Here is a 57,671-nt window from a genome sequence, read left to right on the forward strand (position 1 = left end):
ATCCGGATCATCACCAGATGGCTTGGCGCCAGCTTCGGGGCGCCAGGACCACGCGTCTTCACGTCCGCCAGCCTGCCGTTCGTCCGCGGGCATCACGCCCGCTGCAGCCTGCTCGCGGCCACCGCATCTCCGGCCCCACGTCTCGTGACGATCGCGAAGCGCCCCATCTCGCGGGCCGGGATGGCCAGGAGATAAGCAGGATTTCCGAAAAATGGAAAGAGATTTACTTTTCAGAGAAGGGCGGGGCGTCCGCGCGGACGGTCGCAAAGACGAGAACGAGGTGGCCGGTGAGGTGCAAGGTCTCTCGCCGCGTCGTTGCGAGCGCAGCGAGGCTATCCAGGGTGGTGCGCTCGATCCTGGACTGCTTCCGCCTTCGCCCCAATGGTTTCGGCGGACACGTCGCTGTGCTCGCAACGCGACCAGGTCGGTCGCGACGCCTCGTCACATTCCGCCGTCGTGCCGGCGTTCGTCGGCGCGCTCGTCTCCGCGTCGGCGAGACGGCGCCGGAGGCCTCTCCCCCGCTACGCCGCCTTGCGCAGGCCGGCGAGGAAGGTGTCGACGCTCTTGAAAAGCTCGCTGGCGCGCTGGCCGAGGTCGCGCGTCGCCACCATCACGTGATCGGCGAGCTGACGCGACTGTTCGGCGGCGTCGCTGGCGCCGACCACGTTCTTCGACACCTCGGTGGTGCCGGAGGCCGCCTGCTGGACGCTGCGCGCGATCTCGCGGGTCGCCGAGCCCTGCTGCTCGACGGCGGCGGCGATCGTCGCGGCGATGCCGCTGATCTCCTGGATCGTGGTGCTGATGCCGCCGATCGCGGTGACGCAGTCCGAGGTCGCGGCCTGGATCGAGGTGACCTGTCCCGCGATCTCCTCGGTCGCCTTCGCGGTCTGGCCGGCGAGCTCCTTGACCTCGGCGGCGACCACCGCGAAGCCGCGGCCGGCCTCGCCGGCGCGCGCCGCCTCGATCGTCGCGTTCAACGCCAGCAGGTTGGTCTGGCTGGCGATCGCGTCGATCAGGCGCAGCACGTCGCCGATCCTTTCGGCGGCGGCGGCGAGGCTGCTGACCATCTCGGTGGTCTGCCGCGCCTTGATGACGGCGCCATCGGCGACCTTGCTGGAATGCGCGACCTGCCGGCCGATCTCGGTGACCGACGAGGCCAGCTCCTCGGAGGCCGCCGCCACCGTGGAGACGCCGCTCGACGCTTCCTCCGACGCGGCCGCCGCCGCAGCGGTGCGCTGCGAGGTGCCGTTGACGCTGACCGTGATCTCCTGGACGACGCGCTCCATGTCCGCGGTCGCCTTGGCCACCGCCGACACCACGCCCTTGACGTCGGCCTCGAAGCGGTCGGCCATCTGCCGTTGCAGCGCCTGCTTGTCGCGCTCGGCCTGCTGCTGGCTGGCTTCCTGCGCCTCGCGCAGGCTGCTCGTCTCGATCATGTTGCGGCGGAACACGTCCACGGCCTGCGCCATGGTGCCGAGCTCGTCCTTGCGCTGGCCGCCGGGGATCGCAACCTCGGTGTCGCCGCTCGACAGCCGGTGCATCACCGCGGTGATCGCGGCCAGCGGACGCGAAATGCCGCGGGCGACGAACAGCGCGACGATGACGGCGAGCAGCAGGATCACCAGGGTGCCGACGATCAGCTGTTGCTGTGCGCTGGCGGCGGCGGCCTGATAGGCGGTGGTGTCCTTGATCAGCTCGAGCACGGCCACGGGATCGCCGGCGTAGTTGCGGATCTGGCCGACATAGACGGCGGCCGGCCGGCCGGCCAGCGTCGCGTCACGCTGCAGCGGCACGCCCTTGAACACCGCGAGCACCTCCTCGGGGGTGGCGACGACATCGTCGCCGAACGTCGAGGACAGCCGCTTCGGCTGACCGTCGTTGATCCAGTACACCGCGAGGTCGATGCCGAAGCGCTGCTTGGCGCGGTCGACGAACTCCTTGCCGAAGGCGGCGCCGACGTCGACGGTCGCGATCACCTTGCCGTCGCGCACGATCGGCGTCATGCCGAAGATGCCGAGCGACAGCCGGCTCTGCTCGACGCCGGCGATCTGCTTGCCGGTCTGGTTCGCCTGCACCACGGTGATCCGGCGCTTGGAGGTGTCGTCGCCGAACACCTTCGGCTCGTGCACGCGGTAGAAGTTGGTGGCCGGCGGCGCCCACACATTCACCAGCGGAATGCCCTGCGCCTTCAAGAGCGGCATGGCGCCGCCGAGCAGCGCGCCGAGCGCATCGCGGTCACCCTTGAGATAGGCGTCGGCGATCGGCGGCAGCGCCGCAAGCGTCGAGCTCACCGCCAGCGCTGCGCGGCCCTCATAGTCGATGCCGGCCGACACGCTGTCGAACTGCAGCTTGAGCTGCTGCTCCAGGGCCAGTCGCGTCAGCGCGCGCTGCTGGATGACCGAGAAGGTGCCGAGCACGGCGCAGGCGATCGCGACGGTGAGGGAGAGCGCGATGATGAGGCGGGCGGAGATCGACCGGAGACGGGACATTCGGGGCATTCCTTGCTTTGCAGCAAGGGTCCCAGAATACCGTTAAGGAACAGATACCGTAAATCTACGGGAGACAAGATTGCCGCTCCAGCCGATCGCGGCCGAACGCCCACGGCTGCCGCCAACGCAAGATCCGCAACGCATTCACCGCATCCGCGACCGATCCTCGTGAATGGTCGCAACTCGTCGCTTTCAGGTGGAGAACATCGGCCTGTAGCCGGCAACCAGCTTCACGAGCTCCGCCTGGCGGGTCGTGCTGGTCTTCGCGAACAGGCGGCTGACATGCGTCTTGACCGTGGACTTGGAGATTCCGAGGAAGGCCGAGACTTCCGAAATGCTTCCGACGTCGAACAGGGCGATCAGGACGCGCAGCTCGGCGGGCGTCAGTCGATAGGCCCGGCGGATGACGGCTTCGTCGATGAGGCCCTCCAGCCTGGCGTCGCAGACGATGACGGCGGCTGCGACCACTCCGGGCGTGCCGATTCGGATATCCCCGCCCGGGCCTTGCGGCAGCACGTGGAGCACATGGCGCTCGAGATTCTCGGTCGTCAGAGGAAGAACGATACCCTCCTTGTCGAAGTCGAGGCTGCCGCGGCGCGCAATGGCCTCGTTGATGGCCCGGTTGACACCGGCATCGCACGCGACGAGCCGGCCGTTGATGATCTGCAGGAGCTCGTCCGCATTGAGAATTCTGCGTCCGATCGCATTGGTGTGAAGGATACGTCCGTCGCGATCGATGAGGAACAAGCCTGCCCGCAGCTTCTCGAGAATGGAGGAGAACGTTGCCGCTTCGCTCAGCTTCCGGCCGAACACCTTGCCGATCAGAATAGCCCGCCGGATATGCGGGGCGACGAGCGCCATGCGATGCATCATCTCGCCATCGATCACGCTCTTGGAGGCGCTCGTGCCGAGCTGCCGGGACTCGGCGACTGGCGTGTCCACGCCCCCGCCGGCTGCCGCGCCGCGGCCTGATCGCTTTCGCTCCTGATAGTTGCGCTGCGCGCTCTGATCGCGATGCGGCGTGAGCTCGAGCAGACTCAGCACCTCGTCAACATCAAGGGAGGACACGTCCGTGAAGGGATCGAAGTCGCCATAGAGCTCCGAATGCATCAGCATGTACTGGAGTTGCGAGCCAAGATCGTGACCGGCAAGAAGAAACTTCTGAGCAAGGTCGTCGAACTGCAGCTCATCGTCCCGGCCGCCGACGAATTGCGCGACCCTCTGCAAAGCAAAGCCCCAAAGCCCCGGATTCAGGACGGCGTCGTAAAGCTCGCCTAGGACGGCGCTCAACTTTTCGTCTTCACTCATATTTGGAGTTGGCCTGTTCGATCAGATTTTTAGCGAATCCGAACGTTCGTTCGGTGACGCGGTCGTTCATTCGGACGACGCGACCAGAGGGCGCTTCCGGGTATGACCACAATCTCTGTACGAGCAACAACTTGAAACCTTCGCGGGGAGAAGGCAAATTTGTTGTTTCAATCTTCTTGATAAGGAGAACTTTGATTGCGCGGTCTCAACCTCGACCAGCTAAGGGCGCTCCTCGAGGTGGTCGAGCAGGGCAGCTTCTCTGCTGCGGCCCGCCGCCTCAACCTGACCCAGCCGGCCGTGAGCTTGCAGATTCGCGAACTGGAGCGACGCTTCGGTCTGCGCTTGATCGAACGTCTGGGCAAGCAGGCGCACGCGACTGCGCCGGGCTCCGAGCTCGTCGAGGCCACCAAACGCATCTTCCAGGAATGCGAGCGCGCGGACGCGGCGATGCAGCGCTTCCGCAACGGCTGGGCCGGACGTGTGCAGGTCGCCACGACGCTCACGGCGATGATCTACCGCCTGCCGCCGATCCTTCGCAGGGTCCGTCTCGAGCATCCGAGCCTCGATCTCATCGTCACCAACATGCCCTCGGAAAAGGGTGTGCAGGACGTGATCGAAAATCGCGTCGATCTGGCGCTGGTGCATCTGCCGGTCAGCAAACGGCAACTCGAGGTCACGCCGCTGTTCTCGGAGATGATGGTCGCAATCTTTCCGGCTGACATGCGCGACGTTCCTGACGAGATCTCGCCGTCTGACGTCGCGGAGCACAATCTGCTCGTGGAGCAGACGACCAGCGCGGGCTATTCGCTTGTCGTCGGCTGGCTCTCCGAACGCGAGTCGGGCCGGGAGCCGACGCCGCTTGGCACGGTCGAGGCATTGAAGAGTGCGGTCAATGCCAATCTGGGCGTGGCCATCGTCCCGGACATCGCGGTCGCCATGCATCAGTCCGACTTCATCATCCGGCCGCTGAATCCGCCATTGTCCCGCACCTTGGCGTTGGTCGAGCACCGCAACAAGCCGAACGAGCCCGGGCTCGAGATCGTACGCAACGCGCTGCTCGCTCTGCGCGGCCCTTTGGCACCCACCAAAGCAACCAGGCAGTCCCGGTCGGGGGGACGGCTCTGAGATACGGCCGGCCCCGCCTTCGCGAGGCTCGCTGCCGAGCGCCTGACGATCAGAGCCGCGGTGGCGGCCGCCTCAGCTGTCCACCTTGAGCGCGGCGATGAAGGCTTCCTGCGGGATGTCGACCTTGCCGAACTGCCGCATCTTCTTCTTGCCTTCCTTCTGCTTCTCCAGAAGTTTTCTTTTACGCGTGATGTCGCCGCCGTAGCACTTGGCGGTGACGTCCTTGCGCAGCGCGCGCACGGTCTCGCGCGCGATCACCTTGCCGCCGATCGCCGCCTGGATCGGGATCTGGAACATGTGCGGCGGGATCAGGTCCTTCATCTTCTCGACCATGGCGCGGCCGCGGCCTTCGGCGCGGGTCCGGTGCACCAGCATCGACAGCGCATCGACCGGCTCGTTGTTGACCAGGATCTGCATCTTCACGAGGTCGGCAGGCTTGTAGTCGGTCAGATGATAGTCGAACGAGGCGTAGCCCTTGGAGACCGACTTCAGCCGGTCGTAGAAGTCGAACACCACCTCGTTGAGCGGCAGGTCGTATTTGACCATCGCGCGGGTGCCCACATAGGTGAGCTCCTTCTGATTGCCGCGGCGGTCCTGGCAGAGCTTGAGCACGCTGCCGAGATATTCGTCCGGCGTCAGGATCGTGGCCTCGATCCACGGCTCCTGGATCTCGGCGATCTTGACGACGTCGGGCATGTCGACGGGATTGTGGATCTCGATCTCCTCGCCGTCGGTCAGCTTCATCTTGTAGATGACGCTCGGCGCCGTCGCGATCAGGTTGAGATCGAACTCGCGCGACAGCCGCTCCTGGATGATCTCCAGATGCAGCAGGCCGAGGAAGCCGCAGCGGAAGCCGAAGCCGAGCGCGGCGGAGGTCTCCATCTCGAACGAGAAGCTGGCGTCGTTCAGCCGGAGCTTGCCCATTGCGGCGCGCAATGTTTCGAAATCGTCGGCGTCGACCGGGAACAGGCCGCAGAACACGACCGGAATCGCCGGCTTGAAGCCGGGCAGCATCTCCGACACTGGCTTGCGGTCGTCGGTGATGGTGTCGCCGACGCGGGTGTCGGCGACTTCCTTGATCGCGGCGGTGATGAAGCCGACCTCGCCGGGGCCGAGCTCGTCGACCTGCTGCATCTTCGGGGTGAAGAAGCCGACCCGCTCGACGTCATAGGCCGCGCCGGTGCCCATCATGCGGATGCGCTGGCCCTTCTTCATGACACCATCGACGATGCGCACCAGCACGACGACGCCGAGATAGACGTCGTACCAGCTGTCGACCAGCAGCGCCTTCAGGGTCGCGTCGCGGTCGCCCTTCGGCGGCGGCAGCCGGGTGACGATCGCCTCGAGCACGTCGGGGATCCCGAGGCCGGTCTTGGCCGAGATCATGACAGCGTCCGACGCATCGATGCCGATGACGTCCTCGATCTGCTGCTTGATCTTCTCCGGCTCGGCGGCCGGCAGGTCGATCTTGTTGAGGACCGGGACGATCTCGTGGTTGTTGTCGAGCGCCTGGTAGACATTGGCGAGCGTCTGCGCCTCGACGCCCTGGCTGGCGTCGACCACCAGCAGCGAGCCCTCGCAGGCCGCCAGCGATCGCGACACCTCGTAGGCGAAGTCGACGTGGCCGGGCGTGTCCATCAGGTTGAAGATGTAATCCTTGCCGTCCTTGGCGCGGTATTGCAGGCGCACGGTCTGCGCCTTGATGGTGATGCCGCGCTCGCGCTCGATGTCCATCGAATCGAGCACCTGCTCCTTGCCCGCCATCTCGCGGTCCGACAGGCCGCCGGTCATCTGGATCAGGCGGTCGGCGAGCGTGGACTTTCCATGGTCGATATGGGCGACGATGGAGAAGTTGCGGATGTTGGGAATGGGGACGGTCGTCATGGGTCGCGCAGATAGCATCACAGGCCCCTGACCAGCAACCATATTGCTGAATTTCCAGGGCCTTTCTTCACGCCAAGCTGATTCCCCGCGTCGCCAAAACAGGCTACCGAGGGCGCATGTCGAGTACCTCCCTGCCGCATCAGGCGGCCCGCCCGCGCAATCGCCTCGGACCGCAGCGTCTGGCCGCATGGCTGGCCGCGCGCGCCACCGCGCCTGCGACCTCGCTCTGGGCCGTGATCGCCTTCGCGCTCGCCCACGCCGTGCTGTGGACGGTGATCCTGACCAATCTGAAGGCCGCCCAGGACATCCACATGGATGTCGCCGAGGCCTATGCCTGGGGCAGCCGCTTTTTGCTCGGCTACGGCAAGCATCCGCCGCTGTCCGGCTGGCTCGCCGGGCTGTGGTTCTCGGTGTTTCCGGTCCGGGATTGGGCGACCTATGCGCTGGCGATGGCGGTCAACGCCAGCGGCCTGGTCGTGATCTGGCTCGCGAGTCTGAAGGTGGTCGATCGCCGCCGGGCGTTCTTCGTCGTGGTGATGGTGGCGCTGTACCCGATCTTCAATTTCAAGGGCTTCAAGTACAACCCCGACCTGCTGCAGCTCCTGACCTTGCCGCTGCTGATGCTGGCGTATCTCAACGGCTTCGAGAAGCGCAGCGTGATGTCCGGCATCTGGCTCGGCCTCGCCGGCGCCGCGGCGCTGATGACCAAATATTGGGTGCTGACCATGATCGGCGCCATCGGTCTGGCGGCGCTGCTGCACCCGGAGCGGCTGCGCTTCCTGGCCTCGCCGGCGCCCTGGGTCGCGATCGTCACGATGCTGGTCGCGATGATCCCGCATCTGGTCTGGCTGTGGCGGGCGGATTTCGTCGCCATCACCTATGCCGGCGACGTCTATACGCTGTCGGATCGCGGCCGCGCCGCGGAGCTGGTGGTCGGCTATGTCGGCCACAATCTGGCGCTGCTCGCGCTGCCGGTGGCGCTGGCCGCGCTGGTCATGGCGTGGCCGCCGCGCTTTGCGTTCCATCATTGGCGGCGCGGATCGAATCGCGGCGTCAATGTGGGGCAGGCCCTCAACGTCTGGCTTGTGCAGGCGATCGTCGCCGTCGGGCCGCCGCTCGGCGGCCTCGCCTTCACGATCTACATGAAAACCGATTGGGGCATCTCGCTGTTCTTCCTGGTGCCGCTGGCGCTGGTGGCGATCCCGGCGCTGCGGCTGCGCCTGACCATGCTGCCGCGGCTCGCCGCCGTCTGGCTGGTGCTGTCGCTGCTCACGCTTGCAGCCTCACCCTGGATCGCCCAGCGCGAGATGGCCATCGATCCGAACGGCGTCACCGGCTATGGCGCCCGGTCGCAGCTGGCGCAGCAGCTCACGCAGGCCTGGCACACCCGGTTCGGCTCGGCCTGGCCGCATGTCGCCGGCTATTCCGAGATGAACACGCCGATGACCTTCTACAGCCCGGACCATCCGCGGCCGTTCACGGTGCCCTATTCCGCGGAGGAGACCTGGGGCTCGGGCCTGAGCACGCTGGAGGACCTCAAGCGCGACGGCTTCATCGGCGTCTGCGACACCACCGACAACCGGATCGCCTCCTGCGAGGCCTGGATGGCCAAGGAGGCGCCCCGCGCCGAGCCGCTGGTGATGACCACCCAGCGCTTCTTCCACGGCCTGGCAGGCCCTGCAATCGTTTGGAAGGTGTATATCCAGGGGCCGGGCAGGTAGGAGACGCTCACCCGGCCATCAGCCGCTTGAAAGCTGGGCCCGGATCATCGATCTCGACCAGCCGTTTCCCCTGGATCACCCAGGTCCGGGTCGCGACGGACTGCACGAAGGCCCGGTCATGGCTGACCAGGAGGCAGGCCGCCCCCTGTTGAACCAGCTCACCTGCCAACATGTCCTGACCCTCGATGTCGAGGTGGTTGGTCGGCTCGTCGAGAAGATAGAAATTCGGCTCGGACAGCCGCAGCAGCAGCATGGCAAGCCGGGCCCGCTGCCCTCCGGACAGACAGGCCAGAGGGGCTGACTGGGCGATGATGCCGATCCCCGCTCCGGCGAGCTGGGCCCTGGCGTGCTGGTCGGTCAGATTGCTCGACCGCTTGATCGCGTCCATCGGGGTTGCAAACGCATCGAGGCGGGACAGCGCCTGGTCGCAATGACCGAGCTTGAGGCTTGCTGCGCCTTTGATGTCCGCCGTCGGCACCGCAAGCGCCTGCCGCAGTGTCTCGACCAGCCGCGTCTTGCCGCTGCCATTGGCCCCGAGCAGGGCGACACGATCTCCCTTCTCGATCCACAGCCGGCCGGTCCGAAACAACAGCCGTCCGTCGGGCGTGGCGATCGCGGCGTCGTCGATCGTCACCAGCGCCTTGGCGTGGGTTCCACTGTTGGTGAGACGGATCAGCCCCGCCGAGCGGTCCTGGCGTCCTGGACGGGCCCGCTCCTCGAGCCGGTCGGCGCGCTCGCAGAGTTGCCGGGTCTTGGTCACCAGCAGGTCCGAGCCGGAATTGACGCCGATGTTCTTTAGCTTCGCCGCCTGCTGCCTCAACCCGCGGACCCTGCGCATGTCGTTGTCGAACCGTCGGTCGCAGGCCGCGTCCCGCTCCTGCAAGGCACGTACGGCACCAGAATGGGACAGCGCGAAATCGATGCTGCCTTCCGGGCGCAGGAACAGCGTGCGGCTGGTGACGTCATCGAGAAACGCCCGGTCATGACTGGCGGCGACAATGGCGCAGTCCCGCGGCAGCGCCGTCAGAAATCTCTGGAGAATCCCGATCCGGCCGATGTCGAGGTGGTTGGTCGGCTCGTCCAGCAGCAGCAGATCCGGCTCCGCAATGGCGGCTCTGGCGAGCAGCACGACGCGCTGCCAACCGCCGGAGAGGCTGCCCATGCTCCGGGTGCGCAGGGCTTCATCCATCGCAAGGCTGTCGAGCATGACATCGACCCGCCAAGCGTCGACTTCCGCAGTCTCGGCAGGCAGAGCGTCACGGACGGCCTCTCGCGAGGTCAGGGGAAGCAGGCGCTCCGGCGGATCCTGCGGGGCGAAGCCGATGACCAGTCCTCGCGCGCGGGTGATCGTGCCACTTGTTGCTTCATCGTCGCCCGCCATGATGCGCAGAAGCGATGACTTGCCTCGGCCATTGGCGGCCACGAGTCCCAGGCGGTCACCGCGGGCGATGGAGAAATTGAGATCGGCGAAGATCCGCTCCGCCCGCGTTAAACAGAGGTCTTTGGTGGCGATCAGCGACATTGCAGTCTCATCAGGTCCGGAAAGCGCAAAATGCGCCGGAAAGGCTGACGACGAGACCGCGATGCGTCCTCTGGTCAGCCCCGCGAGATCAGGCGCGGGGCTGAGACAGGTCCGCGGGTTTGATGTTGGAAGGCGCGGTGCAGCACCGGCTTCCCCTTCGCTGACAAGATGAGATGAATGACGCTATCAACCCGATCGGGCGCAGGCAAGGTCGGGGCTCCAACCATCGCCTCACGGATAGACCCGTCCGGCCAAACCGGCGAGCCCCGGACCGCTAAACGCCTTCTTCGTGGAACTTGTCGTTCACGAGATCGGTGATCGCCTGCAGCGCGGCTTCGGCTTCGGTGCCCTTCGCGGACACCAGAATCTTCGTTCCCGGCGCCGCCGCCAGCATCATCAGGCCCATGATCGAGCGGCCGCCGACGGTCTCGCCACCGCGGGTGACCCAGACCTCGGCCTGGAACTTTTCGACCATCTGGACGAACTTGGCGGAGGCCCGCGCATGCAGGCCGCGCTTGTTGGTGATCAGGAGCTCCCGCGAAATCGCGTCGGCGGGCACGGCCGGCCCGGCGATGTTGTCCTGCGGCGCGTCCTCGTCGCTCATTTGCCGGCGAGCACCCGGCTGGCGATGGTGACGTACTTCCGGCCCGCCTCCTGCGCCATCGCGATGGCGTCGGGGAGCGAGCGCTCCTCGCGCACCTTGGCGAGCTTGACCAGCATGGGCAGGTTGATGCCCGCGAGCACCTCGACCTTCGGCCGGCTCATGCAGGAGATGGCGAGATTCGACGGCGTGCCGCCGAACATGTCGGTGAGGATGGCGACGCCGTCGCCGGTGTCCACGCGGTTCACGGCTTCGATGATGTCGCTGCGACAGAGATCGGAATCATCGTCGGCGCCAATCGTGACCGCTTCGATTTGTTTTTGAGGACCCATGACGTGTTCGAGCGCCGCTCTGAACTCGTCGGCGAGGCGCCCATGGGTCACCAGTACCAGGCCAATCATCGGATACTCCTCGCGGGCGCCTTGGGTGCACCGCACGAACGCGCCACTTTGACCATCCGGAGCCCCCGCGCAAGAGGGCACATTCGTGATTCTCCCGGATTCAGGCGGAGGAGCGGGGGAGCTGGCGACGGTCGATCGGGCGCCGATAGTGGGGGTGATATGGTTACCAATTCGCTTCACACAATTGGCCGAAAGATTACCGGGTCATGAACTCTCGGTCGTGGTTAGCGCGGCCACAACCAGTGGCAGGGGTTCATACCCCGTGCCGACCGGGATTCGCGGCAACTCAATACCGTTTTCGCGCCAGCGCAGCGCATGACGGGTCGGCAGACGCTCGGCATCCTCCGCCATCAAATCGACAATGAGACCGATCGGCGCCTCGGACACGTGGTCGCAGGCGCGGATGCCGAGCCCGCGAATCTCGATCAGGCCGGCGAGCCGCGCGGCCGGGCTGACCCACATTTCTCCGCCGCGTGTGGCGAGATGAACACGGTCGTCGCCGACCAGAATGGCCTTGGGGATCTGTCCGGCGCGGCCGGCGAGAATCAGATCGAAGGCCAGGCGCGACTTGCCGGAACCGGAAGGGCCGCGGATCAGCACCGCGCGCTCCCCGACCTTGACGGCGGAGGCATGCACGGTCGGGGCGGACGTGGTCACGACGCCGGGAGCCGGACGATGAAGCGCGCGCCGGCCGCGGTCGGATTGCCCTCGGCATCGACCGGTCCGGGCCGGTTCTCGGCCCAGATCCGCCCGCCATGGGCATCGATGATCTGCTTGGAGATCGACAGGCCCAGGCCGGAGTTCTGGCCAAAGCCCTGGTGCGGCCGGTCGGTGTAAAAGCGCTCGAAGATGCGCTGCAGGGCGTCCTCGCGGATGCCGGGGCCGTCATCGTCGACCATGATCTCGATTTCGGAGCGCACCCGCCGGCAGGTGATGCGCACCTTACCGCCGGCCGCCGAGAACGACTGCGCATTCGACAGCAGGTTGGAGATCACCTGGCCGAGCCGCGAATCATGTCCCGGCACCGAGAAGGTGTCGTTGACCCCACGGCCTTCGAACCGGACCTCGACGGCGACGTCGGTGCCGTTTTTCTTGGTCTCGTTGGCGACCGAGGTCAGCGTGTTCAGGAGCCGGCGCAGGTCGACCAGCGTCATGTCCTGGCGCTGCAGCTCGGCGTCGAGCCGGCTGGCGTCGGAGATGTCGGAGATCAGCCGGTCGAGCCGCTTCACGTCGTGCTCGATGACCGCGAGCAGGCGGGCGCGGCTGTTGTCGTTGCGCGCCAGCGGCAGCGTCTCGACCGCGGAGCGCAGCGAGGTCAACGGGTTCTTGAGCTCGTGGGCGACGTCGGCGGCGAACATCTCGATCGCCTCGATGCGGTTGTAGAGCGCGTCCGTCATGTCGCGCAGCGCGCCGGAAAGGTGGCCGATCTCGTCGCGGCGGCGGGTGAAATCGGGAATCTCGACGCGGGTCTTGATGCGGCGGCGGACGCGCTCGGCGCTGTCCGCCAGCCGTCGCACGGGGCCTGCGATTGTGCTGGCGAGCAGGAGCGACAGCACGATCATGACCGCGGAGGCGACGCCGCCGACCTTCAGGATGGCGAGGCGCTCGGCGGTCACCATCTGGTCGATGTCGTCGCCCTGCGTCGACAGCATCAGGGCGCCATGGATGGTGCGCGAGCGCTGCACCGACACCGCGACCGAGACGATGACCTCGCCGCGAGAGTTGACCCGCACCATGCTGCGCTTCTGGCCCTTCAGCGCGTCGGAGACTTCCTCATAGCCGTTGCCGTTCTCCGGGCCGTATTCGCGGTACAGCGGCAGGTCGCCGCGATTGAGCCAGGTGCGCACCGAGATCAGCGCGCGCTCGACGAAGCCGGGCTTCTCGCTCGAGGGCGGCGGCAGGTCGAAGCGCAGCACGTTCTCGAGATTGCGGCTGTCGAGCAGCAGCCCGCCATTGGGATCGTAGATGCGGGCGCGCGTCTTGGTCGGCGAGATCAGCGTGCGCAGCACCGGCGCGACGCGCTCGGGATTGATCGGAAAGTCGAGCGGCGAATATTCGTCCGGCGCGCCGTAGCTCTCGCCCGGCTTGAGATCGAGCAGGCGCTCGGGATCGATGGTGATGGTGTTGGTCTGCACCGTCGCGGAGGCCGCGATGGCGCCGGCGATGATCTCCGCCTGAACGAGCAGGCTCTGCGCACGCGCATCGATCAGGCCGGCGCGGAACTGCGAGAGATAGAGAACGCTCGCAACCAAAGCGAGCAGGCCGGCAATGTTCAGCGAGACGATGCGGCGGGTGAGGCTCGAGAACGACAGCGCGAACAGGAACTGCCCGGCGCGGCGCAGCCAGCCGACCGGACGCTGCCAGCCGGAGACCTGCGGCGTCTCGTCCGCCACCTCCGAGGTGACGGATGCGTCGGCGTTGAGGGGATCAGGATGCGTGCGATCGAGCAATGGGAGTGCTCCGATTCCGAATGTCGCAAGTGTCGTGCGGCGGGTTCCGGTGAGAACCGATCTGCCGCACTCGAATTCGCCGCAACAATCGCCCAGTCCCGGCATCGGCGCTCGAACAAGCGCACAGAACGCGGAGTCTATCCAATTCAGGCCGCGACGTCAGCGCGCAATTTCGCATGACGCCGCCCGCGACGATGCGTCAGGTTTCCTTGAAACGATAGCCGACGCCGTAGAGAGTCTCGATCATCTCGAACTCCTCGTCGACCATCTTGAACTTCTTGCGCAGCCGCTTGATGTGGCTGTCGATGGTGCGGTCGTCGACATAGACCTGGTCGTCATAGGCCGCGTCCATCAGCGCGTTGCGGCTCTTGACCACGCCCGGACGCTGCGCCAGCGCCTGCAGGATCAGGAACTCGGTGACGGTGAGCGTGACCGGCTCGTTCTTCCAGGTGCAGGTGTGCCGCTCGGGATCCATGCGCAGCAGGCCGCGGTCCAGCGCCTTGGCGTCGTTCTCCTTCGGCAGCGCCGTCGGATCCTTCGGCTGCGAGCGGCGCAGCACGGCCTTGACGCGCTCGACCAGCAGGCGCTGCGAGAACGGTTTGCGGATGAAGTCGTCCGCGCCCATCTTCAGGCCGAACAGCTCGTCGATCTCCTCGTCCTTGGAGGTGAGGAAGATCACCGGCAGGTCGGACTTCTGACGCAGCCGCCGCAACGTCTCCATGCCGTCCATGCGCGGCATCTTGATGTCGAGGATGGCCAGATCAGGCTGGCTGGTCCGGAAACCGTCAAGGGCCGACGCACCATCGGTGTAGGTCATGATGCGATAACCTTCAGCCTCGAGCGCGATCGAGACGGATGTCAGAATGTTACGGTCGTCATCGACCAAGGCGATTGTGGGCATGAGCCTGCTTTCAGAGTCTGGTTACGCCGAGACTTCGAGAATCAAGATAAGGGCCGCGTATTTGGGCTTCGAACATGGTCAACGAGCAATGCAAGCTGGGCTGAAGTGTGACCGAGTTCCACAAATACCATGGCAAAGTCTTGTGCCGTGCCCAGGTTTGTGGCCCGTTTAGCCGAAAAAAGGCCTTCATTGCAACTGGATGGACGAGGGAAAGACGATGTCCGAGAGCTTTAACCCTAACCGCGTCACGCGTTCCCTGCTGCGTCGGAGCCGGCAGGGCGCATTGGCGACCTTGATGGTCGGCTCGGGCGATCCGTACTGCTCTCTCGTCAACGTCGCCACGGCGCCCGATGGTGCTCCGATCATCTTGATCTCGCGACTCGCCGTTCACACCAAGAATGTCCTTGCCGATTCGCGCGTCTCATTGATGCTCGATGAACGCGCGCCCGGCGATCCGCTCGAAGGGGCGCGGATCATGTTGTCGGGGCGGGCTGAGCAGGCAACTGATGAGAACAAGGACAGCTTGCGTCGCAGGTATCTCAATGCGCATCCGTCCGCGGCCGACTACGCCGATTTCGCCGACTTCTCGTTCTTCGTCATCCGGCCCGCAGCCACGCATCTCGTCGCCGGCTTCGGCCGCATCGTCGATCTCAAGCCCGAGCAGTTTCTGACTGATCTTTCCGATGCAGCCGAGCTGCTGGCGGCGGAGCAGGGCGCCGTCGATCACATGAACGAGGATCACCGCGATGCGCTCGGCCTCTACGCGACGAAGCTGCTCGGCGCCGACGCCGCCGAATGGCGCTGCAGCGGCTGCGATCCCGACGGGCTCGACCTGATGGCGGATGGCAGAACACTGCGGCTGGACTTTCCCGAGCGCATTACCACGCCGGGTGGCTTGCGCAAGATGCTGGTGCGGCTGGCGGATGAGGCGAGAGCGAGGAGCGAGTAGCCGAGCTAATTGCCAGTCAGTCGAGCGAAGACCTCTGCAAACGAGCAGCCCCCGCCGCGGCGACGGTGCGCTCCCTCTCCCCGTTCTTCACGGGGAGAGGGTTGGGGTGAGGGGCAGCCGCACGGGCGGTGCAGCTTCCGTGCTACGAACTGAATAGGCTCCGTCAGATCCGAGTGCCGACGCATTCGATATCGTCCATCGACGTGCAGCCGTGTGCTCGTCCGATGGATCGGGAGCTGAGCTTCGTACGTGCCATGCCCCGGATTGCTTCGCAATCCGACCTCTCCCCGCAAAGAGCGGGGAGAGGTTGTAAGCGCCCGCGCTGACAGAGATTGCCTGACAATCAGGGAAGGCCGTGAACGCCCCCGCGCGCCGCTGCGACCTATCTCCGTTCATGGCGGAGAGAGCATCATGTCGTTCTGCAAGCGCGTGGCAATCGCGGCTGGAGCCATCCTGATTGCGAGCGGCCTTGCCCAGCCGAGCCTCGCCCAGAAGGCCGATCTCGCCGCCGAGAGCGCGCGGATCATCGCGCTCAGCCGTGCCGGTCAGTATCGCGAGGCGCTGCCGCTGGCCCAGGCGATGGTGGCGCGGCTCGAGGCCACCGCCAACAAGCGCGATCTCGCGGCAGCGCTGACCAATCTCGGCCAGGTCCTCGCCTCGCTCGGCCGCGATGCCGAGGCCGAGCTGATCTACAAACGCGCGATCTCGCTGTATGAGGCTGCCCTCGGACTCGACAGCGTCGAGATTGCGCCGGCGCTGAACAACCTCGCAGCGCTGTATCAGCGCCAGCAGCGCTACGCCGAGGCCGAGCCGCTGTTCGTCCGGGCGCTGGCGATCCGCGAGAAGGCGCTCGGCAGCTCGCATCCCGACGTCGGCCAGGCGCTCAACAATCTGGCGACGCTCTACGAGCGCCAGGACCGCCACCGCGATGCGGAGCCGCTGTTCAAGCGCGCGCTGGTGATCTACCGCAAGGCTGCCGGCAACGACAGTGCGCCGGTCGCCACCCTGCTCAACAATCTCGGCCAGCTCACCAAGAGCGACGGCCGCTTCGACGAGGCGGAGCCGCTGATCCGGCAATCCCTGGCGATCCGCGAGAAGCTGCTCGGCGCCGACCATCCCGACGTCGCCCGCTCGCTGAACAATCTCGCCGACCTGAAGCAGCGTCAGCAGCGCTATGACGACGCCGAGCCGTTGTTTGTCCGCGCGCTGGCCATTCGCGAGCGTGCGTTGGGCCCGGATCATCCGGACGCGGTGACGGCCCTGAACAACCTTGCCGGACTCTACCTTGCTGCCGGACGTAACACCGACGCGCTGCGGCTGATCGATCGTGCCGTTGCGCGCGGCCAGGCGCAGTCGAAGGTGGCGCTGCCGGTGCTGTTTGCAGCGGGGCGCGACGGCGGCATGCCGGCGGGGCAGGCGTTCGACGCCGCCATCGATGTGGTTCAGCGCAGCGCGCAGTCGCAGGCCGCGGCGGCCGTCGACAAGCTGGCGGTCCGGCTCGCCGCCGGCAACGACCGCCTGGCCGAGCTGGTGCGCAAGGACCAGGACCTCGCCGCAGCGAATGACGCGCTCGACAAGAGCCTGATCGCCGCCGTCTCCCGTCCGGCCGGCCAGCGCGATCTCGCCGCCGAGGCGCGCGACAAGGCGCGGCTCGCAGCCATCATCGCGGAGCGTGCCGGCTTGCGCGCGACATTGGCGCGCGAGTTTCCCGACTATGCGGCGCTGTCGAACCCGCTGCCGCTGAAGCTTGCCGAGATCCAGCCTTTGCTCGCCGGGGACGAGGCGCTGGTGGCATTTGCGGCGGTCGACGACCGGTCGTTCGTGCTGGCGATCACGCGCGACCGGTTCGACTGGCGGCAGGTCCCCGTTGGTACCGACGGGCTCGCGCGCGATGTCATGCGCTTCCGCCGCGGCCTGGCTCCGGGCGCTCTGCAGGACGGCGGTGATCCTTCGGCCCTGTTCGATCTCGCCGTCGCCCACGCGCTGTACAGGACGCTGCTGCAGCCGGTCGACGCGTTGATCAAGGACAAGCGGAGCCTGCTGATCGTGCCGTCGGGCCCGCTGACCGCGCTGCCGTTTCATCTGCTGGTGACCGAGCCGCCGGCGGCACCGGTGCCCGGCAACGTGGCCGGCTACCGCGATGCCGCCTGGCTGCTACGCCGGCATGCGGTCGCTGTACTGCCCTCGCTCGGCAGCCTCAAGGCGCTGCGCGGCGGGCCGGGCGGCGACCGCGGCGGCAGGCCGATGATCGGCTTCGGAGATCCTGTCTTTGATCCTGCGCTCGCAGCCGGTCCCAGGCGCAGCGCCACCAAACAGGCCGCGCGCAGCATCGCGACCCTGGCCTACACCGAGTTCTGGCGCGGCGCCGGCGTCGACCGCAGCCAACTTGCGCGCGCGCTCGCTCAGCTGCCCGATACCGCCGACGAGCTGAACGCCGTCGCCAGCGATCTCGGCGCTCCCGCGTCGGACCTGCATCTCGGCACCGATGCCAGCGAGAGCACGGTCAAGCACACGCCGCTGGCGGACTACCGGATCGTCTACTTCGCGACCCACGGTCTGGTCGCCGGTGACGTCAAGGGCCTCGCCGAGCCGTCGCTGGCGCTCAGCATTCCCGCTTCGCCGTCGGCGCTCGACGATGGCCTGCTCACGGCCAGCGAGGTCGCGCAGCTGAAGCTCAACGCCGATTTCGTCGTGCTGTCGGCCTGCAACACCATCGCCGGCGACAAGCCCGGCGCCGAGGCGCTGTCGGGCCTGGCGCGCGCGTTCGTCTACGCCGGTGCGCGGGCCCTGCTGGTGACGCATTGGGCGGTGGACTCGGCGGCGGCAACGCGGCTCATGACCGATACGTTCCATCGCCTGAAGGAGCATCCGACGATCGGTCGCAGCGAAGCCCTGCGGCAGGCCATGCTGGCGCTGCTCGACGACCGATCTTCGCCTGCGAATGCGTATCCTTCGGTTTGGGCGCCATTCGTGCTGCTCGGCGAAACCGAAATGCGCTGATATATCTGTTGCGCTGCAGCATGCTTCCGTCCGGCATAAAATCTGCTCCGCGGATGAGCATCGGCGCGCGGAAAATGAGCTACGTGCATCAAGCTGTTGGCACTAACCAATTCGATCGGATCGTCTTGGCAAGACCAGCGTTGATCAGTATTAGGTCGGCGACCGCGCTTTGGTAAGGCGATGTAAACGGTAACGGTCACCGCGCGCTGCGCCACGAATTTCGCGCAACTGATGCGGGCTCTCAGGAGGGATCTTCGTGCAAGAGACGGGTATTCGCAACGGTGCCTTCGGTGCCGACAAGTTCGGCTTAAAGAACCTCAAGCAGGTGCATTGGAATCTCGGCGCGCCCCAGCTCTATCAGTATTCGCTGGCGGCCGGCGAGGCCACGCTGTCTGCCGACGGAGCGCTGTGCGCGGATACGGGCGAGTTCACCGGCCGCAGCCCGAAGGACAAGTTCACCGTGCGCGACGCCTCCACCGAGAAGATGTGGTGGGCGGGCAATCAGTCGATCACGGCGGAGCAGTTCGAGGCGCTTTATCAGGACTTCCTCAAGCACGCCGAAGGCAAGACGCTGTTCGCGCAGGACCTGTATGGCGGCGCTGATCCGGCGTTCCGCATCAAGACGCGCGTGTTCACCGAGCTGGCCTGGCACTCGCTGTTCATCCGCACGCTTCTCATCCGCCCCGAGAAGATCGAGCTCGACACCTTCGTGCCGGAGCTCACGATCATCGACATGCCGAGCTTCCGCGCCGATCCGATGCGGCACGGCGTGCGCTCGCAGAACGTGGTCGCGATCGATTTCTCGCGCAAGATCGTCCTGATCGGCGGGTCCTATTATGCCGGCGAGATGAAGAAGAGCGTGTTCACGACGCTCAACTACTACCTGCCCGCGCGCGGCGTGATGCCGATGCACTGCTCGGCCAATGTCGGCCCGAACGGCGACACCGCGATCTTCTTCGGCCTGTCCGGCACCGGCAAGACAACGCTGTCGGCCGATCCGAACCGCACGCTGATCGGCGACGACGAGCACGGCTGGGGCCCGTCCGGCGTGTTCAACTTCGAGGGCGGCTGCTACGCCAAGTGCATCAAGCTCTCGCAGGAGGCCGAGCCGCAGATCTTCGCCGCGTCCAACCGCTTCGGCGCCGTGCTCGAGAACGTCGTGCTCGACGAGGATAGCCACGTTCCGGATTTCGACGACGGCTCGAAGACCGAGAACACCCGCTCCGCCTATCCGCTCGACTACATCCCGAACGCCTCGCGCACCGGCCGCGCGCCGCATCCCAAGAACGTCGTGATGCTCGCCGCCGACGCCTTCGGCGTGCTGCCGCCGATCGCAAAGCTGTCGCCGGCGCAGGCGATGTATCACTTCCTGTCCGGCTACACCGCCAAGGTCGCCGGCACCGAGCGCGGCCTCGGCAACGAGCCGCAGCCGGAGTTCTCGACCTGCTTCGGCTCGCCGTTCCTGCCGCTCGATCCGTCCGTGTACGGCAACATGCTGCGGCAGCTGATCGCCGACCACAATGTCGACTGCTGGCTGGTCAACACCGGCTGGACTGGTGGCAAGTACGGCACCGGCTCGCGCATGCCGATCAAGGTGACCCGTGCGCTGCTGACGGCCGCGCTCGACGGTAGCTTGCGCAACGTCGAGTTCCGCACCGACAAGTATTTCGGCTTCGCGGTCCCGACCGCGCTGCCGGGCGTGCCGAGCGAGATCCTCGATCCGGTCAACACCTGGAAGGACAAGGCCGAGTTCGACAAGACCGCCCGCGCGCTGGTCGGCATGTTCCAGAAGAACTTCGCCAAGTTCGAAGCCCAGGTCGACGCCGACGTCCGCGCCGCCGCGCCCGACGTGAAGCTGGCGGCGGAGTAATCCGCAAGTGATACCCGGGCCAGCCGCATTGCGGCTGGCCCTCTATTTTTGTTGCGCATTGATCGTGTATGAGAGCGGCGAGCTCAAGCCCCACCCATCGCCGTCGTCCCGGCGAACGCCGGGACCCATAACCACAGGACGGAGTGGTTGAGGCGGGCAGGTAGCTCCAGCCTTCGCCAAACTTGGGACGGTGGCTATGGGTCCCGGCTCAAGGCCGGGACGACACCGTATGCTGAGCGCCGTCTAGGTATCACGCCTTGAAATACGCGATCTGCGTCGTCGTCGCGAGCAGCCGCCCTGACGGCGACCACAGTTCGCCGTGCTGGTCCTGATAGCTGCGGTTGAACACCTTCGCATCGGCCGTGGCCAACACATGCGTGATGTCCTCGGCCGCGAGCTCCTCGCGGCTGACATGGAAGTAGGTCGTCAGCGACACCGTGCCGAACGGGATCAGCTCGCCGCGGACATGGAAGGCGCGGCCGAAGAAGGCATCCGACATCGACAGCAGCGACAGACAGTCGAGCTTGCGCGGCTTGCGATCGGAGATCCACAGCCGTGAATAGGCGCTGCGCGGCTCGTCCGAGCGGCTGCCGAAGTCCGGACGCCCTTCCACGAAGCGAAAATCGTACTGTTTGGTCCAGGACATTCCCGCATCGGGATAGCGCTTGACCTGATCGAACGGCGGCGCATCGGGCTTGGCGGCCGGCTGGTGCGACCAGGATGGCCGGCGCTCGGCGAAGACAGCGGTCGCCAAGGTCGCGGCATCGGCATCGCCCTGGCTCAGCTCGACGCACCAATGCTGCGACGAGCGGTTGGCCCTCACCAGCCGCACGTCGAGATCGAACGGCCCCTCCGCAATCGGCGCGCAGTAGTTCACGGTGACCGCTAGCGGATCCCCTGCGATCTGCGGATGCCCGATCAGCGCGCGCAACACGGTGGCCGCCGTGACCCCGCCGAACGGCCCGACGAAGGCCCAGTAGTCCGGGCTGGTCCTGCCCTGCCAGCGGCTGTCGCCGGCGGTGACGCGGGTGGCCTCGTCGAACAGATGCGTGGTCGGCGTGTCGGTCATGCGTTGCTCCTGACAATGATCGTATGATAACCGTCAGGTGAAAGGCAATCGCAGGCGCCGGCAACGACGTCACGCATTAGCCCAAAGAGCTCTCGCGACGAGCAACTGTTCGAGTTCGTTACTCCGTCATGCCCGGGCTCGTCCCGGGCATCCACGCGGTTCCCAGGATGCCGAGCGACGTGGATGGCCGGGACAAGCCCGGCCATGACGACGCAACTACGTTATCCGCGCCTCACGCCCGCTGCGCATGCGGCAGCACCGCCACCGGGCCGACCGGCACGTTCCAGATGTCGTCGGCATATTCGCGGATGGTGCGGTCGGACGAGAACCACGCCATGCGCGCGACGTTGAGGATCGAGGCGCGGGTCCAGGCCGGCGTCGTCTGCCAGCGCGCGTCGACGCCGCGCTGGGCCTCGTAGTACGAATCGAAATCGGCCGACACCATGTAGTGATCGAGATGGCGCAGCGCATGCGCGATCGGCTCGAACCGGCCGGGTTCGCCGGGCGAGAACAGGCCGGACGCGATCGCGTCGATGGCGCGGGCCAGCCGCGGCGAACGGCGGATCACGTCGGTCGCGTCCAGGCCCTGCTGGCGGCGCAGCATGACGTCGCCGGCTTCCATGCCGAAGATCGCGATGTTGTCGGCGCCGACATTGTCGCGGATCTCGATATTGGCGCCATCCAGCGTGCCGATGGTGATCGCGCCGTTCAGCGCCAGCTTCATGTTGCCGGTGCCGGACGCCTCCATGCCGGCGGTCGAGATCTGCTCGGAGAGATCTGCGGCGGGAATGATCGTCTCGGCCAGGCTCACATTGTAGTCGGCCATGAACACGACCTTGAGCTTGCCGCCGATCGCCTGATCGTTGTTGACGACCTCTGCGACGTCGTTGATCAGCTTGATGATCAGCTTGGCGTAGCGATAGCTCGCCGCCGCCTTGCCGGCGAAGATCTTCACCCGCGGCACCCAGTTGCCTTGCGGGTCGTCCTTGATGTCCAGATACAGCGCCACCGCCTCGAGGATGTTGAGCAGCTGCCGCTTGTATTCGTGGATACGCTTGATCTGCACGTCGAACAGCGCGCTGGGATCGAGCCGCACGTTCATGCGCTCGCCGATCAGCCGCGCCAGCTGCACCTTGTTGTGGTGCTTCACGGCGCGGAACTTCTGGTGGAAGCCCGAATCCGCGACGTAGCTCTCCAGGCTGGTCAACAGCGTGGGATCGTCGACGATGGCGTCGCCGCAGGCCTCGCGGAGCAGATTCGTCAGCTTCGGATTGGCCAGCGTCAGCCAGCGCCGGAAGGTGATGCCGTTGGTCTTGTTGGTGATGCGGCCGGGATAGAGATGGTTGAGATCGTGGAACACGGTCTCCTTCATCAGGTCCGAATGCATCGCCGAGACACCGTTGATGCGGTGCGAGCCGACGAAGGCGAGCTGGCCCATGCGGACGCGGCGGCCGCTCTTCTCGTCGATCAGGGACACCGAGGCGCGGTAGTCGATATCACCCGGCGCGCGCTGCTCGGCGAGCGCGAGATGCTGCGCGTTGATGCGGTAGATGATCTCGAGATGCCGCGGCAACAGCCGCTCGAACAATTCGACCGGCCAGGTCTCCAGCGCCTCCGGCAGCAGCGTGTGGTTGGTGTAGGACAAGGTCGCGACGGTGATCTTCCAGGCCTCGTCCCAGCGGAAATTGTGCAGGTCGACGAGGATGCGCATCAGCTCGGCCACCGCGAGCGAGGGATGCGTGTCGTTGAGCTGCACCGCGGCCTTCTGCGCAAGACTGCGCAATTGTCCGTCGGAGCCGAGATGCCGCTTGACGAGATCCTGCAGCGACGCCGAGACGAAGAAATATTCCTGCCGCAGCCGCAATTCGCGGCCGGCCGGGCTCTCGTCGTTCGGGTAGAGGAACTTGCAGATCGCCTCCGCGCGCGCTTCTTCCGCCGAGGCGCCGAGATAGTCGCCGGAGTTGAACACGTCGAGCTTGAGCGGATCGGGCGAGCGCGCCGACCACAGCCGCAGCGCATTCACGTGCTGGCCGCGCCAGCCGACGATCGGCGTGTCATAGGCCACCGCCTGCACGGTTTCGCCGGGATGCCAAATGGCGCGGTCGCGGCCCTTGTCGTCGACATGCTCGACGCCGCCGCCGAAATGGACGTGATAGACCACCTCGGGGCGCTGGAATTCCCAGGGGTTGCCGAACGACAGCCAGACGTCGGGATATTCGTGCTGCCAGCCGTCGACGATGACCTGGCGGAACAGGCCGAAATCATAGCGGATGCCGTAGCCGATCGCCGGGATCTGCAACGTCGACATGCTCTCCATGAAGCACGCCGCCAGCCGCCCCAGGCCGCCATTGCCGAGCGCGGCGTCCGGCTCGCATTTGCGCAGATCCATCAGGCCGACGCCGAGATCGCCGAGCGCGGTCTCGAACACCTTCATCAGGCCCATGTTGTTGAGCGCGTCGGTGAACAGACGGCCGATCAGGAATTCGAGGCTGAGATAATAGACGCGCTTGCGGCCGGCGTCGTAGCTCTCCTTGTCCGCCGTCAGCCAGCGATGCACGATGCGGTCGCGCAGGGTCAGGGCTGCTGCGTGATACCAGTCCTGCTGCGTCGCCTGGCTCGCCTCCTTGCCGATGGTGAGGCGGAGCTTGGCCAGGATGTCGCTCTTGATCTCGGCGACGGCCAATTCGTCGACGGGCTGGCCGGTGCTTACGAAGCTGCGCTGGGACGGCTGATCTGTCACCTTGAAACCTGTGATGCTACGAGGAACCGGTAAAAGCATACGATGGTTGCGCGCGGTCCGAAACCCGGGGAAAGGCTGGTCCGCACAGCAAGGTGAGGGAAAAAGATGCAAAAACGGGGCCGGAGTTCCGCAGTGGGAACGCGGCTGGCCGATACATCGGTGCGTGAGAGGACCGAAGAACTCTCCTCCTCGTCATCCCGGCGAAAGCCGGGATCCAGACTCACCGGCCAAAGATGAGGCCCGACAGGTCACTCCAATCGGGGATTATCCTTCTCGATCAGCTCGACCTTCCAATCGCGATGCCAATTCTTGAGCTGCTTCTCGCGGGCGATCGCCTCCAGCGGCTTGCAAAGCGCTCAACATGAACGAGCCGAAAAACCTTGTACCTGCTGACGAACTTGGAGCCCCGCCCGGCCCGGTGGTCTTCGAGGCGCTTTCTGACGTCGTTGGTCACGCCGATGTACAGCGTACCGTAGTGGCCGCTGGCGAGGATGTAGACCGTCCATGCAGCCTCGACGCTCATCGGTCCGTGCCAACCAATTGACTTCGGTGGGTATGGGTCCCGGCTCGGGGGCCGGGACGACGACAATTGACTTCCTTTTTCAATCAGAACAAATTAAGAACAATTTAGCAAGCGATCGTTTATCCTCGTTGCGATTCGATCCGCTCACACCCGGCATCAGTGCATCACGTGAGGACTCCATGTCCAACACCGCCTTCGATCCCCTGGCCCTGACCCGCATTGCCGATTTTGCGCGCACCTTGACGCGGCTGCACAAGACGGCCCGCCGCCGCGCCGTGGACGACGACCAGATCGACCGCGCGTTCAACGCCGTCTGCATGTCGGTCTGGGGCTACACCACCGATGACATCTCCGACGAGCTGTTCTCGGCCACCGACCACACCTTCCTGGACGGCCTGGATGAGGCGCGGGCGCGCATTTTCGCCGCCGAGCAGGGCTACGATCTGGTCGACGACGAAGGCATGCTGACCGACTGGTGGGGCTTCTGCTGGATGATCCTGGCCGAGAAGCGCGGCCTGCTGACGCCGGACAACCGCGCCGCCGCGCGCGCGGCCATCGAGGAAAAATATCTCGAAGCGCCGAACGTCATCGGCGTCATCGTGGGCCGCTAACGCCGTCCTCCGTCATTGCGAGCGAAGAAGCAATCCAGGGCGACACAAGGACTCAGGATTTACTTCCGCATTCGCACTTCGCGTTTCGGCGGATAAATCGCTGCTCGCAGTGACGAGTCCGGGCTCAATCCACATCCGCGCGCTTGGCGCGGCCCGTGCCCGGCTTCGGCGCAATCGTCATCGGCGGCGCGACGCTGACATTGCCGGCATTGGTCTCCGGCGGCATCGCGGCGAGCGCGTCGGCGGCCAGCATTTCGGCGCGCACCGGCGCGACCTTCATCTCGCTCAGCTTGGCCTTCATGTCCGAGTTCATCCCGGGGTAGGAGGCGATCGGCTTGAAATCGGCCGGCTGGCCGCCGCTGCCGCGCGTCCCCGAATAGGCGACGAGGCCGTCGCTGGTGGCGACCACGTCGCCGGGCCGCAGCGAGGTGTCGAGCGACAGGTCGACCGGCGCCAGCCCGGCGGGATCACGGCCGTTGCAGGTGCAGTCGGCGCGCAGCGCCTGGCGATAGGCGAACGCGGTTTCGCTGTCGGCATAGCGCTCGCCATTGGCTGAGGTCGCGTAGTCGATGTTGGAGCCGAAATACACCTTGGTCGGGCTCGCCGGGCAGAACGCCTGGCACATCTGCACCGGCGAGGCGAGGCCGCGCGTCAGCGGGAAATAGCGCCCATCGCAGGTGCGCACGCAGAACGCAGCGCCCGATCCGCTCGACGCGGCCCGCGGCTGCGGCGGGCCTTGCGGAGTGGTGCCGAACGGATCGGCGAAGAAGCCGCCCTGCGCCGGCCGCTGGGCTTGCGGCTTGTTGAAGCCGCCGAACAGGAAATCGAACAGGCCCTGGGCCGATGCCATCTGCGGCGCCAGCGCGCCGGCGGCGACGAGGCCGACGGCGCCAGCGACAGCGACGCGGCGGAAGATCAGCCGAAACGACAACACGCTACGCAACGCCCGCTCCCACGCACCAAGGATCACCGCAAGCCCGCTCCGGACGCTGGAGGTCCGGATCGCGTCGATCATGTACGACCGAATGGGCCATGCCCCCAGGGCATGGCGCCGTCAGCTTTGCAGTAACCTTAACGAGCGTTGGTAAATGAGCCGTGTGCGCCGGCGCAGAAAGGCGGCCCTGACGTTAGAGGAATTCGCGCGCCTTGTAGAGGGCGCGGAACGGCAGGCCGGCGGCCGCGAAGGCTTCGGCGGCGCCTTCCTCGCGGTCGACCATGGTGAACACCAGCGACACCTCGGCGCCGGCCTCGCGCAACGTCTCGACCGCCTTCATCGCGGAGCCGCCCGTCGTGGTGACGTCCTCGACCACGACAATGCGTTTTCCGGCCAGGGTCTCGTCCCGCGTCAGGCCCTCGATGGCGAGCCTGGCGCCATGCTCCTTCGGCTTCTTGCGCACGAAGAACGCCGCGATCGGGTGGCCCTTGATCCACGAGATCTGCGCGATCGCGCCGGCCAGCGGCACCGCGCCCATCTCCAGCCCGCCGATATAGTCGTAGCCGTCGTCCTTCAGCGCCTCATAGGTGAGCTCGGCGAGCAGAGTGGCGCCCTCCGGGTCCATCATGGTCGGCTTGAGGTTGAAATAGAAATCGCTCTTGCGGCCCGAGGCCAGCGTGACCTCGCCACGGCCGAACGAGCGCCTGCGGATGATCTCGAGGAGGCGGGCGCGGGAGGCGGATTTGGACACGGCGTTTTCCCTTAAGGGGTCGGTTCTTGAAAGGGTGGCTTCTCGGGAGGCGCAATCTATCGGGCCCGGACGCCGGAGACCAGCGGCCACGACGTCCCATCAACAACGGTACGTTTGGAGCGATGCGCAGTTTCGAGCTAATGAAGCCTGTGCCCGGCAACGACGATCGGGCAAACCATCGGAAGGACGCCCATGACGATCGAGCTGCACACCTGGAACACCCCCAACGGCCGCAAGATCTCGGTGGCGCTGGAGGAGATGGGGCTGCCCTATCGCGTCATTCCGGTCGACATCACCAAGGGCGCCCAGATGGCCCCGGAGTTCCTGGCGATCAGCCCGAACAACAAGATCCCGGCGATCGTCGATCCCGAGGGCCCCGAGGGCAAGCCGGTCAGCGTGTTCGAATCGGGCGCCATCCTGCTCTATCTCGGCGAGAAGACCGGCCAGTTCCTGCCGAAATCGCTGGCGGAGCGCATTCCGGTCTATGAATGGCTGATGTGGCAGATGGGCGGCTTCGGCCCGATGCCCGGCCAGGTGCATCATTTCATCGCGCTGACCAACGAGCAGGACCGCGCCTACGGCCTGAAGCGCTACATGGCCGAGACGGTCCGGCTCTATGGCGTGCTCGACCGCCGCCTGGCGCAGCACGACTTCGTCGCCGGCGATCTCTCGATCGCCGACTTCGCCATCCTCGGCTGGGCCTGGCGCCACCCCCGCCACAAGGTCGATCTCGCCGACTTCCCCCACGTCAAGCGCTGGTACGACGCGCTGATGGCCCGTCCCGCGGTGAAGCGCGGCATGGAGGCGAAGCTGGACTGAGGGCGGGGCGTCCGGCCGGTCTCGAGCCCAACCCTCATGGTGGCGCGCAGCGCCGTCTCGAACCATGAGGCCCCCAATCCGACTCCCGGTGCCAGTGCGGGCCTCCCCCTTCGAGACGCCCGCCTGCGGCGGGCCCCTCTGGGCGAGGGTTGAGAGGCGTGCATGAGCTGATGACACAGATCCGGAGTGGCTAGCCCCGCCGCGCCTCCAGCGCCATGCGCACCGCGAGGCCGGCGAGCACCGTGCCCATCAGATAGCGCTGCACCAAGGTCCAGGTCGGCCGCGCTGCGAGGAACAGCGCGATCGATCCCGCGGCCATCGCAATGACGGCGTTGATGCTGACGCTGATCACGATCTGGATCGCGCCGAGCACCACCGACTGCGTCAACACGCTGCCGACGGCGGGATCGATGAACTGCGGCAGCAGCGCGAGATACAGCATCGCGATCTTCGGGTTCAAAAGGTTGGTGACGAGCCCCATCAGGAACAGCCTGCGCGGACTGTCGATGGCGAGCTTCCGCACCTGGAAGGGCGAGCGTCCGCCGGGCTTCATCGCTTGCCACGCCAGATACAGCAGGTAGGTCGCGCCAGCGAGGCGCAGCGCGTCGTAGGCGAACGGCACGGCGAACAGCAGCGCGGTGATGCCGAACGCCGCCGCAAGCATGTAGACGACGAAGCCCAAGGCGACGCCGCCGAGCGAGACCAGGCCCGCGGCGTGGCCCTGCGTGATCGAGCGCGAGATCAGATAGATCATGTTCGGCCCGGGCGTGAGCACCATGCCGAGCGAGACGAGGGCGAAAGCGAGCAGGGATGAAGTGGCGGGCATGACCGGCGCGATGATGGTGATCTCCTCCGCCTGCTTAGCGCAGCCGATCGCCGATCGTCATCCGGTCAATTGCACCGAGAGCAATCAACCCGCGGCGGGCGGCGCCACGTTCAATGCGGGCGCGCTCCGGCTTGAGCGGTCGAACACGCCGGCGATGCTCAGCACCAGCAGCACCAGCAGGAACGCTGCGGCCAATGGCAGGGAGTGCGCGATCATGGCGAGCAGGCAAGCCCCCAGCGTGATCACGAGGCCGATCTCCAACACCGCGATCGGCGCGCCGGCCTCGAGCCGTGCCTTCCAATGGATCGCGATCCCGGCCGCCACCATCGGCATGTCGTAGATCATTGCATAGGGCGTGACGACGATGCTGCCGACCGCGACCAAGGCGATCGCCCGGTCGGTCATGCCGCGCCGCCAAGATTCCCAGACCATCACGATGACCGAGCAAGACAATATCAGCTGGATCACGGAGCCGACCGGCGGCGGCGCGCCGAGCGCGTGCAGGCCCGCGATGACCGTCGGCATCATGTGATCGAGGCTCGTCTGGTTGGCCTGCAGCTGCGCCTGATACTCCGGAAATCTCACGATCCATTGCAGCCAGATCCATGGATCGAGCGCAGCGCTCGTGACGATCACGACGATCATCGTCGTGGCGATCGCGGACAGGATGGCGCGCCAGTTGCGCGAGGCCAGCAGCACGACCGGCATCAGCAGCACGAATTGCGGCTTGTAGGCGAGCAGGCCGAGCAGGACGCCGGCGATGACGGGATGGTTCGCGAGCAGCCGCAGTCCACCGATCAGCAGCGCCGCAGACAGAAAGCCGTTCTGGCCGGTGATCGCGTTGATCAGCGTCGTCGGCGCCGCGAGCAGCGCGAGACCGGTCAGTGAGCGCCAGTCGCGACCGAGCGCCGCGACGCCATAGAGCACGAAGCTAACGGAGATCCAGCAGACATAGGCCACCGGCAGCGCCAGCATGCCCAGAGGAATCAGCACCAGCAGGAAGGTCGGCGGATAGGGATAGGGAAAGCCGCCGCCGTCCAGTGCCGGATCCAGCGTCTGCTGGTAGCGCGCGAGCGCAACGGGATCATAGATGCCGGCGCCGGACAGCGCGGCATATTTGCCGAACGACCACAGCCCGAAGAAGTCGCCGAATGCCGGCTGCGGCGAGGACAGCGCCCAGCCGATGAGATAGGCGCCGTTGTAGAGCGCCAGCGAGATCAGCATGATCAGGATCGCGCGTCGCTCGCGGGTCTGGGAGGCAACTGCGGGTGAGATCGCGGTCATTGGACTCTTCGGAGCCAGGGTGGTCGGCGCCATCTGCGCAATGCTGGCATGAGGATGATCGGTGCCGTCACGTGATCGCTCGCCTGCGGAATTCCCGCGGATCATGGCCTGGGCCGGCTGCACGTCGTGTTACCGGGCGCCGGTCCGATCACACGCGATCTCATCGTGCCTAACGAAGGGTGAAGTCGCCTCGGCCCGGGTCCGGGTGTCGTGTTTGGACCGTGAGTGCGTCATCTCGCTCCACTGTCGTCCCGGACCAGCCGTGGCGCGCGCCAGCGCGACGCGGCGCCGATCCGGGACCCATACGCCGCAGCGGTCGTGTCGGGCGAAAGGCCAATGGCCAGCGCGCCTCAAACTGCTCCCTGGGGGTATGGGCCCGGCATGCGCCGGGACGACGGAAGTGGTTGGCGATGCGGCCGGGCGTCCACCAACAGTCAATAACGCAGGAAGGACCGTGTCATCAGCTCAATGCGCCTCGTCCCAATTGTCGGCGGCGCGGGCGTCGACGTGCAGCGGGACCGACAGCAGCACGGCCGGGAAGGGGGCGTCCTGCATCACATGCTGCACGACAGGCAGGGTTGCGGCGACCTCGTCCTCCGGAACCTCGAAGATCAGCTCGTCATGCACCTGCAGCAGCATCTGAGCCGAGAGCTTCTTCGCAGCCAGCGCCTCCTCCACGCGCGTCATCGCGCGGCGGATGATGTCGGCGGCCGTCCCCTGCAGTCGCGCGTTAATCGCGGCGCGCTCGTTGAAGGCGCGCACCGAGGCGTTGGACGCCTTGATCTCCGGGTAATGGCACTTGCGGCCGAACAGGGTGACGACATAGCCGTTCTTGCGGCAGAACTCCTTGGTCGCATCCATGTAGTCGCGAATGCCCGGGAAGCGCTCGAAGTAGCGCTTGATGTAGGCCGAGGCTTCCTCGCGGGCGATGCCGAGCTGGTTGGCGAGGCCGAAGGCGGAGATGCCGTAGATGATGCCGAAATTGATCGCCTTGGCACGACGGCGCACCTCGCTCGGCATGTCCTTGATCGGCACGCCGAACATTTCCGAGGCCGTCATTGCGTGAATGTCGAGGCCGTCCTTGAACGCCTGCTTCAGCACCGGGATGTCGGCGATCTCCGCCAGCAGCCGCAGCTCGATCTGCGAATAGTCGGCCGACACCAGCTTGTGTCCCGGCGTCGCGATGAAGGCGCGGCGGATCTTGCGGCCGTCCTCGGTGCGCACCGGGATGTTCTGCAGGTTCGGCTCGTTCGACGACAGCCGGCCGGTGGTGGTTGCCGCCAGCGCGTAGGTGGTGTGCACACGATGCGTCTGCGGATTGACGTAGGTCGGCAGCGCGTCGGTGTAGGTCGATTTCAGCTTCGACACCTGGCGCCATTCCAGGATCTTGCGCGCGAAATCGTTGCCCTGCTCGGCGAGGTCGTCGAGGATGGAGGCGGAAGTCGACCAGGCGCCGGTCTTGGTCTTGGTGCCGCCGGACAGTCCCATCTTGCCGAACAGGATATCGCCGATCTGCTTGGGGCTGCCGACATTGATCGGTTCGCCGGCGAGCTCCTGCAGCTCGGCCTCGACCCGCGCCGCGGTCTGGGCGAAATCGCCGGAGAGACGCGACAGCACCTGGCGGTCGATCGAGATGCCGCGCCGCTCCATGCGCGCGAGCACCGACACCAGCGGCCGCTCCAGCGTCTCGTAGACCGCCGTCATGTGCTCGGCCGTGAGGCGCGGCTTCAGCACGCGCCAGACCCGATGGATGACATCGGCTGCTTCCGCTGCATGCGCGGTGGCACGGTCGATCGCGACCTGCTCGAAGGTCAGCTTGTTCTTGCCGCTGCCGATCAGCTCGCTTTCGCTGACGACGGCATGCGCCAGCACGTGCTCGGCCAGCGAGTCCAGCTTGTGCGAGCCGCGGCCGGCGTCCAGCGCGTAGCTCATCAGCAGGATGTCGTCGACGTTCTGGAGGGTGATGCCATGCTGCGCCAGCAACACGGCCATGAACTTGATGTTGTAGCCGATCTTCAGCAGTCCGGCCGATTCCAAGATCGGCTTCAGCGCCGCGAGCGCGTCGCTTTCCTTGATCTGGCCCGGCGCGAGCCCGGCATCGAACAGGCCGCCGCCGTCGCCGGCTTGCCGGTGCGCCAGCGGGATGTAGCAGGCCTCGTTCGGGGCCAGCGCCAGCGACAGGCCACAGAGGCTCGCCTGCATCGGGTCGATCGAGCTGGCCTTGACCTCGATGGTCACCCGGCCGAAGTCGTGCACGCGGGCGAGCCACGCGTTCAGCTCCGGCAGGCTGCCCAGCGTCTGATACTTGTCACGATCGATGCGCGCGCTCTTCGCCGCCTCCGCCCGGGTCTCGGCAAGGTTCGCGGGCGTGCCCTTGCCCATCGCCGATTTGTCGATGCGCGGATCACCGCTGCGTGGAGCGGCGGCTGGCTTGCTGGGTGCACTCCCTCCCCCGCTTGCGGGGGAGGGCGGGGTGGGGGCCGCGGCCGGGCTCGCCCCGCTCTTCAACTGCGCATCCGCCGTCACGTCAGCCGGATCGATCTGCGAATACTCCGCGACGCGCCGCGTCAGCGTCGAGAATTCCATCGCCTTGAGGAACGCGATCAGCTTGCGCGGATCTGGCTCGTGCACGGCGAGGTCGTCGAGCGGCACCTCGAGTTCGACCTTGTCGTCGAGCAGCACCAGCCGGCGCGAGATCCGCGCCTTCTCGGCGTTCTCGATCAGCGCCTCGCGCCGCTTCGGCTGCTTGATCTCGGGCGCGCGGGTCAGCAGGCTTTCGAGGTCGCCGTAATCCGTGATCAGCTGCGCGGCCGTCTTGATGCCGATACCGGGAACGCCCGGCACGTTGTCGGTGGAATCGCCGGCCAGCGCCTGCACCTCGACCACCTTCTCCGGCGGCACGCCGAATTTCTCGATCACCTCGGCGATGCCGATGCGGCGATCCTTCATGGTGTCGTACATCGTGACGCAGTCGTTGACGAGCTGCATCAGGTCCTTGTCGGAGGACACGATGGTGGTGGTGGCGCCGCGCTCGCAGGCGAGCCGCGCATAGGTCGCGATCAGGTCGTCCGCCTCGAAGCCGGACTGCTCGAGGCAGGGCAGGTCGAAGGCGCGGACCGCCTCGCGGATCAGCGCGAATTGCGGGATCAGGTCGTCCGGCGCCGGCGGCCGGTGCGCCTTGTAGTCGGCGTAGATCTTGTTGCGGAACGTCACCTCCGACTTGTCGAACACGATCGCCAGATGCGTCGGGCGGTCGGTCTCGGGCATGTCGCGGAGGAGCTTCCACAGCATGTTGCAGAAGCCGAGCACGGCATTGACGTTCAAGCCGTCGGACTTGCGGTTCAGCGGCGGCAGCGCGTGATAGGCGCGGAAGATGTAGGACGAGCCGTCGACCAGGAACACATGGTCACCTTTGGCCGCGCTCTTCGCCAAATTCTTGGCGGCGGCAGGCGCAGGAGGGGCGGGCGTGACGGCGGCTTTCTGGGGAGCTTTGGGCATGGCCGCAATGTAGGGAATTTGGCCGGGATTGACACCCTCGGATTGGTAGAATCCGGCGCGTTCCCCACGCAAATCGATGGCCGTCTTGTCCCAAGCCGGCGCCACATTTTCCGCCGTCATCCCGGGCAAGCCCCGACGGCGCGAAGCGCCAGCGGGGCGCCGACCCGGGATCCATACTCCGCAGCGGTGATGAGGCGGCAGGCTGAAGCCACAGCGTGCCTCAAACGGGAGACGGTGTTTATGGGTCCCGGGTCTACGCCCGGGACGACACCAAGGGCGGGGCTACTCGGCGGGCTGCAAGGCAGGGCGCCGCTTCGGCGGCGCGATCCAGAATGCGATCGGGCGTTCGAACAGGAAGCGGGCGCCGAGGCGCAGCGCGAGGCGCCAGATCGCGAGCGCGCCGAGCACGCCGGCGATCGTCACCAGCAGCGAGATCGCTCCGATGTCGCCGATCACCCCCGTCTTCAGCAGCAATGTGCGCGTCGCGGCCATCGGCAGGAAGAAGGCAAGGTAGATCACGATCGAATGCTCGCCGCAGAACCGCAGGACGTTGAGGACCCGCGCGCGTGCGAGCAGCGTGCCGGCAATGATGATGGCGACCGCGCCAGCATAGCCGAGCATCAGCGAGATCACCGGCCACTCGCTGACGCCGAGATTGACGAGACCCTGATTGATCACCGCCCAGGTCAGCAGGCCGACGATGGCGAGCAGCGGCTGCGCCCGCGCACGGTCCGACAACGCGAAGATGGCATTCGCGAACAGATAGCCGGAGTAGATGTAAACGAAGCGGGCGCAGAACTCGTCGATCACGGTCCAGCCGGTCGTAATGTGCGACATCTCGAGGCCGGCGGCGACGCCCCAGATCACCGGCGCCGGCAGCTTTCGTGTCAGCTTGATGACGACGAAGAAGATCGGCAGCAGATAGATGAACCACAGCGTGCCGAACGGCTCGATGAAGGATTCCAGATACAGATAGCCGGCATGCGGCCAGCCCCCCGAGGCGGCGAAGCCGGGGGCCTTGAAGCCGAACTGTATCGTCACCCACAGCACGTAGAAATAGGCGAAGTGCACGACCTTGCGGTCGAGATAGGTGCGCCAGTCGCGATCGATCACCAGCGGCAGGAACAGGCCGGAGATCAGGAAGAAGTCCGGCATCCGGAACGGTTTTGCAAAGGCGACGACGGCATGCATGAAGCCGGTCTCGCCGGCCGCGAGCTCGACGCCGAGCACCGAGTGCATCATCACGACCATGATGATGCAGATGCCCTTGGCGTAGTCCACCCAGTCGATGCGCGCCTCGGTTCCGGCCGGCTTCGGCGTACCATTCGCGGTCATGCTGTCCCTCTCTGGCGCGGAGCTGCCGCATTATCGGGCAGAGCCGTTAATACTCCTTCTTGTCATTCAATCGTCATGCCGTTTTCTAAATTCCCCTCCGACCGCAAATGGTCTAATACGCGGAAATATTAACCTTGAAGGATGGGTTTCGATGCGAATTGCGATGATCGGCACGGGCTATGTGGGGCTGGTGTCCGGGGCGTGTTTTGCCGATTTCGGCCACCAGGTGACCTGCGTGGACAAGGACGACAGCAAGATCGCCGCGCTTCATCGTGGAGAAATCCCGATCTTCGAGCCTGGGCTGGACGCGCTGGTCGCGACCAACGTCAAGGCCAAGCGGCTCGACTTCACCACCGATCTCAAGCAGCCGGTCGCCGAGGCCGATGCCGTCTTCATCGCCGTCGGCACGCCGTCGCGACGCGGCGACGGTCATGCCGACCTCACCTATGTCTATGCCGCCGCGCGCGAGATCGCAGCTTCCCTCACCGGCTTTACCGTCGTCGTGACCAAGTCGACCGTGCCGGTCGGCACCGGCGACGAGGTCGAGCGCATCATCCGCGAGACCAACCCCTCGGCCGATGTCGTGGTCGCCTCCAATCCGGAGTTCCTGCGTGAAGGCGCGGCGATCCGTGACTTCAAATGGCCTGATCGTATCGTGGTCGGCACCGACGATGAGCGCGGGCGCAAGGTGCTCGGCGACATCTATCGTCCGCTGTCGCTGAACCAGGCGCCGATCATGTACACGGCGCGGCGTACGGCGGAGCTGATCAAGTACGCGGCGAACGCGTTCCTCGCCACCAAGATCACCTTCATCAACGAGGTCGCCGATCTCGCCGAGAAGGTCGGCGCGGACGTGCAGGAGGTCGCGCGCGGCATCGGCCTCGACAACCGCATCGGCTCCAAGTTCCTGCATGCCGGCCCGGGCTTCGGCGGCTCGTGCTTCCCGAAGGACACCCGCGCGCTGATCAAGATCGCGCAGGACTACGACACCCAGCTGCGCATCGTTGAATCGGTGCTGGCGGTCAACGACAACCGCAAGCGCGCGATGGCGCGCAAGGTGGCGCACGCCGTCGGCGGCAATCTGCGCGGCAAGACGGTGGCGGTGCTCGGCCTCACCTTCAAGCCGGAGACCGACGACATGCGCGAGGCGCCGTCGATCCCGCTGGTGACCGGCCTGCTCGACATGGGCGCCAAGGTGCGCGCGCATGATCCGGTGGGCATCGAGCAGGCCAAGAAGGAGCTGCCTGAGATCGCCTATTACGAGGACCCCTATGAGTGCGCGACCGGCGCCGACGCGATCGTGCTGGTGACGGAGTGGGTGCAGTATCGCGCAATGGATCTCGACCGCCTCAAGGAGGTGATGGCCAGTCCCGTCGTCGTCGACCTGCGCAACGTCTACCGTCCCGACGAGATGGCCGCCCACGGCTTCGTCTACGAGAGCGTCGGCCGTCCCGCGGTGAAGGGCGCGTAATGCGGGATGATTGTCATACCCCGCGAAGGCGGGGTATCCAGTACGCCCGGTCGTCGTGATCGTCGACGTCTGTGTGTACTGGATCGTCCGCCTACGCGGACGATGACAGGTTCTGCCATTGCCCCTGCGCTTCGACACGCCGCTGCCCATCGATGCCGCGCTGGACGAATTGTCCGGCACGCTCGCGCGCAGCAACACGGCGGTGCTGGTGGCGCCGCCCGGCGCCGGCAAGACCACGCGGGTGCCGCTGGCGCTGCGCGACGCGCCGTGGGTCGGGGACAAGAAGATCATCGTACTGGAGCCGCGCCGCATCGCGGCCCGCGCCAGCGCCGAACGGATGGCGAAATCGCTCGGCGAGCGCGCTGGCGAGACGGTCGGCTACCGCGTCCGTTTCGGCTCGAAGGTGTCGCGCGCGACCCGCATCGAGGTCGTCACCGAAGGCATCTTCACGCGGCAGATCCTCGATGACCCCGAGCTCACCGGCGTCGCGGCCGTGCTGTTCGACGAATTCCACGAGCGCTCGCTCGACGCCGACCTTGGCCTTGCCTTGGCGCGCGATGCGCAGCAGGGGCTGCGCGAGGATCTCCGCATCCTCGTGATGTCGGCGACGCTCGACGGCGCCCGCGTCGCCAGCCTGCTCGGGGATGCGCCGGTGGTCGAAAGCGAGGGCCGGGCTTATCCGGTCGAGACCCGCTATGTCGGCCGCAAGCCGGATGCACCGGTCGAGCGGCAGATGGCAGAGACCATCGCGGCCGCGCTGCGCGCCGATGCCGGCTCTGTGCTGGCGTTCCTGCCGGGGGCCGCCGAGATCCGGCGCACCCAGACCATGCTGGCCGAGCGCGTCCACGACGCCGCGATCGAGATCGTGCCGCTGTTCGGCGCGCTCGATGCCGCGGTCCAGGACCGCGCCATCTCGCCGGCGCCCAAGGGCCACCGCAAGGTGGTGCTGGCGACCTCGATCGCCGAGACCTCGCTGACCATCGAGGGCGTGCGCATCGTGGTGGATTCCGGGCTGGCGCGCGTCCCGCGTTACGAGCCGGATATCGGCCTGACCCGGCTGGAGACGGTGCGGGCCTCGCGCGCCGCCGTCGACCAGCGCCGCGGCCGCGCCGGCCGCACCGAGCCGGGCGTCTGCTACCGGCTATGGGACGAGCCGCAGACCGCCTCGCTCGCGGCCTACACGCAGCCGGAGATGCTCAGCGCCGACCTGTCCTCGCTGGTGCTCGACCTCGCGCAATGGGGCGTCAGCGATCCCGCCAGCTTGAGCTTCCTCGACCCGCCGCCGCAGCCGGCCTGGAAGGAGGCGCGCGATCTGCTGAACGAGCTCGGCGCGCTCGATGCCGACGGCCGCCTGACCGACGAGGGCCGGCGGCTGCGGGCGCTGGCGCTGCCGCCGCGGTTGGCGCGCATGATCGTGGACGCCGCTGATTACGGAGCGGCGGGGCAGGCGGCCGACATCGCCGCCATCCTGACCGAGCGCGGGCTTGGTGGAGACAGCGTCGATCTCGAGGTCCGACTCGATCAGTTCCGCCGCGATCGCTCGCCGCGGGCGCAGAGCGCGCGTGACCTGGCGCGGCGCTGGGCGCAGCAGGTCAGCACTGCGTCATCGTCGCAAGAGGCAGGCGATCTGACCACAGGGCTGATGCTCGCTTTCGCATTTCCCGACCGTGTCGCGCGCAACCGCGGCAATGGCAGCTTCGTGCTGGCCAATGGTCGCGGCGCCGCCGTCGAGCCGACGTCGTCGCTGGCGCGCGTATCCTATATCGCCGTCGGCGAGCTGACCGGTACGGCGGCCAGCGGCCGCATCCTGCTGGCCGCGCCTCTCGCGATCGAGGACATCGAGCGCCACTTCGCCGCGCACATCGAAGCGAAGGACGAGGTCAGCTTCGACAAGGATGCAATGGCGCTGCGGGCGCGCCGCCGGCGCAGGCTGCACGCGATCACCATGGCCGACGCGCCGGTTGCGCTGACGCCGTCTGAAGCGACCGCGCGCATCTTCGCGGAAGGCATCTGCGCCGCCGGTCTCCATCGGCTGCCGTGGTCGAAGGCCGCCAAGCAATGGCGCGACCGGGTGACTTTCCTGCGCAAGGCTGAAGGCGACAGCTGGCCCGACCTGTCGGACAGCGGCCTGGCCGAGCGGCGCGAGGATTGGCTGGTGCCCCTGCTGGCGGACAAGACCTCGCTCAAGGACGTCTCTGCCGGCGATGTCTCGGACGCCGTGATGGCGCTGCTGCCCTGGGACCTCCGCGCCCGGCTCGACAAGGAGGCGCCGACCCATTTCGAGGCCCCGACCGGGACCATGCTGGCGATCGATTACGAGGCCGAGCAGGGGCCGACCATCGCGGTGCGGCTGCAGGAGCTGTTCGGCCTCAACGTCCATCCGTCGATCGCACGCGGGGCGGTGCCGCTGGTGCTGGAGCTGCTGTCGCCGGCGCAGCGGCCGGTGCAGGTGACGCGCGACCTGCCCGGCTTCTGGCGAGGCTCCTATGCTGCCGTCCGCACCGACCTGCGCGGCCGCTATCCGCGGCATCCCTGGCCGGAGGACCCGGCACGGGCAGAGCCGACGCGGCGAGCCAAGCCACGCGGAACGTAGCTGATGCAAATTGTACCGCTTGCGGCGTCATCGTTAACGCTTCGCTCATCGTTTTCGCCAAAATGGCAGCGGCAGCCGTTCCGCTTCAGTCGCCCGTCAGCGGCTTTCATGGTCAAGTCGGCTGCGGGGTCAAGTCGGGCGTTGCGTGATGCGTAACATTATGATTTTCGCGGCCGTTCTCGTCGGCCTCGGCACCTTCATGGCGCAGCTGGCCGATCGCCTGACGCCGGCACCGGCATCCGCCACGACGTCCGTGCGCAGCGCGACCGTCGACACCTCCGCCGCCAGCCAGCGCAGCCTCAGCATCCCGACCGACCGCCGCGGCCATTTCCGCGCCGACGGCCGCATCGACGGCCAGCGCATCAGCTTCATGATCGACACCGGCGCCTCAATGGTCGCGCTCAACGAGAGCTCGGCCGCCCGCTTCGGACTGCGTCCCGCGCGGGGTGACTACACCGCGACCGTGACCACGGCGAACGGCACCGTGAAGGCGGCGCGGGCCAAGCTTGCGATGGTCGAGCTCGGCGAGCTGATCGTGCGCGACGTGGATGCACTCGTGCTGCCGGACGCAGCGCTCTCGGAGAACCTGCTCGGCCTGTCGTTCCTGTCCAAGCTGAAGCGCTTCGCCTATGCCAACGGCCAGATGGTGCTGGAGCAATAGGCCGCGGCACGCCCGCATCTTGGCTCGGATACTGACGGCCCCCATATACCGGCAAATCTTGCGATCGGGCGGGCGGCGCGGTCCTGCCTGATTGTTGCCTGCATTCATCGGCCTTCTGCCATTGTCATCTGACGTCGTGCGCTCCACGACTGCGTTCTTCCATTGATGTGATTTCCCGAGGCCTCTCCTGATGTTTCCCAAGCCCAAGCCCGTCCTGGTTCCCAATACCTACGCCTTTGAATCCGAGCCGATGGTGAAGCCGACGGGCTTCCGCGAATATGACGCGCGCTGGCTGTTCAACAAGGAAATCAACCTGATGGGGGTGCAGGCGCTCGGCATGGGGCTGGGCGCGCTGATCGCGGAGCGCGGCGTCAGCCGAGAGATCGTCACTGGCCATGATTTCCGCGGCTACTCCGCCTCGATCAAATACGCGCTGATCTCGGGGCTGATGGCCGCCGGCTGCAAGGTGCACGACATCGGCCTCGCGGTCACGCCGATGGCTTATTTCGCGCAGTTCGATCTCGACGTGCCCTGCGTCGCAATGGTGACCGCCTCGCACAACGACAATGGCTGGACCGGGGTCAAGATGGGCGCCAACCGGCCGCTGACCTTCGGTCCCGAGGAAATGACCCGGCTGAAGGAGATCGTGCTCAACGCCGAGTTCAAGAATGCCGGCGGCGGCTCCTATCAGTTCCACGAGAATTTCCCGGCGCGCTACATCGCCGATCTCACCAACCGGCCCAAGCTGAAGCGCAGGCTCAAGGTCGTGGCGGCCTGCGGCAACGGCACGGCTGGCGCCTTCGCACCGCAGGTGCTGGAGGCGATCGGCTGCGAGGTGATCCCGCTCGACACCGAGCTCGATCACACCTTCCCGAAATACAATCCGAATCCCGAAGACATGGAGATGCTCCACGCCATCCGCGATGCCGTGCTCGCGCACAAGGCCGATGTCGGCCTTGGCTTCGACGGTGACGGCGACCGCTGCGGCGTGGTCGACAACACCGGCGAGGAGATCTTCGCCGACAAGGTCGGCGTGATGCTGGCGCGCGACATGTCGGCGATCCACAAGGATGCGCAGTTCGTCGTTGACGTGAAGTCGACGGGCCTGTTCATGACCGATCCAGTGCTGCAGGCGCAGGGCGCGAAGACCGAATATTGGAAGACGGGTCATTCCTACATGAAGCGCCGGACCAACGAGCTCGGCGCGCTCGCCGGCTTCGAGAAGTCAGGCCACTTCTTCTTCAACAAACCGTTCGGCCGCGGCTATGACGACGGTCTCGTCTCGGCGATCGCGATCTGCGAAATGCTCGACCGCGCGCCCGGGAAATCGATGGCGGGCCTCAAGGAGGCGCTGCCCAAGACCTGGTCGTCGCCGACGATGTCGCCGCATTGTGGCGACGAGGTCAAATACGGCGTTGTCGACGCGGTGGTGAAGCACTTCCAGGCGCTGCAGCAGCAGTGCGGCAAGGTGGCCGGCCAGCCGATCCGCGATCTCGTCACGGTCAACGGCGTTCGCGTCACGGTGGAGGACGGCAGCTGGGGGCTGGTGCGGGCGTCGTCGAACAAGCCCGAGCTCGTCGTCGTGGTCGAAAGCCCGGTGTCGGAGCGGCGCATGCACGACATGTTCGAGGCCGTCAACGTCGTGCTGCGGACGCATCCCGAGGTTGGCGCCTACAACCAGACCATTTGAGGCATCCAGGCGAGCATGCCTTGTCGCGGCATGCTCGCGCTGAGCGCGAGAGTTGCAGCGAGCTAGGCGGCCCGCAGCGACCTCAGGAACTGATCGACCTCGGATTTGAGCCGGGCCGATTGCGAGGACAGACCGTTCGCCGAGTCCACCAGCCGGGAGGCCGCGCTACCGGTCTCCTCGGAGGCCTGCGTCACGCTGCCCATGCTCTGGCTGACCAGTCGCGTGCCTTCCGAGGCCTGCTGCACATTGCCGGAGATCTCTCCGGTGGCGAGGCCCTGCTGTTCCACTGCGGTGGCGATCTCCTTGGAGATCCCGTCGATCTCGGCGATCGTCCCGCCGATCATCTGGATGGCGCTGACGGCGTCTCCCGTGGCGCTCTGGATGCTCTGCACCTGGCTGGAAATTTCCTCGGTGGCCTTCGCGGTCTGATTGGCCAGCGCCTTCACTTCGCTCGCGACGACGGCGAAGCCCTTGCCGTGCTCGCCGGCGCGCGCGGCCTCGATCGTGGCGTTCAGCGCCAGCAAATTGGTCTGGCTGGCGATCGTCTGGATCAGCGTCACCACCTCGCCGATCTTCTGCGTACCCGCAGCGAGGCTTTCGACCACGCTGTTGGTGCGGCGCGCCTCCTCGGCGGCCTTCGCGGCGATCTCCGCCGAGCGGGTCACCTGCTGCGAAATGCTGCCGATGGAGGCCGTCAGCTCTTCGGTCGCAGCCGCCACCGTCTCGACATTGGTCGAGGCCTGCTGCGAGGCGTGGGCCGCCGCCGATGTCTGGCGTGAGGCTTCGGCGCTGTTCCGGCTCATCAGGGATGACAGGTTCTGCACCTCGTTCGCCGCGACCGCCACCGCCTCGACGATGCTGCCGATCTTGCGCTCGAAGCCTTCCGCGAGCTCGCGCCGGGCGACATCGCTCTGCTGCTTGACGCGCTGCTCGGCCTCGATCCGCTCGGCATTGGCGCGCGCTTCGGCTGCCATCGCCGCACTGGCTTCGGCTGTCTTGCGGGTCGTCGTCTCGAACAGTTGCGTCAGCTTCAACGCGAGGGCGACCAGGACGCCGGCCTCGATCAGGAGGATGACGGCGTGCAGCACCACGCGGCCGAAATCAGCGCCGCCCGGGTAGACCGCGGCGGGAAAGACGAAGTTGAGCACCAGATGGTGAAGCGCGACAGCGACCGTTCCCGCCATGATCGGCCGATAGTCGCAATAGGCGACGAGACAGGCCAATGCCGCGAAGAAATACATGTGCATGTCGATCTGCCAGGCATGACCGGACATCTGGTAGACGAGCACGGAGACGCCGCCCATGAGGGCGACTGCGATGGTGAGCTGCGTCGCCAGTGCATCCCCGGCGCTGCGCCAGGAGAGCGTCGCCGCTGCGGCCAAAACGACCATCATGATGGTCGGCATCATCCAGTCACCGCGCATCAGCCCGATGATGAGCGAGAGCGGAACGTGAATCCACAGCACGGCCAGCAGAAGCTTGCTGGTCGTATTACGGAGAATTGCCAGATCGTCGGTCTCGCCGGTCATTTCCGTCCCCCAATCAAGATTGCTTCATTTTGTAAAGCAGGCGGAGATCGCCTGCGGGTCGATGACGAGCCAGGCTCCGGCCTCGCGCAGCCGCGCCAAGCCATCGTGTTCGCCAGGTCGGACCACCAGCAACGACGAGAAGGTCGTCGTGCGCACGAGAGCCGCATCAGCCGATGCCGCAGCAAGCATTGCCTGCTGCCCGCTCCACCACGGCGGAAAAGCGACGGCCACGATCTCGCGTCCGGGATGCACCTGCAGCGACAGCGCTGCCACACCGATGAAGCTCGCGACCAAGAGCGCCATGGCGTTGAGCCAAGCCCGCGAGGACGAGGGTATGGTAGCACCAGACATCATCACATCTGAAGATAGATGGATGGTAATAACTTCCAGTAAACGATGATTGGAAACGCTGAAAAAGACAGCGCAACTCTCGCGAGCGCCGAGCGATGGACGCAGGGGAGAAGGTCGGCCGAGCTGTGTGGCCGAGAGCTAGACCGGTGGCACCGGCAAAGCCGTGACCGACTTGATCTTCTCCATCGCGAAGCGCGAGGTGACGTTCTTGAGCGGCACCGCGCTGATCAGCTTCTTGTAGAACACGTCGTAGCTCTGCATGTCCGCAACCACCACGCGCAGCATGTAGTCGACGTCTCCGGCCATGCGGTAGAATTCCATCACCTCGGGCATCGAGCTGACCGCCTCGGCGAATTTCTTCAGCCAGGCGTCGGAATGGTCGGCGCTCTCGACCGAGACGAAGACGGAGATGCCGAGACCGATCTTGTTCTGATCCACCAGAGCGACCCGGCGCAGGATCACGCCGTCGGCCTCCAGCCGCTGGATGCGCTTCCAGCAGGGGGTCGATGACAACCCGACCCGGTCTCCGATCTCGGCGACCGACAGCGAGGCATCCTCCTGCAGAACCATCAGGATCTTGCGGTCGATGGCGTCGAGCCGGCGGTTGGCTTCGGGGCTCTGGGCGGAGACGTCGGACATGGAGAAATTTGTTCCATATGAGGGTCAGGAAACCCTCATATAGAGAAAATCGTTCCAAAGCAAGGATCGGCCGTTCAGACCCTCGGCACGGTGGCAGGCAAGAAGCGAACTGGGCTCGGTGACGGTCTCTTGGTACCCTTTATGCCCCGTCCTTCAGCCAGCGGCCGACCAGATGGTGGGCGATCGCAAAGGGATGCGGGCCCGCCAGTCCGTCCGGGTGCTGCCGTTGCAGCATCAGCCGGGCCTCGTCGCGGCTGAACCAGCGGACGTCCTCGAGCTCGGTGCGATCGATGACGATGTCCTCGTTCAGCGCCCGCGCGCTGCAGCCGATCATCAGTGACGAGGGATAAGGCCAGGGCTGCGTCATGTAATAGGTGACGTCCGTGCAGCGGATGCCGGATTCCTCGAACACCTCGCGGCGAACGGCGTCCTCGATGGTCTCGGCCGCTTCGACGAAGCCGGCGAGGCAGGAGTACATCCCGGCCGGAAACTGCTTCTGCCGGCCGAGCAGGCACTTGTCGCCGGAAGCGACCAGCGAGATCACCACAGGGTCGGTGCGCGGGAAATGCTCGGTCTTGCAGCTCGGACATTCGCGCTTCCAGCCGCCCTCGCGCATCGCGGTCTTGGTGCCGCAATTGGCGCAGAAGCCGTGGCGCTGATGCCACGACACCAGGGACTTGGCCATCGCGATCGTCGCGAGCTGGTCGACCGGGATCGCGCCTTGCATCGCCATGCCGCGCAGCTCGGTGACCGCCACGTCGTCGCGGCCGGCGAGCTTCTCGACCGCGGCCGGCGAGATGCCCATGCCGAACACGGCGGCGCCGTCCTGCAGCCCCAGGAAGATCGTGCCCGGATTGGCGCCGAAGCCGAGCGCCTCGTCGAGCGACAGCAGCGCGCGCAACTGCTCGCCATCACGCTTCAGCACCAGGGAATCGCGATGCACGACATAGGCGCGGGTCGACGGCTTGCCCTCGAACGCGAGCAGCTTGTCGTCATGGAAGCGCAGATGGGCGGCGCGCTCGATCGGATGGCCGACGAAGGCCGGCTTGCCCAGCGGAAACAAGTCGAATGGCGACATCTTTCACCCTAACCAGATCTTGCGCCTGACGGCGCTGATGAAGCTCTCAACCTCCTGCGCGTCGTGCGGCACAGGCGGCGCGACGCCCCACACCGGACGTGGCCAGGCGACGTCACTGGTGCGGCGGGCGATGATGTGGATGTGCAGCTGCGGCACCATGTTGCCGAGCGCGGCGACGTTGAGCTTGTCGCATTTGGTGATCTCTTTGATGGCCCGTGACACCCGTGTGATCTCGGTCATCAGCTGCGCCTGGGCGACCTCGTCGAGATCGATGATCTCGACCGCGCCCTCGCGCCGCGGCACCAGCAAAAGCCACGGATAGTTGGCGTCCTTGATCACCAGTACGCGCGACAGCGGCAGGTCGCCGATATTGATGGTGTCCTTCGCAAGTTGCGGATGCAGCGACCAGGCTGATTCGGGCATGCGGCGGGTTCCTGGCAGGACGGTCGGGCGGGGAGCTCGACGGCACCTAAAGCCTTTCCAAGCTGCGGCACAAGCCCGCGGCGCAGTGGGCAGGACCGGCAAAGCTCGCGCTTGCTTTCCGGACCGTTTGGCCCCAAATAGGCAGCGGGAGATTGGCGGTGGACGAGCCACTCGCCAACCGGGTCAGGTCCGGAAGGAAGCAGCCCTAACGAGGTCCGGATCGGGTCGCTCGTCAGTCTCCTACCTGTTTTCTCGAGCGAATCGCGCAAAGTTGGCGGGGACCCCGCGCAGGGCGGGCGCTCGACCGCACTTCGGCTGATTGCGGGTACGATCGCGATCGATGCCGATCTGGAATACTCACTTGCGGATCGCTCGATGACTGACGCTGGCGCCCCACCTCTTCCGCCCGACAGCGCCGACGCTCCCGCCAAGCCCTACCGGGTGCTGGCGCGCAAATACCGCCCCTCCAGCTTCGCGGATCTGATCGGCCAGGAGGCCGTCGTGCGCACGGTCTCGAACGCGTTCGAGACCGGCCGCATTCCGCAGGCTTGGATCCTCACCGGCGTCCGCGGCGTCGGCAAGACGACGACCGCCCGCATCCTCGCCCGTGCCTTGAATTACGAGCTGCCTGACGGCTCGGTGAAGGGCCCGACCATCCACATGCCGGTGCTCGGCACCCATTGCCAGGCGATCATGGAAAGCCGGCACATGGACATCCTGGAGATGGATGCGGCGTCGCATACCGGCGTCGACGACGTCCGCCAGATCAATGACAGTGTGCGCTACGCGCCGGCCAGCGCGCGCTACAAGGTCTACATCATCGACGAAGTCCACATGCTGTCGACGGCGGCGTTCAACGCCTTCCTCAAGACGTTGGAGGAGCCGCCGGAGCACGCGAAATTCGTGTTCGCCACCACCGAGATCCGCAAGGTGCCGGTGACGGTGCTGTCGCGCTGCCAGCGGTTCGATCTGCGCCGCGTCGAGGCCGACGTGCTGATGAAGCACCTCGCCGGCATCGCGACCAAGGAAGGCGTGACGATCGAGCCCGAGGCGCTCGGCATCATCGCGCGCGCCGCCGAAGGCTCGGTGCGCGATTCGTTGTCGCTGCTCGACCAGGCGATCGCGCACAGCGCGGGGGAGGTTCGGGCTGACGATGTCCGGCAGATGCTGGGCCTCGCCGACCGTACCCGCGTCATCGACCTGTTTCATCATCTCGCCAGCGGCGACATTGCGGCGGCGTTCAAGGAATTTCGCGAGCAATACGACGTCGGCGCCGATCCGGTGGTCGTGCTGTCGGATCTCGCCGAGTTCGTGAACTTCGTCACCCGAGTGAAGGTCGTTCCGGCCACCGCCGACAACGTCGCCTTCAGCGAAACCGAGCGTCTGCGCGCGCGTGATTTCGCGACCAAGCTGTCGATGCGCGTGCTGTCCCGGATGTGGCAGATGCTGCTCAAGGGCATTGCCGAGACGCAAGGCGCGACGCGTCCCGCGGCGGCCGCCGAGATGGTGCTGGTGCGCATCGCCTATGCGGCCGATCTGCCGACGCCCGACGAAGCCATCCGCATGATCGACCAGAATGGCGGCGGAGCACCGGTGGTCACCAACGGCGGCGGGCGCTCTGCGCCGGCGCCCAGCATGAGCGCGGCAGCGCCGCCGGTCATGAGCTCGGCGCCGATACAGGCGCCGCGCGCGCAAGGTCCGACGCTCGCTGCTGTTGGCGGCGGCATGCGCCCGCAGGCGATGGCGTCGCAACCCTCGCCGGCATCACAGGACCAGCCGGCGCTGCGGCTGGCGAGCTTCCAAGAGCTGGTTGCGCTCGCCGGCAAGAATCGCGACCTCATCACCAAGAGCGCGCTCGAGATGGACGTGCGGCTGGTCCGCTTCGAGGAGGGCCGTCTGGAGATCGCGCTGGAACGGACTGCGCAGCGCTCGCTTGTCTCCGACCTCGGGCGCAAGCTCGAGGACTGGACCGGCCGGCGCTGGACCGTGATCGTCTCCAACGAGCAGGGACAGCCTACCTTGCGCGAGCAGAACCTGCGCGCCAAGAACGAGCGCGAGGCCGCTGCGGAAGCTGACCCGCGCGTGCAGGAGATCCTTGCGCGGTTCCCCGGTACCAAGGTGGTCGAAGTGCGCCGGCTCGCCCCCGAGCCGCCCGAATCGGACGCCAGTCCTGTCGAGCCGCCGGACGAGTCCGATTCTGATGAAGACTTCTAAGAGCATGATGCGGAAAGTGGGAACCGGTTTTCCGAAAGATCATGCTCAACAAAAACACTGATGACGAGGTGCTCCGATGGCTGACTTTCTCGGCATGATGAAACAGGCGGCACAGCTGCAATCGAAGATGCAGGAGATGCAGGCGGAGCTCGGCAATCTCGAGGTCGAGGGCATTTCCGGCGGCGGTCTGGTCGCCGTCCGCATGACTGCCAAGATGGACGTCAAGTCCATCAAGATCGATCCGTCGCTCTTGAAGCCGGAGGAGTCCGAGATCCTCGAGGATCTCCTGGTCACGGCGCATGGCGACGCGCGGCGCAAGGCGGAAGCCGCGATGCAGGAGAAGATGCAGGCCATCACCGGCAAGCTCGGCCTGCCGCCCGGCTTCGGCTTCGGTTAGTTCATGACGGGTTTCGGCTTGCTGGCGCAGCAGATGGGGTTCACCTCTCCCGAAGGGAGAGGTCGGATTGCATCGCCAGATGCAATCCGGGTGAGGGCCTTAGGTCTCTCGGTTGCGGAAAACCCCCTCACCCGCGCCTGCGGCGCGACCTCTCCCCGCCGGGGAGAGGTAGATCGAGACTGCCGTCGTTCCTTGCTCCAGATGTTGCTGACCTGATGGCTGTCGCCGGTCCTGAAATCGAGCGCCTGATCCAGCTGCTTGCGCGTCTGCCCGGTCTCGGGCCGCGCTCGGCGCGGCGTGCTGCCTTGCATCTGATCAAGAAGCGCGAGGCGCTGATGGTGCCGCTCGCGTCGGCGCTGCAGGTCGCGATCGACCGCATCCAGGTCTGCAAGACCTGCGGCAACATCGACACGCAGAGCCCCTGCACGGTGTGCACGGATCCGCGGCGCGATCCCGCGATGATCGTGGTCGTCGCCGATGTCGCCGATCTCTGGGCGCTGGAGCGCGCCAAGGCCAGCAACGGCCGCTATCACGTGCTCGGCGGCACCTTGTCGCCGCTCGATGGCGTCGGTCCGCAGGATCTCACCATCGACGCGCTGGTGCAGCGCGCGCATGCGCCGGAGGTGCAGGAGATCATCCTTGCGCTGAACGCCACGGTCGATGGCCAGACCACCGCGCACTACATCACCGACCTCCTGCAGGAGGCGAACGTCAAGGTCACGCGGCTGGCGCATGGCGTGCCGGTCGGCGGCGAGCTCGACTATCTCGACGAAGGCACGCTCTCGGCCGCGATGCGGCAGCGGACCTTGTTCTAAGCACAGACGGAAGTGAATGATGACGAACCGCGGATTCGGCAAACGGCTGGCTTTGGGCGCGATCTGGGTGGCGCTCTCGGCACCCTCCGTGCTTGCCCAGCAGGGCGAAGCGCCGCAGAAGGCCGGCAAGCCGCTCAACGCCGGCGACGTGCTGTCGGGTGAGTTGACCGCGCTGAAGGTCAAAGGGGCGAAGCCTGGCCAGCCCTCTGCCGCCTATCAGATCACCAGCGAGCCGCGCCGCCTGCCGCCGCCGAGCGGCCTGTGCAATCTCGAGACTGGCCCCGAGACGTTCCAGCTGGTCACCGCGAACCCCGCGCAGGCCTCGCAGTTGAAGGGCCTGCTCGGCAAGCAGATCGCCGTCAAGGTCGACGAGATCGCCTGTGCCCAGGATGCCGGGCAGATGAGCGAGGCCGTCGTGACCAAGTGGAGCCTGGTGAAGCGGTAAGAGCCGCTGCGCGCGTTCACTCGCATGCAGCGCCACAATCGCCGCCGTCATGGTCCGGCTTGACCGGGCGATCCGGTACGCCGCGGCCGCTCGGTCGTTCGCAGACCTCTCTGGAAGACTGAATCACCTGCCTTCGCGGAGGATGACAGTCTAGCTCTAGGCGACAGCTAGACCCTTACCGGCCCCAATTCATCGAAATGCCCGCGCCGCTGCAGCCACGCCAGCAGCACGAGGCTCGGGATCGCCACCAGCACGCAGATCACGAAGAACAGCGGCCAGCCGGTCGCCTTCGCCACATAGCCTGCGCCCGACGACAGATAGGTGCGGCCGACGGCGGCGAGGGCGGTGAGCAGCGCATATTGGGTCGCGGTATGCAGCGGGTTCTGACATAGGGCCGAGAGATAGGCGACGAAGATCACCGTGCCGATCGCGCTGGTGAAGTTCTCCGCCGAGATCGCCAGCGCCAGCGCCCATTGATTGACGCCGACCACCGCGAGCCAGGAGAACGACAGGTTCGCGAGCGCCTGCACGACACCGCCGATCCACAGGCTGGTGGCGAGCGAATAGCGCCGCGCGACGAAGCCGCCGGCAAAGCCGCCGGCGAGCGTGGCGGCGAGGCCGACGCCCTTCACGATCGCAGCATAGTCGACCTTGGTGAAGCCGAGATCGATCACGAACGGCGCGGTCATCGTGCCGGAGAAGGCGTCGGTGAACTTGAACAGCACGACGAAGGCGAGCGCAGCGAGTGCGTCGCGCCGGCCGAGGAATTCCAGGAAGGCGCCGGCAGCGGCATGCGCCACGCGGGCGAGGGCAGTGTCGGCGCCCATCGCGGCTTCGGCCTGCTTCGACTGAGCAGGTTCGGTCGCGGCCAGCGCTGTAATCGTGCCGATCAGCACCAGCGCCGCCATCACGACATAGCCCCACATCCAGGACGCCGGGCGCGTCAGTCCCGAACTCTCGAAGCCGCTGACCACGACCAGCGCGCCGGCGGTCGAGACCAGCATGCCGATCCGATAGGCGGCGACATAGGCGGCCATGCCGGCGGCCTGTTCGCTCTCCGGCAGGCTCTCCACACGGAAGGCGTCGACCACAATGTCCTGCGTCGACGACATCGCGGCGACCAGCAGCGCGGCCAGCGCCACCATGAACGGCGCATGTGCCGGGTCGGTCAGCGCCAACAGCAGGATCGCCGCGATCAGCAGCAGTTGCGCGAACACCAGCCAGCCGCGCCGCCGCCCGAACGCGCGCGTCAGCAGCGGCACATGCAATGCGTCGACCAGCGGCGCCCACAGGAATTTCAGCGTGTAGGGCGTGCCGACCAGCGCGAACAGCCCGATGGTGCCGAGATCGACCCCGAGCTCGCGCATCCAGATCTGCAGGGTCGAGCCCGACAGCGCCAGCGGCAGCCCGGAGGAGAAGCCGAGGAACAGCACCACGAGCACGCGCGGCTGCAGGTACACGGCCATGCTCTCGCGCCAGGTCGGCGCGGGCTTGGCGTTAGGCTTTGCAGCGGTCGCTGCGAGGTCGGATGTCGCGTCAGGTGCGGTCATGACCGGGTGGTAGCAGATTTGCGCGGCTGTCGCGATGCCGCCATCACTCCCCCGCCTGCATCCGCCCCGCCAGCGGAAACAGGTCCGGCGTCGTGCCCGCAGCCGGCGCGATGCGCGGCGACTCCATCGCGGTGTCCTGCTTGCTGAAATCCAGCTCCTCGATCCGCGCGGCGCGTTTCTCGATCTTGTCGGCGGAGATCAGGATCTGGCGGATGTCCTCGCCGACGTCGCCAAAGTGCTTCTGCAGCTTGAGCACGCGCTCGCGCAGGCGGCCGAGGTCGTCGCCGAGATGGATCACCTCGTTGCGGATCTGGTCGGCGGCATCGCGGATCCGGGCGTCCTTCATGATCTGCTGCATGACCTGGATCGCGAGCATCAGCAGCGACGGCGACACCAGCACGACGCGGGCGCGATAGGCCTTCTGGATGATGTCATCGAAGCCGTCATGGATCTCGGCATAAACAGACTCTGACGGCACGAACATCAGCGCCGTGTCCTGGGTCTCGCCGACCACGAGATACTTCTCGGCGATGTCGTTGACGTGGCGCAGCACATCGGTGCGCAGGCGCTGGGCGGCCGCGCGTTTCTCCTCGTCGGTCTCCGCCTCGTGCAGCGCGGTCACGGCCTCCAGCGGAAATTTTGCGTCAATGCACAGCGGCTTGGTGTCGGGCAGGAACACGACGCAGTCCGGTCGCTTGCCGCTGGCGAGCGTGTATTGGAACGCGTAGCTGCCCTTCGGCAGTCCGTCCTGCACGATCGCCTCCATCCGCGCCTGGCCGAAGGCGCCGCGCGACTGCTTGTTGGCGAGCACGTCGCGCAACGTGGAGACCTGCGTCGTCAGCTCGCTGAGATCGCGGTGCGCATTGTCGATGATTCCGAGGCGTTCGTGCAGCACGCGCAGCGAATCCATCGTGTGGCGCGTGGTCTGCTCCATCGACTGGCCGACGCGATGGGTGACGGCATCGAGCCGCTCGTTGACGCTGCGGGCGAGATCCACCTGCCGCCCGGCGAGCAGCTGCGCCATCGCGTCGACCCGGCCGGACGCCTCGCTCTGCACCCGGATCATCTCGCCGAACCGCTGTTCGATCTCCTCGGTGCGCAGCGCCTGCTGGGCGGCGAGCTCCGAGCTCCGCCGTCCGGACCGGGCCACCGCAAGGCCGATCGTCACCAGCAGCAGCAGCACCAGCACGCCAAACCCGATCAGCGCGTCGCTGGCGCGCACGGGCAGGTCGCCGATCATGACGACGACAGGATTGAGCGCAGAATTGAGCGCAGGATTCAGCGATGGGCTGGCAGTCATCACCCCCGTCTATCCGATTCGCGAAGCGTCGCGAACGAAGAGAGAACATTTGTGGTTAAGGGCCGGTTAAGAAACATGGTTAACGAGACGTTGAAATTCATGGTTAGCAAAGTCTTAACTGCGCGCCATCAGATTGACCGCGCCTGTTCCGGGGCTTAAATCGCGCGCCATGTCCCTTAGAGAAATCATCATCCTGCCCGACAAGCAGTTGCGGCTGGTGTCCAAGCCTGTCGAGAAGGTCACGCCGGACATCCGGCAGCTGGTCGACGACATGTTCCAGACCATGTACGACGCGCCCGGCATCGGGCTCGCGGCGATCCAGGTCGCGCAACCGCTGCGCGTCATCACCATGGATCTGGCCAAGCCTGATTCCGGCGGCGAGACCAAGCGCGAGCCGCGCGTCTTCATCAATCCGGAGATCATCGCCAAGTCCGATGAGCTCTCGGTCTATGAGGAAGGCTGCCTGTCGATCCCCGAATATTACGAGGAGGTCGAGCGGCCGGCGCGGGTGCGCGTGCGCTTCACCGATCTCGACGGCGTGGTTCGCGAGGAGGATGCCGAGGGGCTCTACGCCACCTGCATCCAGCATGAGATCGACCATCTCAACGGCGTGCTGTTCATCGACTATCTGTCGAAGCTCAAGCGCGACCGCGTGATGAAGAAGTTCACCAAGGCCGCCAAGCGCGCCGGCGAGTGATCGAGTTCGCGGCCCATCGGCTTGCTCGCTGGGCTCTCTCCCTTGTGGGAGCGGGAGAGGGGGGGCCCACGCGCACCGCTCTCTGGGCTCACCCCCCTCCCTAACCCTCCCCCACAAGGGGGGAGGGAACGCAGCGAGTTCGCCGTAAGATCGAGAACGAACGCAGATGAAAACCCGCGACGACATCGCGCAATCTCTCGCCGCCTGCGGCTACATCGCCGATGGCGAGCTGGCGACGGCGATTGCGCTGATGCAGCTGTTGAAGCGGCCGTTGCTGCTCGAGGGCGAGGCGGGCGTCGGCAAGACCGAGGTGGCGAAAGCGCTGGCCGCGGTCCACGGCACCGAGCTGATCCGGCTGCAATGCTATGAGGGTCTCGATCAGAGCTCTTCTCTGTATGAGTGGAACTATCAGCGTCAGCTGCTCGCCATCGAGGCACATCGTGGCCATGGCGATGCAATCGAGGACCAGATCTTCTCCGAGACGTTTCTGCTCGAACGTCCCTTGCTCGCCGCGATCCGCCGCGCCACGCCGCCGGTGCTGCTGATCGACGAGATCGATCGCGCCGACGACGAGTTCGAAGCGTTCCTGCTGGAGCTGTTGTCCGATTTCCACGTCTCGATCCCAGAACTCGGCACCATCACGGCCACCAGCATCCCGCATGTCGTGCTGACCTCCAACGGCACCCGCGAACTGTCCGACGCGCTGCGCCGGCGCTGCCTGTATCACTATGTCGACTATCCCGACGTCGACCGCGAGGCCCGCATCATCCTGGCGCGGATCGACGGCGCCTCCGCGCAGCTCGCGCTGCAGATCGCGCGGATGGTCGAGGGCCTGCGCAAGGAGGAACTGCGCAAGGTCCCCGGCGTCGCCGAGACGCTCGACTGGGCGGCCGCGCTGGTCGGGCTCGATATCCGCGATCTCAAAGATCAGCCGGAAGTGGTCCATGACACGTTGATCTGCCTGCTGAAGACGCACGAGGACCGCGCGCGCGTGACGCGCGAGGTCGCGGCGCGCTTGCTGGGGAAGGTCGCATGAGCTGCTGCGGCGCCACGCCCGACCACGAGGACATGGACGCTGTGGCGCGGCTGGTCGCCGGCCGCCTCGGCGCATTCCTCCGAACGCTGCGCGACAATGGCTTTGCGGTCGGCCTGCCGGAAGGCCAGGACGCGGCGGCGGTGATGGCGGCGGGCTATGCCGCCAAGCCCGGATTGCTACGCTCCGCCTTCAAGCATCTGTTTGCCGCGCGCAAGAGCGAATGGGAGCGCTTCGACGGTCTGTTCGATGCGTTCTGGCTGGGCAAGCGCGCGCGTTCGCGGGTCCTCACATCGGGATCGCCGCGGGCCGCGAACAGCCCATCCTTGAAGAGCCTGCAGGATGCACGGGCCGCCGAGAGGGGTCCTCAGGGCTCGACAGATCAGGTCGCAACCGACGACGCGCCCCGCGAGACCGGTGGCGACGGCGTTCGCGAAGGTGCCTCGCGCGTGGAGGCGATCGGCGACACCGATTTTCGCAAGCTCGCGGATCCCGACCAGGTCGCGCTGGCGCATGAGGCCGCGGCGCGGCTCGCCAAGGCGATGCGCACACGGCTGACGCGGCGCGATCAACTGCGCCGCAAGGGCGAGCGCCTCGATCTGCGCCGGACCATCCATCGCAACATCAGCCATGGCGGCGTGCCGATCGCGCTGGTGCATCGCCGCCGCAAGGTGAAGCCGTTGCGGCTGGTGGTGCTGCTCGACGCCTCCGGCTCGATGAGCGCCTACACCGCGGTGTTCCTGCGCTTCATCCATGGCGTGCTCGACGCGTTTCGCGAGGCCGAAGCTTTCCTGTTTCACACCCGGCTGGCCTACGTTTCGGATGCGATGAAGGAGCGCGACGCGGCGCGGGCGCTCGACCGTCTCTCGATGATGGCGCAGGGTGCCGGTGGCGGCACGCGGATCGGCGAGAGCCTGCAGACCTTCAACCGCTGGCACGCCGCGCGCGTGATCCATTCGCGCACCTGCGTGATGATCGTCTCCGACGGCTACGACACCGGCGATCCCGACCTGCTCGGCCGCGAGATGAGCCAACTGAGACGCCGCTGCCGCCGCATCGTCTGGCTCAATCCGATGCTCGGCTGGGACGGCTACGCGCCGGAGGCGCGCGGCATCAAGGCCGCTCTGCCGCATGTCGATCTCTACGCGCCCGCGCATACGCTGAATTCGTTGGCGGCGCTGGAGCCTTATCTGGCGAGGTTGTGAGGCCATGCCGTCAACAGGAGCTCATCCATGACGACGTCCACGGAGATGCTCGACCTCGCCGCGCAGTTGAAGGCCAATGAGGAAAGCTTCGTGCTCGCCACCGTGGTCCGCACCGTTTCGGTCACCGCGGCCAAGGCGGGCGCCAAGGCGATCATCCGGCCCGACGGGAGCATCGTCGCGGGCTGGATCGGCGGCGGCTGCGCGCGCGGCGCGGTGCTGAAGGCGGCGCGCGAGGCGCTGGCCGACGGCGTGCCGCGCATGGTGTCGGTGCAGCCGGAGGACCTGCTCGCCGAGCTCGGCGTCAAAGCCGGTGAGACGAAGGAGGGCGTGCGCTTCGCCGCCAACATGTGCCCGAGCAAGGGCACCATGGACATCTTCGTGGAGCCGGTGCTGCCGCATCCCTCGCTGGTGATCCTCGGCGCCAGCCCGGTGGCGCTCGCGCTCGCGGCGCAGGCGCGGCCGCTTGGTTATCACGTGACCCTTGCGGCGCCGGCTGCCGACCTCGTCGCCACGCCGGACGCGGATCGGCTTGTCGACGGCTTTGCGCTGGATCAGTTGGCCGGCGGCCGCCGCTTCATCGTGGTGTCGACGCAGGGCAAGGGTGACGAAGCCGCCTTGCGCTCAGCCCTCGGCTGCGAGGCCGCCTATCACGCCTTCGTCGGCAGTCGCCGCAAGATGGACAGCCTGCGCGGCAAGCTGATCAAGGACGGCGTCGACACTATGCGGCTCGACCGGGTCAAGGCGCCGGCCGGACTCGATCTCGGCGCGATCACGCCGGAGGAGATTGCGATGTCGATCCTCGCCGAGATCACGCTGACGCGCCGGCGCGGCCAGCGCGGCTGAGATCTCGTCAGGGCGCCAGCGGCAGATCGAACGTGACCTTCAGTCCGTCGGGCGCGAAGTCGCGCGTCACCTCGCCCTTCAGGGCCGCGCCGAGGATGCGCTCGAACAGCAGCGAGCCGAAGCCGTTGCGGGCGGGCGGGGTGACCGGCGGCCCGCCATTTTCCTGCCAGGACAGCTTGAGCCGTTCGTCGGCATGCGTCCACCGCAGCGCCACCCGCCCGGCCTCGGTGGACAACGCGCCATACTTCACCGCGTTGGTGACCAGCTCGTGCAGGCCCATCGACAAGTACAGCGCCACTCCAGGCGCAAGCTGCACGATCGGGCCGTCGACGGCGACACGCTCCGACTGCAGCGGCGCCAGCTCGGCACAGACCAGCTCGTTGAGCGCAATCGCCTCGCGGCCGCGATCCAGCGCCAGCGCGTGGCTGCGGGTGAGCGCGGCGATGCGGCCGCGCAGCGTCTCGCCGAACTCGGCCAGCGCGGCGTCTGCGCGGATGCTGAGCGCGATCACGCTGTCGACCAGCGCGAGCGTATTCTTGACGCGGTGATTGAGCTCATGCACCAGCACCCGCTGGTGCTGCTCAATCGACCGCCGCCGCGCGTTCTCGGTGCGCAGCGCGATCTCGTCCATCACGATCTCGCTGAGCTCGGTCAGCTGCGCGATGTCGTCCTCGCTCCACTGTCGCGGCTCGTGATCGATGGCACAGAGCGCGCCGATCACCTCGCCGCTCGGCAGCTTCAGCGGCACGCCGAGATAGGCGATCACGCCGAGGCTCGGGATCGCGAGATTGTCTTTCACCAGGGGATGCCGCGTGGCGTCGCCGATCACGAGCGGCTCGGCGGAGGTCACGACGTGCTGACAGAACGAATGGCTCAGCGGCGTCTCGCGCTGCGAGGCCCACGGCTCGCACAGCCCGATCGAGCTCTTGAAGAACTGCCGGTCGCGGTCGACCAGCGCGATGATCGCGGCCGGCGCCTGCAGCAGCCGAGTGGTCAGCCGTGTGACGCGATCGAAGCCCGGCTCGGGAGGAGAGTCGAGCAGCTCTGTCTGCAACAAGGCAGTCAATCGGTCTGGCGCGGAGGCGTCGCGATCGGACGTCATGAAGCTTTCGTCGGTCGGGCGTTCAGCCGGGGATGGATTGGCACGACGAACCGATGGGAGCGCCAATCCCGCCCGGTCGATCGTGCGCACGCGATGTATTCGGCTGGAACGAAGCCGGCACCGAAACGAGTTGAAACCTTTGGAGACGTTCGTCGCCTGCGTCAAGCAGACCCGCGAATCCTGGTTCCATTCAGGTAACCAAGTGGGAGATCATGGCCCGACCAAGGCAGCCCCGACATTTCGCCGCAGCTTTGGTTTGGCATATCGAATACGGTTCAGATTGCGGCGGGGGAGCGGTCTCAGCGGGATAATCAGCCGCCCTTGACAGCTCCCGCCGTCAGTCCGGCAACGATTTGCCGTTGTGCTGTGACGGTGAGCAGCAGCACCGGTAGTGTCACGATCAGCGCCGCCGCCGCGAGCGGGCCCCAGCTCAGCTGATCGAACGAGATCATGTTGTAGACCGCCACCGGCAATGTGCGTGTCTCGCGGCCCGCCAGCACGATGCCGAACACGAAATTATTCCACGAGAAGATCACGGCGAGGATGAACGCGACGGCGAGGCCGGGCTTCGCCACCGGCAATGCCACGTGGCGGAAAACCTGCCAGCGCGTCGCTCCGTCGATGCGCGCGGCCTCCTCGAGCTCGATCGGCGTCGTCTCGAAATAGCCGATCATGATCCAGATCACGATCGGCACGGTGACCACGAGATGGATGATGATCTGCGGCCACAAGGTGCCGAGCAGGCCGAGCCATTGAAACAGCAGGAACAGCGGAATCAGATAGGACAGCCCGGGCGTGATGCGCGCGATCAGGATCACGATCGCCGATTTGTGCGCGGCCATCCGGGCGATGCCGTAGCCGGCGGGCACGCCGACCAGCATCGCCAGAGCGGTGGCGCCGCCGGTGACCAGCAGGCTGTTCTTGAAGTAGGTGAAGAAGCGGTTCGACGACAGCACGTCGGTGTAGTTCTTCCAGGCGAAATGCTCCGGCCAGAACACCGGAGGATAGGCGGCGTTGTCGACCT

At 66.4% G+C, this 57,671-nt stretch carries 45 protein-coding genes, 1 other RNA gene and 1 pseudogene (1 of these 47 running past the window's edge); 20 read left to right on the top strand and 27 right to left on the bottom strand.

What is annotated here, in order from left to right:
• Positions 1–521 precede the first annotated feature (521 nt).
• Together BRAO375_RS21140 and BRAO375_RS21145 are read right to left on the bottom strand one after the other, a co-directional pair.
• Complete coding sequence (locus tag BRAO375_RS21140) at positions 522–2,489, bottom strand: methyl-accepting chemotaxis protein (RefSeq protein ID WP_009029478.1); 1,968 nt, start codon at positions 2,487–2,489, stop codon at positions 522–524.
• Between the two features lie 192 nt (positions 2,490–2,681).
• Positions 2,682–3,779 (bottom strand): helix-turn-helix transcriptional regulator, encoded by a 1,098-nt coding sequence (locus BRAO375_RS21145; RefSeq protein WP_244423231.1) that lies wholly within the window; start codon positions 3,777–3,779, stop codon positions 2,682–2,684.
• Between the two features lie 213 nt (positions 3,780–3,992).
• Here BRAO375_RS21145 and BRAO375_RS21150 point away from each other — a divergent pair, with 213 nt between their 5' ends.
• Positions 3,993–4,922, top strand: coding sequence for a LysR family transcriptional regulator (locus BRAO375_RS21150; protein ID WP_009029480.1), 930 nt, complete (start codon positions 3,993–3,995; stop codon positions 4,920–4,922).
• Positions 4,923–4,994: 72 nt separating this feature from the next.
• Here the strand turns inward: BRAO375_RS21150 and lepA are convergent, their stop codons facing one another.
• Positions 4,995–6,806: a translation elongation factor 4 gene (gene lepA / locus BRAO375_RS21155; RefSeq protein ID WP_035641564.1), complete on the bottom strand. Its 1,812-nt coding sequence runs from the start codon at positions 6,804–6,806 to the stop codon at positions 4,995–4,997.
• 116 nt (positions 6,807–6,922) lie between these two features.
• On the opposite strand from lepA, the gene BRAO375_RS21160 reads away from it, so the two are divergent.
• A complete protein-coding gene (locus tag BRAO375_RS21160) occupies positions 6,923–8,527 on the top strand; it encodes a glycosyltransferase family 39 protein (RefSeq protein ID WP_009029482.1) in 1,605 nt (534 codons plus the stop codon).
• 7 nt (positions 8,528–8,534) lie between these two features.
• On the opposite strand, the gene BRAO375_RS21165 is transcribed toward BRAO375_RS21160, so the two are convergent.
• The 6 genes from BRAO375_RS21165 to BRAO375_RS21190 form a co-directional block, all read right to left on the bottom strand.
• Positions 8,535–10,049 carry an ATP-binding cassette domain-containing protein gene (locus BRAO375_RS21165; RefSeq protein WP_009029483.1) on the bottom strand — a complete coding sequence of 505 codons (1,515 nt, stop codon included), beginning with the start codon at positions 10,047–10,049 and terminating at the stop codon, positions 8,535–8,537.
• Positions 10,050–10,323: 274 nt separating this feature from the next.
• A complete protein-coding gene (locus BRAO375_RS21170; protein WP_009029484.1) occupies positions 10,324–10,653 on the bottom strand; it encodes an HPr family phosphocarrier protein in 330 nt (109 codons plus the stop codon).
• Positions 10,650–11,051 carry a PTS sugar transporter subunit IIA gene (locus BRAO375_RS21175; RefSeq protein WP_006611446.1) on the bottom strand — a complete coding sequence of 134 codons (402 nt, stop codon included), beginning with the start codon at positions 11,049–11,051 and terminating at the stop codon, positions 10,650–10,652. Before BRAO375_RS21175 ends, BRAO375_RS21170 begins: the two co-directional genes overlap by 4 nt.
• Before the next feature lie 204 nt (positions 11,052–11,255).
• Positions 11,256–11,708 carry an HPr kinase/phosphorylase gene (locus BRAO375_RS21180; protein WP_009029485.1) on the bottom strand — a complete coding sequence of 151 codons (453 nt, stop codon included), beginning with the start codon at positions 11,706–11,708 and terminating at the stop codon, positions 11,256–11,258.
• Entirely contained in the window at positions 11,705–13,501 is a 1,797-nt protein-coding gene (locus BRAO375_RS21185; protein WP_009029486.1) for a sensor histidine kinase, read from the bottom strand. The genes BRAO375_RS21180 and BRAO375_RS21185 overlap by 4 nt, the downstream gene beginning before the upstream one ends.
• A 199-nt stretch (positions 13,502–13,700) precedes the next feature.
• The gene (locus tag BRAO375_RS21190; protein WP_006611449.1) at positions 13,701–14,402 is read right to left on the bottom strand and encodes a response regulator transcription factor; all 702 of its coding nucleotides are present in this window, start codon (positions 14,400–14,402) and stop codon (positions 13,701–13,703) included.
• Positions 14,403–14,619: 217 nt separating this feature from the next.
• Here BRAO375_RS21190 and BRAO375_RS21195 point away from each other — a divergent pair, with 217 nt between their 5' ends.
• The 3 genes from BRAO375_RS21195 (at position 14,620) to BRAO375_RS21205 (ending at position 20,221) form a co-directional block, all read left to right on the top strand.
• Positions 14,620–15,351, top strand: coding sequence for a HugZ family pyridoxamine 5'-phosphate oxidase (locus tag BRAO375_RS21195; RefSeq protein WP_009029487.1), 732 nt, complete (start codon positions 14,620–14,622; stop codon positions 15,349–15,351).
• A 411-nt stretch (positions 15,352–15,762) separates the two neighbouring features.
• The gene (locus tag BRAO375_RS21200) at positions 15,763–18,351 is read left to right on the top strand and encodes a CHAT domain-containing tetratricopeptide repeat protein (protein ID WP_009029488.1); all 2,589 of its coding nucleotides are present in this window, start codon (positions 15,763–15,765) and stop codon (positions 18,349–18,351) included.
• 256 nt (positions 18,352–18,607) lie between these two features.
• On the top strand, positions 18,608–20,221 hold the full coding sequence (locus BRAO375_RS21205; protein WP_009029489.1) for a phosphoenolpyruvate carboxykinase: 1,614 nt from the start codon (positions 18,608–18,610) through the stop codon (positions 20,219–20,221).
• A gap of 250 nt (positions 20,222–20,471) precedes the next feature.
• Here the strand turns inward: BRAO375_RS21205 and BRAO375_RS21210 are convergent, their stop codons facing one another.
• From BRAO375_RS21210 to BRAO375_RS21220, 3 genes and pseudogenes are all read right to left on the bottom strand, one after another.
• The gene (locus BRAO375_RS21210) at positions 20,472–21,290 is read right to left on the bottom strand and encodes an acyl-CoA thioesterase (RefSeq protein ID WP_009029490.1); all 819 of its coding nucleotides are present in this window, start codon (positions 21,288–21,290) and stop codon (positions 20,472–20,474) included.
• A gap of 232 nt (positions 21,291–21,522) precedes the next feature.
• Entirely contained in the window at positions 21,523–24,030 is a 2,508-nt protein-coding gene (locus BRAO375_RS21215; RefSeq protein ID WP_009029491.1) for a glycogen/starch/alpha-glucan phosphorylase, read from the bottom strand.
• A gap of 220 nt (positions 24,031–24,250) precedes the next feature.
• A pseudogene (locus tag BRAO375_RS21220) lies at positions 24,251–24,553 on the bottom strand (GIY-YIG nuclease family protein).
• A gap of 179 nt (positions 24,554–24,732) precedes the next feature.
• Between BRAO375_RS21220 and BRAO375_RS21225 the strand changes: the two are divergent.
• The gene (locus BRAO375_RS21225) at positions 24,733–25,164 is read left to right on the top strand and encodes a hypothetical protein (protein ID WP_009029493.1); all 432 of its coding nucleotides are present in this window, start codon (positions 24,733–24,735) and stop codon (positions 25,162–25,164) included.
• A 124-nt stretch (positions 25,165–25,288) separates the two neighbouring features.
• On the opposite strand, the gene BRAO375_RS21230 is transcribed toward BRAO375_RS21225, so the two are convergent.
• Both BRAO375_RS21230 and pyrE read right to left on the bottom strand, forming a co-directional pair.
• A complete protein-coding gene (locus tag BRAO375_RS21230) occupies positions 25,289–26,107 on the bottom strand; it encodes a DUF2865 domain-containing protein (protein ID WP_009029494.1) in 819 nt (272 codons plus the stop codon).
• Between the two features lie 184 nt (positions 26,108–26,291).
• Complete coding sequence (gene pyrE / locus BRAO375_RS21235; protein ID WP_009029495.1) at positions 26,292–26,849, bottom strand: orotate phosphoribosyltransferase; 558 nt, start codon at positions 26,847–26,849, stop codon at positions 26,292–26,294.
• Positions 26,850–27,041: 192 nt separating this feature from the next.
• On the opposite strand from pyrE, the gene BRAO375_RS21240 reads away from it, so the two are divergent.
• Complete coding sequence (locus BRAO375_RS21240) at positions 27,042–27,668, top strand: glutathione S-transferase family protein (RefSeq protein WP_009029496.1); 627 nt, start codon at positions 27,042–27,044, stop codon at positions 27,666–27,668.
• Between the two features lie 190 nt (positions 27,669–27,858).
• On the opposite strand, the gene BRAO375_RS21245 is transcribed toward BRAO375_RS21240, so the two are convergent.
• From BRAO375_RS21245 to BRAO375_RS21260, 4 genes are all read right to left on the bottom strand, one after another.
• Positions 27,859–28,494 (bottom strand): LysE family translocator, encoded by a 636-nt coding sequence (locus BRAO375_RS21245; RefSeq protein WP_009029497.1) that lies wholly within the window; start codon positions 28,492–28,494, stop codon positions 27,859–27,861.
• Positions 28,495–28,578: 84 nt separating this feature from the next.
• Positions 28,579–29,778 carry a glycosyltransferase family 87 protein gene (locus BRAO375_RS21250; protein WP_009029498.1) on the bottom strand — a complete coding sequence of 400 codons (1,200 nt, stop codon included), beginning with the start codon at positions 29,776–29,778 and terminating at the stop codon, positions 28,579–28,581.
• 465 nt (positions 29,779–30,243) lie between these two features.
• Positions 30,244–33,276: a DNA polymerase I gene (polA, locus tag BRAO375_RS21255; protein ID WP_035641577.1), complete on the bottom strand. Its 3,033-nt coding sequence runs from the start codon at positions 33,274–33,276 to the stop codon at positions 30,244–30,246.
• A 282-nt stretch (positions 33,277–33,558) separates the two neighbouring features.
• Positions 33,559–34,611 (bottom strand): acyltransferase family protein, encoded by a 1,053-nt coding sequence (locus BRAO375_RS21260; RefSeq protein WP_009029500.1) that lies wholly within the window; start codon positions 34,609–34,611, stop codon positions 33,559–33,561.
• 151 nt (positions 34,612–34,762) lie between these two features.
• On the opposite strand from BRAO375_RS21260, the gene BRAO375_RS21265 reads away from it, so the two are divergent.
• The 4 genes from BRAO375_RS21265 (at position 34,763) to BRAO375_RS21280 (ending at position 41,026) form a co-directional block, all read left to right on the top strand.
• Positions 34,763–36,082 (top strand): UDP-glucose dehydrogenase family protein, encoded by a 1,320-nt coding sequence (locus BRAO375_RS21265; protein ID WP_009029501.1) that lies wholly within the window; start codon positions 34,763–34,765, stop codon positions 36,080–36,082.
• A gap of 118 nt (positions 36,083–36,200) precedes the next feature.
• A complete protein-coding gene (gene hrpB / locus BRAO375_RS21270; RefSeq protein WP_009029502.1) occupies positions 36,201–38,675 on the top strand; it encodes an ATP-dependent helicase HrpB in 2,475 nt (824 codons plus the stop codon).
• 160 nt (positions 38,676–38,835) lie between these two features.
• Positions 38,836–39,336, top strand: a complete 501-nt coding sequence (locus tag BRAO375_RS21275) for a TIGR02281 family clan AA aspartic protease (RefSeq protein ID WP_009029503.1) — start codon at positions 38,836–38,838, stop codon at positions 39,334–39,336.
• A gap of 190 nt (positions 39,337–39,526) precedes the next feature.
• Entirely contained in the window at positions 39,527–41,026 is a 1,500-nt protein-coding gene (locus BRAO375_RS21280; protein ID WP_009029504.1) for a phosphomannomutase/phosphoglucomutase, read from the top strand.
• A gap of 62 nt (positions 41,027–41,088) precedes the next feature.
• On the opposite strand, the gene BRAO375_RS21285 is transcribed toward BRAO375_RS21280, so the two are convergent.
• The 5 genes from BRAO375_RS21285 to BRAO375_RS21305 form a co-directional block, all read right to left on the bottom strand.
• On the bottom strand, positions 41,089–42,555 hold the full coding sequence (locus BRAO375_RS21285) for a methyl-accepting chemotaxis protein (RefSeq protein WP_009029505.1): 1,467 nt from the start codon (positions 42,553–42,555) through the stop codon (positions 41,089–41,091).
• Positions 42,556–42,579: 24 nt separating this feature from the next.
• Entirely contained in the window at positions 42,580–42,858 is a 279-nt protein-coding gene (locus BRAO375_RS21290) for a hypothetical protein (RefSeq protein WP_009029506.1), read from the bottom strand.
• A 186-nt stretch (positions 42,859–43,044) separates the two neighbouring features.
• Positions 43,045–43,545, bottom strand: coding sequence for an Lrp/AsnC family transcriptional regulator (locus BRAO375_RS21295; RefSeq protein WP_006611470.1), 501 nt, complete (start codon positions 43,543–43,545; stop codon positions 43,045–43,047).
• A 139-nt stretch (positions 43,546–43,684) separates the two neighbouring features.
• Complete coding sequence (nudC, locus tag BRAO375_RS21300; protein ID WP_009029507.1) at positions 43,685–44,623, bottom strand: NAD(+) diphosphatase; 939 nt, start codon at positions 44,621–44,623, stop codon at positions 43,685–43,687.
• Positions 44,624–44,626: 3 nt separating this feature from the next.
• Positions 44,627–45,046 carry an HIT domain-containing protein gene (locus BRAO375_RS21305; protein ID WP_009029508.1) on the bottom strand — a complete coding sequence of 140 codons (420 nt, stop codon included), beginning with the start codon at positions 45,044–45,046 and terminating at the stop codon, positions 44,627–44,629.
• A 147-nt stretch (positions 45,047–45,193) separates the two neighbouring features.
• On the opposite strand from BRAO375_RS21305, the gene ffs reads away from it, so the two are divergent.
• From ffs to BRAO375_RS21325, 5 genes are all read left to right on the top strand, one after another.
• Positions 45,194–45,290: signal recognition particle sRNA small type (gene ffs / locus BRAO375_RS35865), an RNA gene on the top strand.
• A gap of 131 nt (positions 45,291–45,421) precedes the next feature.
• Positions 45,422–47,260 (top strand): DNA polymerase III subunit gamma/tau, encoded by a 1,839-nt coding sequence (locus tag BRAO375_RS21310; protein ID WP_009029509.1) that lies wholly within the window; start codon positions 45,422–45,424, stop codon positions 47,258–47,260.
• Positions 47,261–47,336: 76 nt separating this feature from the next.
• The gene (locus BRAO375_RS21315; RefSeq protein WP_009029510.1) at positions 47,337–47,657 is read left to right on the top strand and encodes a YbaB/EbfC family nucleoid-associated protein; all 321 of its coding nucleotides are present in this window, start codon (positions 47,337–47,339) and stop codon (positions 47,655–47,657) included.
• A 215-nt stretch (positions 47,658–47,872) separates the two neighbouring features.
• Positions 47,873–48,472 carry a recombination mediator RecR gene (gene recR / locus BRAO375_RS21320; protein ID WP_006609565.1) on the top strand — a complete coding sequence of 200 codons (600 nt, stop codon included), beginning with the start codon at positions 47,873–47,875 and terminating at the stop codon, positions 48,470–48,472.
• Positions 48,473–48,491: 19 nt separating this feature from the next.
• Complete coding sequence (locus tag BRAO375_RS21325) at positions 48,492–48,917, top strand: hypothetical protein (protein WP_009029511.1); 426 nt, start codon at positions 48,492–48,494, stop codon at positions 48,915–48,917.
• A 167-nt stretch (positions 48,918–49,084) separates the two neighbouring features.
• Here the strand turns inward: BRAO375_RS21325 and BRAO375_RS21330 are convergent, their stop codons facing one another.
• Both BRAO375_RS21330 and BRAO375_RS21335 read right to left on the bottom strand, forming a co-directional pair.
• The gene (locus BRAO375_RS21330) at positions 49,085–50,467 is read right to left on the bottom strand and encodes an AmpG family muropeptide MFS transporter (protein WP_009029512.1); all 1,383 of its coding nucleotides are present in this window, start codon (positions 50,465–50,467) and stop codon (positions 49,085–49,087) included.
• A 43-nt stretch (positions 50,468–50,510) separates the two neighbouring features.
• Positions 50,511–51,767, bottom strand: a complete 1,257-nt coding sequence (locus BRAO375_RS21335; RefSeq protein ID WP_009029513.1) for a DNA recombination protein RmuC — start codon at positions 51,765–51,767, stop codon at positions 50,511–50,513.
• A gap of 169 nt (positions 51,768–51,936) precedes the next feature.
• On the opposite strand from BRAO375_RS21335, the gene def reads away from it, so the two are divergent.
• The 4 genes from def (at position 51,937) to BRAO375_RS21355 (ending at position 55,545) form a co-directional block, all read left to right on the top strand.
• Positions 51,937–52,464, top strand: coding sequence for a peptide deformylase (def, locus tag BRAO375_RS21340; RefSeq protein WP_009029514.1), 528 nt, complete (start codon positions 51,937–51,939; stop codon positions 52,462–52,464).
• A gap of 166 nt (positions 52,465–52,630) precedes the next feature.
• The gene (locus tag BRAO375_RS21345; RefSeq protein ID WP_009029515.1) at positions 52,631–53,500 is read left to right on the top strand and encodes an AAA family ATPase; all 870 of its coding nucleotides are present in this window, start codon (positions 52,631–52,633) and stop codon (positions 53,498–53,500) included.
• Entirely contained in the window at positions 53,497–54,702 is a 1,206-nt protein-coding gene (locus BRAO375_RS21350) for a vWA domain-containing protein (protein ID WP_009029516.1), read from the top strand. Before BRAO375_RS21345 ends, BRAO375_RS21350 begins: the two co-directional genes overlap by 4 nt.
• Before the next feature lie 27 nt (positions 54,703–54,729).
• Positions 54,730–55,545 (top strand): XdhC family protein, encoded by an 816-nt coding sequence (locus tag BRAO375_RS21355; protein ID WP_009029517.1) that lies wholly within the window; start codon positions 54,730–54,732, stop codon positions 55,543–55,545.
• 7 nt (positions 55,546–55,552) lie between these two features.
• Here BRAO375_RS21355 and BRAO375_RS21360 read toward each other — a convergent pair whose 3' ends face one another.
• Together BRAO375_RS21360 and BRAO375_RS21365 are read right to left on the bottom strand one after the other, a co-directional pair.
• Positions 55,553–56,647, bottom strand: coding sequence for an HWE histidine kinase domain-containing protein (locus BRAO375_RS21360; protein ID WP_009029518.1), 1,095 nt, complete (start codon positions 56,645–56,647; stop codon positions 55,553–55,555).
• Between the two features lie 311 nt (positions 56,648–56,958).
• Positions 56,959–57,671, bottom strand: the 3' portion of a protein-coding gene (locus tag BRAO375_RS21365; protein WP_006609281.1) for a carbohydrate ABC transporter permease. The gene runs 112 nt beyond the window's last position; the window shows 713 of its 825 coding nt (coding positions 113–825); the start codon falls outside the window, past its right edge; the stop codon is at positions 56,959–56,961.

It is taken from the genome of Bradyrhizobium sp. ORS 375, assembly GCF_000239775.1.
Taxonomy (GTDB): domain Bacteria; phylum Pseudomonadota; class Alphaproteobacteria; order Rhizobiales; family Xanthobacteraceae; genus Bradyrhizobium.

Excerpts from the sequence above, each read along its gene's own strand:
- BRAO375_RS21140 (WP_009029478.1), bottom strand. The coding sequence starts at position 2,489 with ATGTCCCGTCTCCGGTCGATCTCCGCCCGCCTCATCATCGCGCTCTCC.
- lepA (WP_035641564.1), bottom strand. The coding sequence starts at position 6,806 with ATGACGACCGTCCCCATTCCCAACATCCGCAACTTCTCCATCGTCGCC.
- BRAO375_RS21160 (WP_009029482.1), top strand. The coding sequence starts at position 6,923 with ATGTCGAGTACCTCCCTGCCGCATCAGGCGGCCCGCCCGCGCAATCGC.
- BRAO375_RS21165 (WP_009029483.1), bottom strand. The coding sequence starts at position 10,049 with ATGTCGCTGATCGCCACCAAAGACCTCTGTTTAACGCGGGCGGAGCGG.
- BRAO375_RS21170 (WP_009029484.1), bottom strand. The coding sequence starts at position 10,653 with ATGAGCGACGAGGACGCGCCGCAGGACAACATCGCCGGGCCGGCCGTG.
- BRAO375_RS21175 (WP_006611446.1), bottom strand. The coding sequence starts at position 11,051 with ATGATTGGCCTGGTACTGGTGACCCATGGGCGCCTCGCCGACGAGTTC.
- BRAO375_RS21190 (WP_006611449.1), bottom strand. The coding sequence starts at position 14,402 with ATGCCCACAATCGCCTTGGTCGATGACGACCGTAACATTCTGACATCC.
- BRAO375_RS21195 (WP_009029487.1), top strand. The coding sequence starts at position 14,620 with ATGTCCGAGAGCTTTAACCCTAACCGCGTCACGCGTTCCCTGCTGCGT.
- BRAO375_RS21200 (WP_009029488.1), top strand. The coding sequence starts at position 15,763 with ATGTCGTTCTGCAAGCGCGTGGCAATCGCGGCTGGAGCCATCCTGATT.
- BRAO375_RS21210 (WP_009029490.1), bottom strand. The coding sequence starts at position 21,290 with ATGACCGACACGCCGACCACGCATCTGTTCGACGAGGCCACCCGCGTC.
- BRAO375_RS21225 (WP_009029493.1), top strand. The coding sequence starts at position 24,733 with ATGTCCAACACCGCCTTCGATCCCCTGGCCCTGACCCGCATTGCCGAT.
- BRAO375_RS21240 (WP_009029496.1), top strand. The coding sequence starts at position 27,042 with ATGACGATCGAGCTGCACACCTGGAACACCCCCAACGGCCGCAAGATC.
- BRAO375_RS21245 (WP_009029497.1), bottom strand. The coding sequence starts at position 28,494 with ATGCCCGCCACTTCATCCCTGCTCGCTTTCGCCCTCGTCTCGCTCGGC.
- BRAO375_RS21250 (WP_009029498.1), bottom strand. The coding sequence starts at position 29,778 with ATGACCGCGATCTCACCCGCAGTTGCCTCCCAGACCCGCGAGCGACGC.
- polA (WP_035641577.1), bottom strand. The coding sequence starts at position 33,276 with ATGCCCAAAGCTCCCCAGAAAGCCGCCGTCACGCCCGCCCCTCCTGCG.
- BRAO375_RS21260 (WP_009029500.1), bottom strand. The coding sequence starts at position 34,611 with ATGACCGCGAATGGTACGCCGAAGCCGGCCGGAACCGAGGCGCGCATC.
- BRAO375_RS21265 (WP_009029501.1), top strand. The coding sequence starts at position 34,763 with ATGCGAATTGCGATGATCGGCACGGGCTATGTGGGGCTGGTGTCCGGG.
- BRAO375_RS21275 (WP_009029503.1), top strand. The coding sequence starts at position 38,836 with ATGATTTTCGCGGCCGTTCTCGTCGGCCTCGGCACCTTCATGGCGCAG.
- BRAO375_RS21280 (WP_009029504.1), top strand. The coding sequence starts at position 39,527 with ATGTTTCCCAAGCCCAAGCCCGTCCTGGTTCCCAATACCTACGCCTTT.
- BRAO375_RS21285 (WP_009029505.1), bottom strand. The coding sequence starts at position 42,555 with ATGACCGGCGAGACCGACGATCTGGCAATTCTCCGTAATACGACCAGC.
- BRAO375_RS21290 (WP_009029506.1), bottom strand. The coding sequence starts at position 42,858 with ATGGCGCTCTTGGTCGCGAGCTTCATCGGTGTGGCAGCGCTGTCGCTG.
- BRAO375_RS21295 (WP_006611470.1), bottom strand. The coding sequence starts at position 43,545 with ATGTCCGACGTCTCCGCCCAGAGCCCCGAAGCCAACCGCCGGCTCGAC.
- nudC (WP_009029507.1), bottom strand. The coding sequence starts at position 44,623 with ATGTCGCCATTCGACTTGTTTCCGCTGGGCAAGCCGGCCTTCGTCGGC.
- BRAO375_RS21305 (WP_009029508.1), bottom strand. The coding sequence starts at position 45,046 with ATGCCCGAATCAGCCTGGTCGCTGCATCCGCAACTTGCGAAGGACACC.
- BRAO375_RS21310 (WP_009029509.1), top strand. The coding sequence starts at position 45,422 with ATGACTGACGCTGGCGCCCCACCTCTTCCGCCCGACAGCGCCGACGCT.
- BRAO375_RS21315 (WP_009029510.1), top strand. The coding sequence starts at position 47,337 with ATGGCTGACTTTCTCGGCATGATGAAACAGGCGGCACAGCTGCAATCG.
- recR (WP_006609565.1), top strand. The coding sequence starts at position 47,873 with ATGGCTGTCGCCGGTCCTGAAATCGAGCGCCTGATCCAGCTGCTTGCG.
- BRAO375_RS21325 (WP_009029511.1), top strand. The coding sequence starts at position 48,492 with ATGACGAACCGCGGATTCGGCAAACGGCTGGCTTTGGGCGCGATCTGG.
- BRAO375_RS21330 (WP_009029512.1), bottom strand. The coding sequence starts at position 50,467 with ATGACCGCACCTGACGCGACATCCGACCTCGCAGCGACCGCTGCAAAG.
- BRAO375_RS21335 (WP_009029513.1), bottom strand. The coding sequence starts at position 51,767 with ATGACTGCCAGCCCATCGCTGAATCCTGCGCTCAATTCTGCGCTCAAT.
- def (WP_009029514.1), top strand. The coding sequence starts at position 51,937 with ATGTCCCTTAGAGAAATCATCATCCTGCCCGACAAGCAGTTGCGGCTG.
- BRAO375_RS21345 (WP_009029515.1), top strand. The coding sequence starts at position 52,631 with ATGAAAACCCGCGACGACATCGCGCAATCTCTCGCCGCCTGCGGCTAC.
- BRAO375_RS21350 (WP_009029516.1), top strand. The coding sequence starts at position 53,497 with ATGAGCTGCTGCGGCGCCACGCCCGACCACGAGGACATGGACGCTGTG.
- BRAO375_RS21355 (WP_009029517.1), top strand. The coding sequence starts at position 54,730 with ATGACGACGTCCACGGAGATGCTCGACCTCGCCGCGCAGTTGAAGGCC.
- BRAO375_RS21360 (WP_009029518.1), bottom strand. The coding sequence starts at position 56,647 with ATGACGTCCGATCGCGACGCCTCCGCGCCAGACCGATTGACTGCCTTG.